Consider the following 57,671-nt stretch of genomic DNA (forward strand, 5'->3'; position numbering starts at 1 on the left):
AGGCCATCATCACCCCGCAGCCCATGCCCTACGTGCTGCTGGGCAACAGCTTTCTGACCGAGTTCCAGATGACACGCATCAACGACCAGATGGTGCTGGAAAAGCGCAACTGAGCCTGACCGCTGCACACACCACCATGTCTGCCCACCACTCCACCGGCACCCCACACCACGCCGAAGGCGAGTACGAGGACTTGCTGGGCCTGTGGTCAGACCTGGAATCAGCGCTGTCGGTGCTGCTGTCGCGACCTCTGCAGGTACAGGATTTTGCCGCCAAGGTGCGCCAGTTCGATGGCTGGATGCAGGACCTGGTGGCGCACGACATCGACGCAGCGCTGTACCTGATGTTCCAGCTGGCGTCCACATCCACCGTGGGCTATAGCGCCTCCCATGCGCTGGTGTGCGGCACCTTGTGCCACATCATGGCGCACGAACTGCAGCTGGCACCACGCGAGCGCGACAGCCTGGTGCGCGCGGCCCTCACCATGAACATCGGCATGACGGCCCTGCAGGATGAGCTGGCCGAACAGCGTGAACGCCCGACACCGGTCCAACAAGAGGCCATCAAGAGCCACCCGGAAGAAAGCATGATGCTGCTGGAGCGCCTGTTCATCAACGATGCGCTCTGGCTGGACGTGGTGGGACAACACCATGCCACCGTGGCCGACCGTGTGCCGCTGGCCAACCAGGACCCCGTGGACCGGCTCACACGCGTCCTGGGCACCATCGACCGCTATGCAGCCATGATCAGCCCACGCAAGTCCCGTGCAGGCCGCAGTGCCACCGACTCGGTACGCGCCATCGTCGGGCAGGAGATCGACCAGCGCGACGAGGTGAGCTACACCCTGGTGCGCTCCATCGGCCTGTGCCCGCCAGGGACTTTTGTGAAGCTCGACAACGGCGAGACCGCCATCGTGCTGCGCCGCAGCGAAAAAGCCAATCATCCGCTGGTCGCCAGCCTTCTGGACCGCACCGGCACCCACCACGCGCAGCCCAGCCTGTACCAGACGGCCACCGGAAAACCCCGCATCCAGTCCGCTCTGGCCCGATCGGCCGTGAGCCTGGAGCTCAACCACCGCACCATGGTGCGCCTGGGCCTTTATGCCGCCCAGCACAGCGCCGGGCTCCGGGGGCTGATTTCAGGGCCAGGTTCGCTGTAGAACCTGTCCGTACAAGAAGCTGAGCAGACGGCACGTGCACCGCAGTCAGCGCGGCGTGCCTTCCCCCTGCGTTTACTTTGGCGACTTGCCTGCACCCTCCGCGTTCGGCTTGGCCTTTTTGCTGCCCAGTCGCGACTCCTTGCCTTCGATCAGGCGCTGGATGTTCTCCTTGTGGCGCCAGGCCAGCAGCATGGCCATCACGATGATGGAGCCCGCAATCGTTCCCTCGGCATACCACACCACCCCATCCACCAGCAGGTAATACACCGGCGCAAAGGCGGCAGCCACCAGCGAGGCCAGGGACGAGTAGCGGAAGAAAACCGCGATGATGAGCCAGGTCGCAGCCGTAGCGAGTCCAAGCCAGACGCTGATGCCCAACAGCACGCCCAGCGCAGTGGCAACGCCCTTGCCCCCTTCAAATCGGAAGAACACAGGCCACAGGTGGCCCAGAAAAGCCGCCAGCCCCACCATGGCGACCGTGCCATCGTCCAGCCCATAGGGCTGACCAAACCACATCACCAACGCCACAGGCAACCAGCCTTTCATGGCGTCCAACAGCAGTGTGACGATGGCTGCGGCCTTGGAGCCCGAGCGCAGCACGTTGGTGGCGCCGGGGTTCTTGCTGCCATAGGTGCGCGGGTCACTCAGCCCCATCACACGCGTCACGATGACGGCGAACGACAGCGAGCCCAGCAAGTAGGCGGCCACAGCGGCAAGGATGGGATACACGGCGGTCAAAGCAACTCCTCAAAAATCGGGGGACGGCGGACGGTCTGCCGTGGCGGCCTATTCTGCCAGCGCGCAGTGCACCGGTTTAGCACCCAGCAACTGCACGCACACCTGCGGATCAATCTGCACCAGAAAGCCCCGGCGCCCGCCATTAATGGCAATGCGCGGCAGCGCGAGGATGGTTTCTTCGATGTACACCGGCATGGCGCGCCGCGTGCCAAAGGGCGACGTGCCACCCACCAGGTAGCCGCTGTGGCGGTTGGCGACCTCCGGCGCGCACGGCTCGACCGACTTGGCGCCGATCTGGCGCGCGAGGTTTTTGGTGGAGACCTTGCGATTGCCATGCATCAGCACCAGCAAGGGCTTGGCATCCTGGTCCTGCATGACCAGGGTCTTGACCACCGTGAAGGGGTCGAGGCCTAGCACCTCGGCGCTGTGCATGGCGCCGCCGTGCTCCAGGTATTCGTAGGGGTGCTCAGTGAATGCCACCTTGTTCGCCTTGAGCAACTGGGTGGCTTGGGTCTCGGAGACGTGTTCTTTCTTGGCCATGGTGCGATCCGGGTAGGGAACGAATGGTATCCAGTTGCGCGCCCCCACCGCGAACGGCAGGCAGCCCGAATCAAGGCACCTCGATCACCCGCGCTGCTGTCGTCTTGCGCCGCCCCACCTTGCGCTTGCCGTACTGCTCAATGGCAGCCACCAGCGCCTGCGTGAACTGCTGCACCAGCGCCGACGGTGCCCGCCCTTCCACGGCCAGCACCTGCAGACGCCGCTGCTGCAGTTGCACCTCGTCAAATGGCCGGGCCGCCAGCAGGCCCGCCTCCACCCAGCGCGCCGCCGTGAGGTAGCTGGCCAGCACCACGTCCTGCCCGCTCAGCAGCGGAAGCAGCGCCGATGAAAAATTGCTCTCCACCGCCGGCACATACCGCAGGCCCTGCACTGCACAGCTCAGGTCAAACAGCTGCCGCCCGGTCGTGTTGCCCGCACCCAGCAGCAGCGGATAGCGCACCACATCGGCCACGCTCACGCTGCGCTGGCGGGCCAGCGGGTGCTGCGCGGGCATGATGGCGTAGATCGGAGCAATGGCCGAATGCAGCACCTGCAAACCTTTCTCGGGCGCCACGCTGTACTTCAGCGCCAGATCAACGTCTCCGCGCTGCACCAGGGCCGACACTTCCTGCGGCACGTCCACCAGCAACTGCAGCTGCACCTGTGGGTGCGTCTGCCGGAACACCGACATCACCAGCGGCATGAAGCTCGCGGCAAAGCCTTCGGTGCAGGCCACCCGCACACGCAAAGCCTGCTGGGCCGACAGCCCTTGCAGTTGCTCGACCAATTCTGTGGCCTGCGCATCGTGTGCCGTGGCATGGGCCAGCAGCCGGGTGCCCGCTTCAGTCAGCGCCATGCCACGTGCTTGGCGTTCGAACAGCGTCACGCCCAGGCTGTCTTCCAGCTTGCCCAACTGGCGGCTCACCGCCGATGCGGCCACGTGCAGGCGCTGCGCCGCCTGATTGACAGAGCCGGTGCGCGCCACCTCCAGAAAGTAACGCAAGGGCAGGCTGAGCAGTGAAATGGGCATCGTGTACCTACTAACCAAAAGGCAACGCTCAGTTGCCAAATCTCTATCCAGAGCAATGGTAAACCGGCTCCCATCTTGCATGGTTTAAGGCTCCAATTCACCCACGGCTGTGGGTATCAGCGCGATCGCCTTTGCGGCAGCGCTACCACCACCCCACGCATCAACCTCTGGAGCCTGCATGAAAAGCCTTGTCCGAGTCTCTTTGCTGTCCGCCGTCCTGGCCACCTTCGCCAGCGCCAGCACCCTGTCCCTTGCCCAGACGGCTGCGCCCTCGGAGGCGTGGCCCCAGCGAACTGTGCGCCTGGTCGCGCCCTTCCCACCCGGGGGCGGCACCGATGCCGTAGCCCGCGCGCTGGGCCAAAAGCTGTCCACACGCCTGGGCAAGCCCGTGGTCATCGACAACAAGCCCGGCGCCTCCACCATCATTGGCACCGACAGCGTGGTCAAGGCCGAGCCCGACGGCTATACCCTGCTGGTGTCGGGCTCCACCAGCTACACCGTGAACGCTGCGCTGCGGCCCAAGCTGCCGTACGACCCGCTCAAGGACCTGGCGCCTGTGGCCATCGTTGCCCGCGCACCGCTGGTGATCGTGGTCAGCGCCAGCTCGCCCCACAAGGACTTCGCCGCCCTGCTGGCCGCCGCAAAGGCCGCGCCCAAAACTATCAACTACGCCACTTTCGGCTCCGGTTCGGCCCCCCACCTGGTCGGCGCACTGTTGGAGCAGGCCGCTGGCGTGCGTCTGCAGGACGTGCCCTACCGGGGCAGCGCACAGGCCATGATGGGGTTGATCGGCGGTGAGATCCAGATGGCCATCGACACCGTGGCCAGTGCCGCACCGCATGTGCGCTCAGGCAAGCTGCGCGCACTGGCCATTGCAGGCAACGAGCGCGCCCGCGCCCTGCCCTCGATTCCTACTGTGCGGGAACTGAAGCTGCCAGACGCAGCCTTTGACGGCTGGTACGCCGTGGCAGCCCCGGCGCGCACGCCCGCGCCCATCGTGGACAAACTGGTGAAAGAAGTCGAGGCCGCCATGCGCGACGTCCAGCTGCAGGACCAGATCCGAGCCCAAGGCATGGAGCCCGTTTTTGTGGGCCCCAAGGCCATGCACGCCGCCATGGAAGACGAGATCGGGCGCTACCGCGCGCTTGCCCACCGCGCACAGATCGTGGTGGAGTGACCCCAGCAAGGAGAAAACAATGAACCGAGAGCAACTGATCAACAGCGTCCACCACTACTTCGATGACGGCCGCTTTGCCGATGACCTGCGCCGACGCGTGGCCTGGCGCACCGAAAGCGACACCGGGCAAGTCCCCCCCACGCTGCGCACCTACCTGACCGACGAAATCGTGCCTTGGCTGGAGCCGCTGGGCTTTGACTGCCAGGTGCTCGACAACCCAGATTCCAAGGGTGGCCCGCTGTTGCTGGCCCGCAGGGTAGAAGACCCCGCCTTGCCCACCGTGATGACCTATGGCCACGGCGACGTGGTCAACGGCCAGGACAGCCAATGGCGCGAAGGTCTTTCGCCCTGGGAGCTGACCATTGAAGGTGACCGCTGGTATGGCCGTGGCACCGCCGACAACAAGGGCCAACACACCGTCAACCTTGCCGCGCTGGCGCACACGCTGGAGGCACGCCAAGGCCGTCTGGGCTACAACGTGACACTGCTCATGGAGATGGGCGAAGAAGCCGGTTCACCCGGCCTGGCCGCATTCTGCGAACAGCACAAGGATGTGCTGAAAGCCGACCTCTTCGTGGCCAGCGACGGCCCCCGGGTGAACGCGGCGCGCCCCACGCTCTTTCTGGGTTCGCGCGGTGCCATCAACTTTTCGCTCGCGGTGCGCAGCCGCGACAAGGCCTACCACTCGGGCAACTGGGGCGGCGTGCTGGCCAACCCGGCCACCGTGCTCACGCACGCGCTGGCCACGTTGGTGGACGCCCAGGGCCGCATTCTGGTCGAGGGCTTGCTACCGCCTGCCGTGCCCGACAAGCTGCGCACCGCACTGAAAGACGTGGTGATCGGCGCAGGTGCCGATGACCCTGCGCTCACGCCCGGATGGGGCGAACCCGGCCTCACGCCCGCCGAACAACTGGTGGGCTGGAACACTCTGGAAGTGCTGGCTCTGGGTGCGGGCAACGCCCAGCGCCCGATCAATGCCATCCCTTCCCAAGCGGTGGCCCATTGCCAGCTGCGCTTTGTAGTGGGCACCGACTGGAAGAACGTGCAAGCCACGCTGCGCGCGCATTTGGACGCGCATGGTTTCAGCCAGGTGGAAATCACCATGGGCATGGTGTGCGGCGCCACCCGGCTCGACCTGCACAACCCCTGGGTGGACTGGACGCTGGCGTCGCTGCAAGCCAGCGCGGGGCAGCCTGCCACCTTGCTGCCCAACCTGGCGGGCTCTCTGCCCAACGATATCTTTGCGGACCAGCTGGGCCTGCCCACCCTTTGGGTGCCCCACTCGTACCCGGCGTGCGCGCAACATGCGCCCAACGAGCACCTGCTGGCACCTGTGGCCCGCGAAGGGCTGGCCGTCATGGCAGGGCTGTTTTGGGACCTGGGTGAGGCGCCGGGCACACCCTGGAAGGAAGGACGTATCACCACCGCTGCGTAGACACCAGACGTACTGACCGACGTAGAAAAAAGGGGCGATTCAGCCCCTTTTTGCTATCTGTGCACGGTGATCACAATGCCGGGTCGCGCAGCTCCCAGCGGATGGCGTCGATCTCCTTCAACACCTCTGGCGACAGCGTGGTTCCCCAGGCATTCAGGTCTTCATCCAACTGCGCCACCGACGTCACGCCGATGATGGTGCTGGCCACCTGCCACTTGGTGTAGCAGAACGCCAGCGCCATTTGCGTAGGCGTCATGCCATTGGCACGGGCCAGGGCGTTGTAGCGGCGCGATGCCGTGAGCGCCTCGGGGCGGCCCCAGCGCTGCTTGCGCACGGATTCATACGTGGCAATGCGTGCGCCCTGGGGTGCCGATGGGCCGGTGATGCCGCTCTCGTCGTACTTGCCCGTCAGCAGGCCAAAACCCAGCGGTGAGTAGGCGAGCAGCGACACGTACAGCCGGTGGCAGGTTTCGTCCAGGCCGTTTTCCCACGTGCGGTTGATCAGGCAATACGGGTTTTGCACCGTAGCCACGCGCGGCAGGCCGTGCTGCTCGGCCAGGCGCACGAATTCGTGCACACCATAGGGCGTCTCGTTCGACAGACCGATGTACCGCACCTTGCCCGCCTTCACCAGCCCCGACAAAGCTTCGAGCTGCTCGCGAATGGGGGTGGTGGAGGTTTCTTTGGAAGGGTCGTAGTACAGGTTGCCAAAGGCGGGCACGTGGCGCTCGGGCCAGTGGATCTGGTAGAGGTCGATCACATCGGTCTGCAGGCGGCGCAGGCTGCCCTCGCACGAAGCAACGATATCGGCCGCAGCCATGCCCTTGCCCTCGCGCACCCAGGGCATGCCGCGCGAAGGGCCCGCCACCTTGGTGGCCACCACCAGTTTCTGGCGCGCACCGGGGTTCTTGGCGAACCAGTTGCCGATGATGGTTTCGGTAGCGCCAAAGGTCTCAGCCTTGGCTGGCACCGAATACATCTCGGCCGTGTCGATGAAGTTCACCCCCCTTGCCAGCGAGCGGCTGAGGATGTCGTGGGAATCAGATTCGTTGACCTGTTCACCAAAGGTCATGGTGCCCAGGCAGATGGGGGTGACGTGCAGGTCGCTCTGACCGAGTTGGATATTGTTCATGCGGACTCCGTTGGCAAGCCGCGCAGTTTACGGGTTGCCAGCAAAGTCTGCAGGCCTGGGCTTGCACACCCGCCTCACAGGGTTTGCTGCACGCGCCATGCGGCAAACCCTGCGGTGTTTTTCTACCGTTCCATCAGCCCGTTCGACGGCAGCGTTTCATCCAGCAGTTTGCGCGCTGTCTCCACCCCTGCCACGGGCAGGCCGTTGGGATCGAGCAACCCCACCTGCACAAGCACACTGGCCTGGTCCCAGTAGATATGCTCGTGGTAGAGCTTGTCGCCGCGAAACTTGACCACCGCCAGCAGCGGTATTTCTACACGCCGCCCCGTGGGCGCGACGCCGGGCAGCATCCAGGGGATCTCGGTGGTATGGGTGAAGCAAAACAGCATTTCATCCACCACCTGCGTGGCGCCCACCGTGCGCGAGATGGGGGTCAGACTGGTATCCGGTGGGTTGCTGTTGACAAAGTGACGGGTGTAGAAGTCGTGCAGATGCCGGTAGCCCACACCGCCCGTCATGGTGGGGATGTGGTTCACATAGGGCTCCGCCACCATGGTGGACATGGTGGCGTCAACATCGCGCGTGGCGAACTCATATTCGCAGTGTTTGTCCCACAGAGCTGAGAGGTCGTAGTGTGGCCCCATTGCGCGTCGCAAGGCAGCCACGCTGCGCTGGTGTGCCATCAGGGCCGACGGCTTGTGGAAGTGGTCGCCACCCACGCGTGCAAACGCATGGTCGGTGCCGGGGTAGATGTACAGCTCCACGTTCTCGCGGCCCGAAAGGGTCTGCACGATGGCCTCGCGCGCGGGCGGCGGGCAAAAACCGTCAAGCTCAGCGATGTGCAGCACCAGGCGGCACTGGATATCAGCGGCTTCAGCCAGCGCAGCTTCTATGCCGACGCCGTAGTAGCCCACCGCCACGTCGGCATCGGTACGGCAGGCCGCCAGGTAGGCCAGCTTGCCGCCCAGGCAGAAGCCCAGCACACCCACCTTGCCGCCCTGCGTGCGGACCTCGGGGCGCGCACGCAGCGCCGAGATGGCTGTCTGCAGGTCCTGCACGCCCTTGGCATCGTCAAAGCCCTGGTAGAGCGCAAATGCGCGCGGCATATCCTTCGCTGCATCGAGTTCCACCGCCGGCTCCTGGCGCCAGAAAAGATCGGGTACCAGCACCACATACCCTTCCTCTGCGTAGTAGTCGGCGACGTCACGCATGGTGCCGTTCACTCCAAAAATTTCCTGTGCAAGCACCAGCCCTGGTCCGCCGCCACTCGCGGGTGTGGCGAGGTAAGCGCGAAAGCTGCCGCTGCCGTCTGCGGCTTCGAGGGTGATCCATTGTCCTGGCATGTTCGGGATCCTTGTCGAGGGTATTAGTGGTTTCAGGAGGGTTCAGGAAGCCGCAGCCCCCGAGGTGGCTTGGGGCGCTGCCACAGCCACGGTGGCATTCGCATGCCGCGCCAGCAGTTGCCGGGTGACCACCGCATAGTCCGACGGATCCACTGGCCCCAGCCACTGCTTGAAGCGGGTGAGCACACCAAGCGGCAGCCCCATGTCCTGCAGCAGTTCGTCAATGTTGTGCACCGAGAACGGGATGATGTTGGTGCCTTTGGAATGCTTGCCGTCGGTGCGCTCCTCCATCCAGGCCAGGCGCCGGTCGATCTGCGCGTTCATCTGGTCCGGCCGCGGCAGCTGCAGCCCACCGCGCAGGTGGTTGGCCAGCCACAACGCACCGATCTCGCAGTTGAGCTGGCTGAAGAACGAGGAGTTGTAGCCGTTGAACGCCAGGCGCGGCATGCCCACAGGCAGGACGGACCGGTACAGCCGGAAGTTGCCGCGCGCATCGGTCACACGCTGCAGCACACTGATGTCGAAGAACGGCACCTGCTGGTGCCAGCCCGTGCCGCAGACCACGATGTCGGCAGGCACCGTTTCACCGTTGCTCAGCACGGCCTGTCCGGGCTTCAGGGTCTGGATGCTCACGCCTTTGCGCACGCCCAAGTCGCCAGCGGCCACCTTCTCGTAGAAACCGTCGGTCACCAGGCTCACGGTGCTGCGGGCGATGGTTTCGAGAGGCGTGCCCGGGTGCAGGCCGATCTCGCGGAGCTTGAGTTGGCGCGTGACCACCGATTCCACGCTGCCCAGCATGGAGTTGCGCACCGGCAGGCCCGGGCCGTGCAGGAATTTCTCGAAACCCTTGGGCTCGATGTACTTGAACAGCGCCTCGCCCATGCGCGTGAGCAGCAGGAACTTGAAGTTCAGCACGTTCATGAACTTCTTCGGAATCTTCCAGATGAGGTGGCGCGCAAGTACCGTGGTGCTGGCACTGTCGGCCGCGATGGCATTGGCCACGTCGCACGACGACTTGCCGTAGCCCACCACCAGCACATGCTTGCCGCGCGCCTCGCCCGCATCGTTGAACTGGCTGGTATGGCACACACGCCCGCCTGCGGCCACAAAGGCATCCACCCCCGGGTATTGCGGCACTGCAGGCTCGCTGAAGATGCCGTTGCACACCACCAGGTAATCAAAGCGATACACCTCGGCCGGCAAGGCGCCGCCCTGCCCCGTCGCTGCGCGGCGCGCCTGCACGGTCCACACACCGGCCTCTTCATCGAGCACCGCGCTCTCCACCGTGGTGGACATGCGCAGGAATGGCACCAGTCCGAAGTGCTCGGCATATGACTGCAGGTAGGCCTGCACCTGCTGGCCAGAGGGCCACTCGGGGTAGCTGGCTGGCATCGGAAAGTCCGACAGCGCATAGGTGGTGCGCGGGTTCTGCGTGGTCAGGCCCGGGTAGCGGCGCGAGGCGGCCCACACGCCACCCACGTCGGGCTCCTTCTCGAACACCGTCACCTCAAAGCCAAAGGCGCGTAGCACCTTGGCGGTGGAAAGGCCGGCGAAACCGGCACCGATGATGCCTACAGATCGGATGGTCATGGCTGCTCCTTCACGACATGAGTTTGGGGATGGCCGGCTCGTACGACTCGGGCCCCATGGCCGAGTAGCCGCCGTCGCAGGCATAGTCGGCGCCGGTCACGAAGCTGGCCAGGTCCGAGCACAGGAAGAGCACCACGTTGGCCACCTCGGCCGGGTCGCCCACGCGGCGCAGCAGGTGGAAGGGCGCGGCCACGCGGTCGGTCTTGGCGCGGTCGCCCCCGGTGAGCTGGTCCATGATGGCTGACCAGGTCCAGCCGGGTGAGACGCTGTTCACGCGCACACCCTCGCCCGCCAGGTCCATGGCCATGCTGCGCGTGAGCTGCACCATGGCAGCCTTACCCACCGGGTACAGCCAGCGCCCGGTCTGCGCCACGCCCGAGGAGATGCTGGTGAAGTTGACCACCGCCCCGCCCCCAGCCTGCTGGAAATGCGGGCGCACGGCCTTGAGCACCATCACCGCGCTGACCAGGTTGACGTTGAGAGAGGCCAGCCAGTCCGCGCGCGGCGAGGCGATGCCGTCGTCCAGATAGGAACATGCCAGGTTCACCAGGTAGTTCACCCCGCTATGGCGCGCGGCGGCCAAGGCCACGCAGGCGGCCACCTGGGCGTCATCGGTGATGTCCGTGCGGCTGAACAGCACCCCATCGCCCAACTCGTCCGCCAGGGCCTGTCCGGCCTCGGCATTGATGTCGGCCACCACCACCCGCACCCCAGCCTGGTGCAGTGCACGCACCACCCCGGCACCTATGAGGGTAGCGCCCCCGGTCACGATCGCGCTCTTGCCGCGCATGCCTTCAAATCCCTGGACCATGCTGACTCCTGTGCTGACTGGAACATGTTGCGGCGCAGCAGCGGTAACACGCCGTCACATCCGCCCCCATGCACCCGGTGCTAACGCTCTTGCGCAGCACCCGGGGCATGCACAAGAATAGAAAAGCAGCTCGCACATCCACATCCCGAAAGCGCAGGGCGTATCCCACAAACGCATGTTTTCGCGCCCTGCCGTGGCGTGTTTCGTGCTTGTCCAAGAACCAACACCCCACCGGCCAAACCGCATGCACACCGCCCAGCAGAACAGCACCGCGCACCCGCTACCGCTGGAGCGCTATCGCCTGTTCGACAGCCACGACCTGGACGAGACGCGCGAATTCGTGGGCCGCGTGTTCTGCCCGCATGACCTGGCCACACTGCGCCGGGGCGCGCAACTTGACGCCTGCCACCACAGCGTGCCCCTGCACCGCGACGCAAGCCTGAACTACGTGCAGTACGGGCCGGCGGTGCGCATTGAGCCTGGCCATTTGGGAGGCTTTTACCTGCTGCAGATTCCGCTGCGCGGTGGCGCCATGGTGCGGTGCGGCAGCCAGGCCGTGGAATCGCATGCGCTCATGGCCTCGCTGCCATCGCCCACTGAAGCGCTGTCGATGCGCTGGCACGACGACAGCCCACAATTCATCGTCAAGATAGACCGAGCGGCTATGCAATCACGCCTGTCTGCCCTGCTGCAGGCGCCCCTGCACCAGCCGCTGGTGTTTGACCTGGGGGTGGACCTGACCAACCCGGCGCTCTTGGGCATGACGAGCTTCATTGCCTACCTGCGCTCTGCGGTAGAAACCAATGCCATCCTGCTGGGACACCCGTTGCTGGCCGAGCAGGCCGAGAACCACCTGCTCACCAGCCTGCTGCTCAGCACGGGACATAACTACTCAGCGGCACTGGCCTCAGGTGCATTCAGTTCTGGCGCAGTGCCCACGGTGCTGCCGCGCGTGGTCAAGCGTGCGCAGGAGTACATGCACAGCCAGTTGGAACAACCCATCACCCTGGCCGATGTGTGCGCGCATGTGGGCGTCAGCGCCCGTTCGCTGCAGCAGACCTTTGCGCAATGCACGGGTAAAAGCCCCATGGCATTCCTTCGGGATTTGCGGCTTGATGCCGCCCGCACGGCACTGCAAAGCAAGTTTGCAGAACGTGCACCGCAGGTGTCGGATATCGCCGCGCGCTATGGCTTCTTCCACCTCGGCCACTTTGCAGAAGGCTACCGCCGGCGCTTCGGCGAGACGCCCTCAGAGACACGCCAGCGCCTGGGCCCACCGCACTGATCCCCGCTCACCCCGGCTGTGCCACGAAGGCATCTGCAAAGAACAGGGTGGACTGCATACCGGCCAGGGCCATAAAGTCGCGCCGCGCGGCATTCACCATGGCGGGCGCACCGCAGGCATACACCTCATGCTGCGACAAATCTGGATGGTCCTGCAACACGGCCTGATGTACCCAGCCCCTACGCCCCGTCCAACCATCGGCTTCGGGGGAGTCTGACAGCACCGGCACATAGGTCAGACGTCCTTTCAAGGCCTGTTCCCATTCCTTGCAGAGGTCATGCAGATACAGGTCCTGCCGTACGCGGCCGCCCCAGTACAGGGTGATTCGGCGTCCACTCCCCGCAGCAAGGAGCTGCTCCACCAATGCCTTGATAGGCGCAAAGCCTGTTCCGCTCGCCAGAAGAATGGCCGGGACATCGGTGGCGGTGTGCATGCCGAAGGTACCAAACGGCCCCTCAATGCGCAGCACATCGCGCACCTTGAGTTTGCCGAACACCTGGTCCGTGAAAAGGCCGCCCGGCAGGTGGCGGATGTGCAGTTCCAGCAAGTCAACGCCCTCACGCGCCTGGGTGGCCAGCGAATAACTGCGACGCCGGTTGCCAGGCAGCAGCACATCCACATACTGGCCCGCCGCGTAGTGCAGGCGCTGGCCTGCGGGCGGTTGCAACTGCACGCGCATCACATCGGGGGCAAGACGCTCCATGGCCGCCACCCGCACCGGTAGCTTGCGCACATCGATACCCGGAATGTGAGGGATCTCGGCACACTCCAGCTGCAGGTCACCCGCCGCTGCCGAGCAGCACAAAAGGCGTTGGCCCTGGGCCAGGTCTTCAGCCGTCAGCGCGGAGGGTAAGGCCCCAGCAATATCCTGGACCGGCCCATGCAGCACCTGCGCCCTGCAGGCGCCGCAGCTGCCCGTTTTGCACTGGTGAGGCAAGCGGATGCCTGCGCGCGCTGCGGCGTCCAGCAGACTCTCGCCAAGCTGCGCCACAAACATCTTGCCGGCCGGCAGCAGCGTGACGCGGTGCTCCTGCGCACGGAGTTCAGCGTATGCCTGCGCAGATGGCGATTTCTGTAGATCCAAGTCCACATCACAGTCCAGCATGGTCGGCCCTTCAACCCTTACACCGTAAGGTAACGCGCCCACAGGCTGCGGTCTGCATTGAGCGCAGCAGAGTCGCCCTGCCACACCACCCGCCCGCGCTCCAGGATCACATGGCGGTCTGCCAGGTCCACCAGGCGGTGCACGTATTTGTCCACCACGAGAATGGTCTGCCCAGCGGCCTTGAGCGTGGCCAGGCAGCGCCAGATCTCCTCGCGGATCACGGGCGCCAGGCCTTCGGTGGCTTCATCCAGGATGAGCAGGCGCGGGTTGGTGGACAGCGCTCGGCCAATGGCCAGCATCTGCTGCTCGCCCCCCGATAGCTGGTTGCCCAGATTGTTCTGCCGCTCCTTCAGGCGCGGAAACACGCCGTAGATGCGCTCCAGGTCCCACGCATCGCGCAGGCCATTGCGGTGGTCGGCAAAGGCCACCAGATGCTCGCGCACGGTGAGGTTGGGAAACACATGGCGCCCCTCGGGCACGATGGCTAGGCCCAGACGGGCGATGGCATCGGTCTTGAGCCTGCTGGTCGCCTCTCCTGCAAAACGGATACCACCGGCTGTAGGACGCAGCGCACCGACCAGGGCCTTGATGGTGGTGCTTTTGCCCATGCCGTTGCGGCCGAGCAGCGAAACCACTTCGCCTGCCGCGATCTGAAGGTCAATACCAAACAACACCTGGCTCACGCCATAGCCGGCCTCCAGGGCCTGGCAACTCAACAGGGGCTCTGGCGCGCTCATGCGATGGTCTCCAGCGTTTCGGTGCCCAGGTACACAGCCTGCACCTCGGGATGGTTGCGGATCTCGTCGGGCGTGCCAGCGGTGAGCACGCGGCCATACACCAGCACCGAGATGCGGTCGGCCAGGCGAAACACGGCCTCCATGTCATGCTCGATGAGCAGCACCGCCATGTCCTTGCGCAGAGCCTCGATGAGCTGCACCATCTGTTGCGACTCATCTGGCCCCATGCCCGCCATGGGCTCATCCAGCAGCAGCAGCTTGGGGCTCGCAGCCAGTGCCAGCGCCACATCCAGCGTGCGCTGTGCGCCATGCGGCAAGGCCCCCGCTGTCTCGGCAAGGCTGTGCTGCAGCCCTACGCGCTCTGCCAGTTGGTCTGCCTTGGCGTACAGCTCAGCGGCTTGCGAACGTGGCTGCAGAAAACGAAAACTGGAGCCACTGTGCGCTTGCACGGCCAGAAGTAGGTTGCCACGCACGGTCTGCGCAGGGAAGATGCGCGTCACCTGGAAGCACCGCGACAGCCCGTGGGCCACACGGCGGTGCATGGGCAGCGGAGTGATGTCCACGCCGTCGAGCAGCACGCGCCCTGCATCGGGCTGCAGCAGGCCCGATATCTGGTTGACCAGCGTGGTCTTGCCAGCGCCGTTGGGGCCAATCAGCGCATGAATCTCTCCCCGCTCCACCGACAGGCTCACATGGTCGGTGGCCAGCAGGCCTCCAAAGCGCTTGACCAGGCCTTCGACTTGAAAAAGGCTCATCGGGCACTCCTTGCACGCCGGTCTGCCAGCGCCGCCAGGCCCTGGGGCGCATACAGAGCGGTGACGATCAACAGCGCCCCCAACGGCATGTGCCAGTAGTCGGTATTGAGCTTGAGCACCTCTTCGAGCGTGAGCCACCCCGCAGCTCCCACTGGCCCGCCCCAACGTCGGCCCAGGCCACCAATCACCACCATCACAATGAGCGTGGCCGATTGCGTCCAGTGCATCATCGACGGGCTCACAAAGCTGTTGCCAGTGGCCAGCAATGCACCAGCCAGTCCCGCCACCGCCCCCGCCTGCACAAATGCAACAAGCTGCAGCAGGTACACCGGGTAACCCAACGCCCGCATGCGCGTTTCGTTGTCGCGAATCCCCGTGAGCGCTGCACCAAAACGCGAGGCCGTAGCCCGGTCAAGCCACCACAGCACCAAAGCCACCAGCGCCAGCACCACCCAATACAGCGTGGACTCATCAGCGCTATTCAAGCCCCAGCCCAGCGCAGGCCGCGCCATCAGCGAGTAGCCGTCATCCCCTCCATAGCTGCGCAGCGACACGAATACGTAGTACAGCATTTGCGCGAACGCCAGCGTGATCATGATGAAGTAGACGCCCTTGGTGCGCAGCGATACCGCGCCGATCAACAGGGCTGTGAGCGCAGCAAAACCCACGGCCGCAGCCCACATCCCCCAGGCCGAGCCCCAGCCCGCATCGCTCAGCACTACCACCGCATAGGCCCCCACGCCCACGAAGCCTGCATGTCCCAACGCCACCATGCCGCCAAAGCCCATGATGAAATTGAGACTCGCGGCAGCCAGCGCCACCACCAGCACGCGGCGCACAAAGCCGATGTAAAAATCCAGCCCCAGCGCCACAGCGACCAAGGGGAACAGTGCCAGCGCACCCAGCAGAAAAAGAGGCACGATCGCACCGCGCCAACGCGGCGCCGCTCCGGGCTGCTGTACGGCAGGTGAAGAAGTCAGAGAAGCGGACATCTCAGCCCTTGGCAGAAAACAGCCCCGCAGGGCGAAAAGACAACACTGCGGCCATCAGCGCGTACATAGCCACTTCGGCGCACAGCGGCCCCAGGTCGGCAGCCACGGCGGGCGGCAAGGTGGCGCGCAGCAGCAGCGGCAGGAAGGCTCGGCCAATGGTGTCCACCAGGCCCACCAGCAGCGCGGCCACAAAGGCGCCCCGCACCGAGCCAATGCCGCCGATGACAATGACCACCAGCGCAGGAATCAAAATGGACTCACCCATGCCCACCTGCACGGCCATGATGGGTCCCATCAGCGCACCAGCCAGTGCGGCCAGTGCAGCACCCAGCAGAAAGATGCCACTGAACACGCGCTTGACGCGCACGCCCATCAGCTCGGCCATCCACCGGTCGGATGCCCCCGCCCGCACCAGCATGCCCACGCGGCTGTGGTTGACCAGCAGGTACAAAAGCCCTGCCACCAACACCCCTGCGCCCAGCACCACCAGGCGGTACGAGGGGTAAGGCAGCCCGGCAAACAGCTCCACCGGCCCCGCCAGGGCTGCGGGCGTGGGGGCCATGATGGGGGACGGGCCCCACACCATCTTTACGGCATCGTCGGCCACCAAAATCACACCGAACGTGGCCAGCACCTGGGCCAGGTGGTCACGCCCATACAGGCGGCGCATCAGCGTCACCTCCAGCAGCACCGCCACCAGCATCGTGGCCGCTATGGCCACCAGCACGGCGCCTGCCAGCGAGCCGCTTTGCACATGCACGGTGGCCGCCACATAGGCCCCCACCATGAACAGCGAGCCATGCGACAGGTTCATCACGTCCATGATGCCTAAGACCAGCGTGAGGCCCGCAGCGATGAGGAACAGCATGAGCCCATAGCCCGCGCCGTTGAGCAACTGCTCGAAGACAAGTATCGGATTCATGGTGCGCAAGGGCCTGTTCAAATGGGCTGCCAACGATCACTTCAGCGGGCACTGGCTGGCATAGGCATCGCCGTAGTTCTCCAGCACCGTCTTGATGGTCTTGTTGGTCACACGGCCTTCAGCGTTCTTGCCGATGGTGCGCAGGTAGAAGTTCTGAACCGGGAAGTGGTTGTTGGCGTATCGGAACGTGCCACGCACCGAGGGAAACTGCGCCTTGGCAAAGACCTTGATAAGAGCCTCCTTGTCGCTCACCTTGCCGCCCACGGCCTTCACAGCGGCGTCCATGGCGGCAATCACGTCATAAGCCTGGGCTGCGTAGATGGACGGATAGCGGCCGCCGTACTCCTTGCGGAAAGCCGACACAAAGGCCTTGTTGGGCGCGTTGTCCATGTCATGCGCCCAGTGTGTGGTGTTGAACAGGCCCAACATCGGTTCGCCCACCGCACCGATGATGTCTTCGTCGGCCGAAAAACCGCTGGTGACCAGCGTGATGTCCTTGGACAGGCCTGCGCCCACAAACTGCTTGATGAAGTTGATGCCCATGGCACCTGGCAAAAAGAAATACACCGCATCAGGCTTGGCCGCGCGCAGCTGGGCAAGCTCGGTGGCGTAGTCGATCTGCCCGACCTTGGTGTAGATCTCGTCGGCCACCTGGCCCTTGTACTTGCGCTTGAAGCCGGTGATGCCGTCCTTGCCCGCCGGGTAGTTGGGCGCCATCACCACCATGCGGCCAAATTTCTGATCGGCAGCAAACTGCCCAGCTGCCTCGTGGAACTGGTCATTCTGGTAGGCCGTGCCGAAGAAATACGCGTTGCACTGGGCGCCTGCGAGCTGGCTGGGACCGGCGTTGTTCGAGAGGTAAGGCACCTTGGCCGCGAACAGCGAAGGCGCCACCGCCAGCGCCACGTTCGACGCGATGGGGCCGGTGAAAAGGTCGATCTTCTCGCGCTGCACAAAGCGGTCCACCAGCTGCTTGGCCTGGTCGGGGCTGCCGGCCATGTCGGTTTGCACAAACTCGACCGGTTGGCCGCCCAGCTTGCCCCCGAGCTGCTTGATCGCCAGGGCAAAGCCGTCACGCGCCTCGGCACCGGGGCCTGCAAATGGGCCCGAGATATCAAGCGCCATGCCGACCTTGATGGGGCCGGACTGCGCAATCGCAGATACGCAGCTGCAGGCCGCCAGGGCCACCAGAGCCGTCAGGCGTGCCACAACGTGCACGCGAGAGGATGAGCGAAATGTGAGAGCCATCTTCAGTCCTTGTCTAACAACGTTCAAAAGAAAATCGGTGTGCACTACACGCCCACCTCGACCCGCCCCGCCACCACGCGCACCGGGAACGTGCGCACCGCTTCGGTGACCGGTGCCTTGCAGGGAGCGCCCGTGCGGATGTCAAAGGCGCCCTGATGCAAGGGGCATTCCACACAGCCGTCTTCCACGTAGCCATCGGACAACTTGGCGGCACCGTGGGTGCACAGGTCGTACAGGGCGTACAAGCCCTCTCCTTCGCGGAACACCGCCACGGGCAGTCCGCCCACCACCACGGGCCAGACGGCGCCGTCCGGGAAGTCATCGGGTTCGCCCACGTCGTGCCAGGCGGCGCAGGTGTGCCCGGTGGTTTCAATGTCTGTGGTTGTTTGCATGGTGGATCTCAGATGGGGGTGGCCAACAAGGTGGGTACGCGCAAGGTGTCGTACACCACCCGCTTGCTGCGGTAGCGCCACTCGCCTTCGTGTTGCACCACCTCGTCGAGGTAGGTGCCCGCCTGGTACACGCTGGAATCCCCGGCCTGGCCGGTGATCACCACGATGTAGCTCGACTGCGTGCGCACCACGCCGTCCTCCACACTGGTGATGACCAGGCCCGACGTGGCGTGGCGATAGGCATGGTCTTCAAAGATGTTGGCGTGGCGCAGGGAGAGCACACGGTCGCGCAACATGCCGGCGTTGCGGCAGTACACGATGGGTGCAGGAAAACCCGCATCGAAGTTCTCCTTGGGGATGATTTCGTAGCGGCAGTCCTCCACAAAAAATCCAGGCCAGTCCTCCAGCCGGTTGGCGTCCAGCGCGCTCACATAGCGGTGCTGCAGCTCCAGCAGCTCGGTCCACAGTTGCAGTCGTTGTTGTTGTGTTGTCATCTCGGTGGTTCCTCAATAGCCCATCAGCTTCTGGTAGCCCACCCAAAAGCGGCGGATCAGGTTTTCGGTGATGACGGTGTCTTGCTGGTCTGGCGCCTCGCGCGCCATGGCGATGTAGGAGTGCTTGTCGCCATCGCGCACCGTGCCGCGCTGCACCAGCTCGGTGGCCTCGGTGTCTTCCATCGAGATGTAGCCCGCAGGCCCCACCAGGTTGGCCTGCAGCATGCGCAGCTCGCGCAGCTCGGGCGTGTCGTCCGCATAGCCGAAGAAATGGAACACCAGCTCGAAGTTGCCCGGCCCCTTGGGCAGCAGCTGGCGCGCCACCAGCGTGTTGTGAATCTGCTGCACCACCAGCTGCGGAAAGATCGGCTGGATGTGGTTGGTGGTCATCTCGTCAAACTCTTTGATCTGCCCAAGCAGGGCTGGCTCTTCGAGCGAAAAGCCTTCATCCATGGAGCGGATGTTCTGCGCGCTGTAGGCCGCAGCGGTGTCCGTCTCCACCTCGGGCTTGGTCACGGTGATGATGCTGTGCAGGCCGTGGTTCGCATCCGGGATGGAGCGCGCCTTCATTCCCACGCGGAAGATGTTGAAGGTGGTGTGAAACAGGTGCAGCAGGCTGGCGTGGTACGGGTCCTTCACGTTCTCGAAGTACAGCTTCCAGTTCGACTTGGAGTACTGGCGCGTGCAGCCCAGGTACTCGATGGGCTTATGGAAGATGCGGTCGATCCACGGGCGCATCTGCTCGCCCAGGTAATCGGGCAGCGGCGGCGTGTCGTCGCTGAAGGTGGCGAACAGCAGGCCCTTGTAGCTGTCCACGCGCAGCTTTTGCAGGCCGTGCTCTTCGGGCTTGAAGTCCTTGGGCATGCCCACCATGCCCTTTTGGCCCCGGCGAAACGGCACACCCTGCAGGTCGCCATTGGCCGCAAAGCTCCACTGGTGGTACACGCAGGTGTGGCTGGCGGCATTGCCGCGCTTTTCGCGGCATACCATGGCGCCACGGTGCGCGCAGCGGTTGACCCAGCACGAAAGGCCTTCAGGGGTGCGGGTGACCACCACGGGCGTATCGCCAATGAACGTGGATTTGAAGTCACCCACATTGGGGATCTCGGCCTCCAGGCCCAGAAAGCTCCACACGGGGCCACGGAAGATGCGCTCCTGCTCGCGGTCATAGACCTCTTGCGCGCTGAACACCCGGTACGGCACGTTGGAGCCATCAGGCTGCGGGAAAAACACCTGGCGCTGGGCCTTCAGCGAGGCGGGTGGTGCGACTTCAACAACCGGGATTTCAGACATGGGCGACACCTCTTGGATGGGGATACCTCCATGCTAAAAATCGAAGCACACTCGCGCTATCCAGTATCGGCACAGTGCGCGCAATGCCTGTCCGGTTCTTGCAAATCTGATGCGAGTTGTGCAACGCCGGAGCATGCGGCAGCCCCTGCGCCACGCAGGAGACTGCAGCAGTCGTGGTGGCCAGTGAAACTACGCGCCAGCCGTCTGGCTCGGCAGCTCGCCGAAGCGCTCGCGGTAGTAGCTCGAAAAGCGGCCCAAGTGACCAAAGCCAAATTCCAGCGCGGTATCTGTCACGCAGTGGCCCGGCTGCTCCAGCAGCCGCGCACGCACGGCGTCCAGTCGGCGGTTGCGCAACAGCACCATGGGGGACTCGCCATGGTGGCGCTGGCACAGCATGTTCAGCCCGCGCACGCTCACGCCAGCGGCACGCGCCAGGTCTTCCAGCGCCACGGGGGCGCTGAGGCGGCTGCGCATGTAGTCATCCAGCCGCTCCAGGCGGCGCAGGTCGCCTGCGGCAGCGGCACTGGAAGGCAGTTCGATCTGTGGCACCGTAGGCTGCATAGGTACCGGCATGCCCTGCGCACACGATGCAAGGAACAGCGCCACGTTGCTCTCCATGTGATCCACCCAGCGCACCTGGGCGGCGCTCTCCACCGTCTGCTGGCTCACGTGCAGCAGGGACTGCATCAGAAAATGCCACTGCTGCCCCTGCACCGAGGACAGAGCAACGATGGGGTGCACAAAACGGGTGTCGTTCTGCAGAGATTCGGGTGCCCAGGCCCGCAACAACTGGCACGGCACCTTGAGGATGAGCTGGCGCGCGCCCTGCTGCCAGCGCATGTGCAGGTCGCGGCGCGGCGCGATGAGCGCAGCGGCCCCCGCAGGCAGGCGGATCGGTACCCCATCCGACACCATCTCGGCCACGCCCGACAGCGACAGATGCACCAGGACAAAATCATCGAAAGGGCGCGGGCGGATTTCCACCTCTGCACCGTATTGCAGCATGAACATCTGCAACTGGCGGATGCGCACCTTGGACAACGCAGTGTCCACCGCACCACTGCACCATTTCAGGCCATGGTCCGAAAACTCGCGGGCCACCAGGTCATGGGAATCCACCCGCGCGTCCGAGGTGAACACCGGCCGCCGCTGCAGCGCGGACAGGTCCAGAGACAAGGCAGACGGGGACGCCATCGGATAAGACCTCTTCGTGGGAATAGGCGCAGCACATTCGACGATGCGCTGCTTGATGTGCGTCAAAACAGCAATTTCCATACCCAAGCGGTCTTATCCGTCTTTTGTCCGTTGCAGGCCCTTTGCCTGGAGGGGCACATCCCATCGCGCTCCCTGGCTTTCGCTGCCTGCGCAGCCCTCACTACCTTGAGCCACCTAGGCGACAGGCCCCGCCCCACGGCTGGCTGGCACCCGACGTAACATTGCCGCCACACCGGATGCGTGCTTTGCAGCCACCTGCGCAGCCCCACCCCACACTGACCGCCCTGCCCTTCTCTCCATGTACCAAGCCCTCAAGCCCTCCCGCAGCAGCACGCTGCCATTGCGCCACCTCGATTACCACGTCCGCCACTGGGGCCCTGAGCAGAGCCATCTGCCCACGCTGGTGCTGGTGCACGGCTGGATGGACGTGAGCGCCTCCTACCAGTTCACGGTGGACGCGCTGCAGCAAGAGCGGCGCATCATCGCGCCCGACTGGCGCGGCTTCGGGCTCACGTCCAGCGCGCAGGCCGACCATTACTTTTTTGCCGACTACCTGGCCGACCTGGACCTGCTGCTGGACCACTACGCGCCCGGCGAGGCCATCGACCTCGTTGGCCACAGCATGGGCGGCAACGTGGCCATGATGTACGCCGGTGTGCGGCCCGAACGCGTGCGCAAGCTGGTCAACCTCGAAGGCTTCGGCTTGCCCGCCACGCGGCCCGCGCAGGCGCCCACGCGCTATGCGCAATGGATCGACGAAATCAAGCAGCTGCACCAGGGCAACAAGGACCTCAAGACCTACGACAGCGCCGATGGCGTGGCGCGCCGCCTCATGAAGACCAACCCGCGACTGTCGGAAGACAAGGCGCAATGGCTGGCCCAGCACTGGGCGCGACCCAACGCGCAGGGCCTGTGGGAGATCCTGGGCGACCCTGCGCACAAGATCACCAGCGCCCAGCTGTATCGCGTGGACGAAGCCCTGTCCATCTACGAGCGCATTACCGCTCCCGTGCTGGCCATAGAGGCCAGCGGCGACAGCCTGGGCCAGTGGTGGAACGGCCGGTACACGCTGGACGAATACCACCAGCGCCTGACCCATGTGCGCAACTGCCGCACCGCTGTCGTCGCAGACGCGGGCCACATGCTGCACCACGACCAGCCCGAGCAGGTGGCGCAGCTCATGGAGCAGTTCCTGAACGAAGCGTAGCCAGAATTTGAGCCCAATTGGCCGCTAGCGCTTACCCAACAAGCGCCAGCAGCTATCATTTTTGAAATTTTGTCCCCACAGATTCTCCGTTTGGCAAGCCCTCTGTCAGTCCAGTTGCCCAGCCAGGGGGCATTGAGGGGGCCGTGGCCCATCCCATGAGAAAATCGCGGGTTATTCCACCGAACACTCAGGACAAGAATCATGGACGCAGAACGTATCAACCTTATCGGCACCACCCTCAGCGACCTGGCTCTGCGCACGCAAGAGTTACGGAGGTATCTTTGACTTCGATGCCAAATTTGAACGCCTGCGCACGGTAAACGCATCGCTAGAAGACCCTGCGGTCTGGAACGACCCCAAGAAGGCCCAGGAGCTGGGCAAGGAACAAAAGTCTCTCTCCAGTGTGGTCGTCACGCTCGACAAGCTCACGCGCGAGCTGGCCGACAACGCCGAGCTGTATGAGATGAGCAAGGAGGAAGGCGACGAGCCGGGCCTCATGACCATCGAGGCCGAAACCGCCAAGCTGCGCCCGCTGATCGAAGAGCTGGAGTTCCGCCGCATGTTCAGCAACGAGGCCGACCCGCTCAACTGCTTTGTGGACATCCAGGCCGGCGCCGGAGGCACCGAGGCGTGCGACTGGGCGAGCATGCTGCTGCGCCAGTACCTCAAGTACGCCGAACGCAAGGGCTTCAAGACCACGGTCGAGGAAGAAACCCCGGGCGACGTGGCCGGCATCAAGAGCGCCACGATCAAAGTGGAGGGTGAATACGCCTATGGCCTGCTGCGCACCGAAACCGGCGTGCACCGCCTGGTGCGCAAGAGCCCCTTCGACTCGTCGGGCGGCCGCCACACCAGCTTTGCCAGTTTGTTCGTCTACCCCGAGATTGATGACTCGATCCAGATCGACATCAACCCGGCCGATGTGCGCACCGACACCTACCGCGCATCCGGCGCGGGCGGCCAGCACATCAACAAGACCGACTCGGCCGTGCGCCTGACGCACATTCCCACGGGGATCGTGGTGCAGTGCCAGGACGGCCGCAGCCAGCACGGCAACCGCGACATCGCCTGGCAACGCCTGCGTTCGCGCCTGTACGACCACGAGATGCGCAAGCGCCAGGAAGAGCAGCAAAAGCTGGAAGACACCAAGACCGATGTGGGCTGGGGCCACCAGATCCGCAGCTATGTGCTGGACAACAGCCGCATCAAGGACCTGCGCACCAACGTCGAAATCTCGGCCACGCAGAAGGTGCTCGATGGCGACCTGGACGCCTTCATCGAAGCTTCGTTGAAGCAAGGCGTCTAAGCGATGCGGATGCGCACCGACGCCATCATCTTCGACATGGACGGCACCATGATCGACTCCATGCCCTGGCACGCCCAGGCGTGGGTCGAGTTTGCACGCCGCCGTGGCATGGACATTGACGTGCCCGATCTCATGGCACGCACCACGGGCCGCAACGGCACCGAGTGCATCGTGGAGCTGCTGGGGCGCCCCGTGTCGCAAGACGAGGCCGACGCGCTCACGCACGAAAAGGAAACCATCTACCGCGAACTGTTCGCCCCCCGCTTTTCCGAAGTGGCGGGTTTTCGCCAGTTCGCAACCCAGGTGCGCGCGCGCGGGCTCAAGGTGGCCGTGGGTACTGCGGGCGACATCGGCAATGTGGAATTCGCCCTGGGCCACCTGGGCCTGGAACCGGCCCCACAGGCCATCGTGCGCGGCGACGAGGGCCTGCCTGGCAAGCCCCAGCCCGCCATCTTTTTGGAGGCGGCACGCCGCATTGCGGCAGCCCCCGAGCACTGCATCGTTTTTGAAGACGCGCCTTTTGGCATTGAGGCCGCACGCCGCGCCGGCATGCGCGCCGTGGCCATCTGCAGCACCCACACGCCCGAACAACTGGCCGGGCCCCATGTGCTGGCTGCCGTGCGCGACTACACCGAACTCATGAACACCGACTTTCTGGAGAGCATCCATGTTGCAACTGCATAGCGCAGACGGAAGCGGAGACGGCGCAGGCCCGGCCGCCGCCATCCGCCGCGAGGACTACACGGCCCCCGCCTACTGGATCGACAGCGTGGAGCTGACCTTCGACCTGGACCCCAACAAGACCCGCGTGCTCAACCGCATGACGCTGCGCCGGAACCCCGATGTGGCTGCGCAGCCGCTCAAGCTCGATGGCGATGACCTGAATCTGGCGCGCGTGCTGGTCAACGGCCAGGGCACCTCGTTCAAGATGGAAGGCGCGCGCCTGGTGCTGGAGAACCTGCCGGAGGGCGCCGAGCCCTTTGCGCTCGAAATCTTCACCACCTGCTGCCCCGCCAAGAACACGCAGCTCATGGGCCTGTACGTGAGCCAGGGCACCTTCTTCACGCAGTGCGAGGCCGAGGGCTTTCGCCGCATTACCTACTTCCTGGACCGCCCGGACGTGATGGCCAGCTACACCGTCACGCTGCGCGCCGACAAGGCCCAGTACCCGGTGCTGCTGAGCAACGGCAACCTGGTGGACAGCGGCGACCTGGAGGACGGCCGCCACTTTGCCAAGTGGGTGGACCCGCACAAGAAGCCCTGCTACCTGTTCGCCCTGGTGGCAGGCAAGCTGGTGGCGCGCGAGCAGAAGATCAAGAGCCGCTCGGGCACCGACCACCTGCTGCAGGTCTACGTGCGCCCCGGCGATCTGGGCAAGACCGAACACGCCATGAACTCGCTGATGTACAGCGTGGCCTGGGACGAAGCCCGCTTCGGCCTGCCGCTGGACCTGGAACGCTTCATGATCGTTGCCACCAGCGACTTCAACATGGGCGCGATGGAGAACAAGGGCCTGAACATCTTCAACACGAAGTACGTTCTGGCCAGCGAATCCACGGCCACCGACACCGACTTCGCCAACATCGAAAGCGTGGTGGGCCACGAGTACTTCCACAACTGGACGGGCAACCGCGTGACCTGCCGCGACTGGTTCCAGCTGAGCCTGAAGGAAGGCCTCACGGTCTTCCGCGACCAGGAATTCAGCATGGACCTCGCGGGCAGCCCCTCGGCCCGCGCCGTCAAGCGCATCGAAGACGTGCGCGTGCTGCGCACGGCACAGTTCCCCGAAGACGCGGGCCCCATGGCCCACCCGGTGCGTCCCGACAGCTACGTCGAGATCAACAACTTTTACACCGTCACCATCTACGAAAAGGGTGCCGAGGTGGTGCGCATGCAGCACAACCTGGTGGGCCGCGAAGGCTTTGCCAAGGGCATGAAGCTGTACTTTGAACGGCACGACGGCCAGGCCGTGACCTGCGACGATTTTGTGCAGGCAATCGCCGATGCCAACCCAGGCAGCCCGCTCACGCAGCATCTGGCCCAATTCAAGCGCTGGTACAGCCAGGCCGGCACGCCCCGCGTGCGCGCCACGGGCCGCTACGACGCGGCCACGCGCTGCTATGCGCTCACCCTGTCGCAAAGCTGTGCCCCTACGCCCGGCCAAAGCGAGAAGCAGCCTTTCGTCATCCCGGTCGAGCTGGGCCTGATCGATGCCACCACCGGTGCCGCCCTGCCCTTGCACCTCGCGGGTGACGGCGCTGCAGAAGGCGCAGCCCCCACCACCTCGCGCGTGGTGGTGCTCACCGAGGCATCGCAGACCCTGACCTTCACCAACCTGGACGCCGAGCCGGTGCCGTCGCTGCTGCGCGGTTTCAGCGCCCCGGTGGTGCTGGACATCGACTACACCGATGCACAGTTGCTCACCCTGCTGGCGCACGACGCAGACGCATTCAACCGCTGGGAAGCAGGGCAACGCCTTGCGCTTCGCACCGCTATCAATGCAATAGCTGATAGCGCAATGGGAACAAGCGCTAGTGGCCAATTTGACCATCAAATTCTTGCTGCGGAATTTGTGGATGCCATGCGCAGCGTGCTGCGCAATCCAGCGCTCGACGCGGCCTTCAAGGAGCTGGTGCTCACGCTGCCATCCGAAACCTACATTGCAGAGCAGCTTGCGGTGGTGGACCCACAGCGCATCCATGCCGTGCGCGAAGCCATGCGCGAGCAGTTGGCCCTGTCGCTGCAGGCCGACTGGGAAGCGGCCTGGGAGCAGAACCAGGACACCGGTGGCTACAGTCCCGATCCTGTGTCCTCGGGCCGCCGCGCACTCAGCGGGCTGGCGCTGCACATGCTGTGCATCGCCGCGCAGAAGACGGGCGACGTGGTCTGGCCCGGCAAGGCGTACCAACGCTTCAAGGTGGCCACCAACATGACGGACCGCTTCAACGCCCTGACTGCCCTGGTGGCCAGCGGCAGCGAACTGGCCACACCCGCCCTCGCCCGCTTCCATACGCTGTTCAAGGACGAGCCCCTGGTCATCGACAAGTGGTTTGCGCTGCAGGCCGGTGCGCCCGACCGTGGCGGCAACGTGCTGCCCGCAGTGCGCCAGCTCATGGCGCATCCAGACTTCAGCCTGAAGAACCCCAACCGCGCACGCAGCGTGATCTTCAGCTACTGCAGTGCAAACCCCGGCGCCTTCCACCGGTCGGATGCCGCAGGCTACGTGTTCTGGAGCGACCGTGTGATCGAGCTGGACGCCATCAACCCGCAGGTAGCGGCCCGCCTCGCGCGCGCGCTCGACCGCTGGAAGAAGCTGGCCGACCCGTGGCGCAGCGCCGCGCGCGAAGCCATTGCCCGCGTAGCCGCCAAGCCGGATCTGTCCAACGACGTGCGCGAGGTGGTGACCCGCGCACTCGCCGAATAAACCACGACCGAGAAGAGACCGACATGGCAAAAAGCATCAGCCTGACCCGCTACCTTGTTGAACAGCAACGGGTGGACGGACTCATCCCCTCGCAACTGCGCCTGCTCCTGGAAGTGGTGGCACGCGCCTGTAAGAGCATCAGCCACGCCGTGAACAAAGGTGCGCTGGGCGGCGTGCTGGGCACGGCCAGCAGCGAAAACGTGCAGGGCGAGATCCAGAAAAAGCTCGACATCATCGCCAACGAGGTGCTGATCGAAGCCAACGAATGGGGCGGCCACCTGGCGGCCATGGCGTCTGAGGAAATGGACGGTATCTACTTGGTGCCCAACCGCTACCCCCAGGGCGAATACCTGCTCCTGTTCGATCCCCTCGATGGCTCCAGCAACATCGATGTGAACGTGAGCATCGGCACCATCTTCAGCGTACTGAAAAAGCCCGATGGTGACCGCGGCGTGGAGGAAGGCGACTTCCTGCAGCCCGGCACCCAGCAGGTGGCCGCAGGCTACTGCATCTACGGCCCGCAGACCACGCTGGTGCTCACCGTGGGCGATGGCGTAGCCATGTTCACACTCGACCGCGAACAGGGCTCCTTCGTGCTGACCGAAGAAAACGTGCGCATTCCCGAGGACACCAAGGAATTCGCCATCAACATGAGCAACATGCGCCACTGGGACGAGCCCGTGAAGCGCTACATCGACGAATGCCTGCAGGGCAAGGACGGCCCGCGCGGCAAGGACTTCAACATGCGCTGGATTGCCAGCATGGTGGCCGATGTGCACCGCATCCTGACCCGTGGCGGCGTCTTCATGTACCCCTGGGACAAGCGCGAGCCCAACAAGCCCGGCAAGCTGCGCCTGATGTATGAAGCCAACCCCATGGGCTGGCTCGTCGAGCAAGCTGGCGGCGCCGCTACCAACGGCAAGCAACGAATCCTCGACATCCAGCCCACCCAGCTCCATGAGCGCGTCAGCGTGATCCTCGGCTCAAAAAATGAGGTCGAGCGCGTGACCAGCTACCATTCCACGCTATAATTCGAGGCTAAGCCGGTGTAGCTCAGTCGGTAGAGCAGCTCATTCGTAATGAGAAGGTCGGGTGTTCGATTCATCTCTCCGGCACCAAGTCAGCAAAGGAAACCCCGCTATCAATTAGGTAGCGGGGTTTTTCTTTTTTCGCTCGATGTAAGGGCGGATGTAAGACGATTTCATGTTGCACGGCATTTCGAGTGTCTGCGACGTCAGCCCCACTTCACGTAGCTTGGCATAGCAGAGTCGACGCAGCTGCATGGAGTCCGGCAAGCAAGTGCACATACTTCCTTTCCTGTTGTCGCATCCAGATAGCCGAGCCAGGGTTGTAGCAACTCAATTGAGATCGGTCGAGAAACTCGGCACCCTTCGACTTATGCTGTGGGTCTAACGCCAGTTAACTCAGACAACAATTGAGCAAGCAATGAACAGCATCGGAATTCTCTTTTCGCCAGAACCCGACCAATGGGGCTTGAGAGGCGACCCGTATTTGTGGCGCGAGATGGCGGTGCATTTTCGAGATACTCCCTTTCCGCGGTCGGCCCCCGAACTGACTTTCATGCTGGAAGAAGCATTTTTTGAGCTCACCGGGCATCGCGTGTCGGAAGTCCAAAGCATCCAATTACAACGATACGCTCACGGGGGCATGTCGTCCGGTTGCGTAGCAACGGAGTTTTGGCAGAGGCGCGGGATCCCGCTGTTGGTATCGCGGTTTATGGTCACCCAAGAGGTGCGGCTTAACGGTACCTCAAATGAGTAAGTAAGGTGCCTCATGCGCATAGTCACTTGGAACTGCAATCAAGCCTTCCGCAAAAAGATTGAGCCGCTGATCGCCCTTGACCCCGACGTGGCCGTAATTCAGGAATGCGAGAGATCCTTTACACCGCCCAGTGGATACTCATTCATTTGGCACGGAGTAAATCCGAACAAGGGGCTCGGCGTCCTCTCAAAGAGTCCTATTGTTCCCTTGCATCACCACGTTTTAGAGCAATCTGCTTTCTTTCTCCCAGTCGTCGTACCGGCGCTTAAGCTCAGACTTCTCGCGGTCTGGGCTTTCAATCATCGCGCGGAACGTTTCGAGCCTCGTCGTAGTGGCTCCGCGCTCGATGCGATCACGCATCTGCAGCAATGGCTCTCCAACCATCGAAGCGCGGTGGCTGGCGACTTCAACAACAATGCCTCTTGGGATAAGGCGCTGAAACCAAACAATTTCCGAGAGATATCGGCTCGGCTTGGGACATTTGGCTTGACGAGTGCGTATCACACAGCAACCGGCGAAGACCTTGGCCGCGAATCAATCCCGACACATTACTGGCGAAAAAGCGACCTGGCGAAGTATCACATCGACTACTGTTTTCTTCACAGGTCGATAGGCCCCGCCTCCTTGAGCATCCCAACTTTCGAGGCCTGGAGATCACTCAGTGATCATGTGCCCGTGATTACGGAAATAGCCTAACGCAGTGCCCCTGCCCGTGGGCGCTTGGCGACATCTCTCGGCCCCGATTGGGCTATTCTCACCGGTGAAAACGTCGCAGTCGCAGCTCCCTCCAGCTCTACTCTAGGATCGCGAGCATTGCCCCCCGCTTTGCGCGTGTTAAGGCGACATAAAGTAATTTCCGTTGAGTCGCGGTTTCTTCGGGCGCAGCAAGATAGTTTTTCGGTGCCACCGCAATCACACAATCAAATTCCAATCCCTTGGCTCGGTGCATGGTGGCCAGATGAACCACATCGCGGGCATCGGCATGGTTGCTTTGCGCCGTGATGGCGATACACCGCAATCCGGCGGCCTGCATCAAGGTTGCCATGGCGTCCCGGCTTTTTTCGCTGGACGCAATGACGCAGAACGACAGCGGTAGCCCGTCACCCTGTGCGGTGTTCCATTGACGTACAAATTCGATGGCGTGTTTTGCAGCGGCCTCAATGCCCTCCACACTCACAACAGTGGGTGCTGGGCCATGTGACAACGACTTGTAGCGTTTTGTCTCATCGTGGCCATCATCGAGGTCATCGATTTCGCAACCCTCCAGCAATGCCACAGCCTGCCGGCGAATCTCGTCGGTCGTGCGGTAGTTGAGGTACAGCTTTCTGGAGCGGCCACGGATGTCGATACCGCAGCGGCTCATCGCTGCCTTGTTGCGGCTGTAAATGCGTTGGTGACCATCCCCGACGAAAAAGAGGTCGTTCGGACCCGCAGGTATCAACGCGCGAAGTAAACGTAAAGCCTGCGGTCCCAAATCCTGAGTTTCGTCTGCAACGATGGCGCTGTAGGTGGGTTGGGGGCTTTGAGCCTCGGCACTCAGCACATCGGCAACTTCACGGTAAGCATCATCCACTTCCTTAAGCTTGCGCGATGCCAGCTGCCCGCGATACTCTTCGAAGACCGGCCACACCGCGTCGCGCTTGGCACGGCTCAGGATGACGCCGCGCCCCGTTCGCCGGGCTGTCCGGTATTGCTCAAGGGTGGTGATACCTTGGGCAAGGACCACTTGTTCCAGCTCGTTTTCGTAAAAGTTGTCGGGCAGGTCGAGCGAGGAGTCCTTGACGGCTAACGCGGCTTGCCATGCCTGGGATGCCGCATCCTGCTTGCGGTCGTACACGATGCGATGTTCCAGTTTGCGGCTGCGCATGAACGCATTAACCCAGGCGTCAAGATTTTTGACCTCCAACTTGGCAAAAGCCTCGCTGCCACAGAGTGTGCGAAGGTTTTGCTCGATGTCAGCAGCCAGATTCTTGGTGAAGGTTGTGACGAGCACCTTCTGATTCACCCCCGTCCGGTTTTCCGCCAACCACTTGGCTCGGTGCATGGCCAGGACGGTCTTGCCCGTGCCGGCGCCGCCCAGCACCCGCACGGGGCCGCTGCGGTCCCCAACAGTGAGTTTTTTCTGAGTGGGATGCAGGAACACACGCCATTGCGCAAGAGGCGCATTCAGGATGGCGGTCATGGACTCGTCGTCGCTCACCACGACAAACCTCGATTGCGACTCTGGCGTAGCCAGCGCCGCTGCGAAGTCCTGGGTATCGATGACCTTGTCCACCCGCGTCTCGCGGGCATCGAGCACCTGACTGACGGTGTCGCCTGCCGCAACAAGGAATAGACCTTCGTATGCCTCTGTCGGGAGCTGCGCCTGTTTGGCATCCAGCTCGTCTTCACTAGCGATGCTGCGAACGAAGCCGAGTAACTCTTGTGGTACGCCGAGGCTCATCAAATCTCGGTCTTCCATTTCTCCAAAGAGCGTCGGAGCCACCGTTGCCACGGAGTCCTCCACCACGCCTTCGGCCACCGCAGCCTTGGCGCTTGGAGCTTCATCCGGCACCTGCTGCGTGACGCTTTCAAAAGTCAGCATCTGCATCGCCCCGGTGACAGGGTTGATGGTCAGCTTGCGATTTTCGGCCCAGCGGTAGGCGTCGTCGTGGTGGTCCACATACAGCAGCACATACACGTCACCGGTGGAAGGCTTGAAAACGATACCCCGCCAGTCGCCGTCGAGTCGAACCGACTTGAGGTTCGGGTCTCGCGCGCCGTTGATGTTCTCGTAGTTGATGCCCGGGCTCTTAGGGTCGGCCTGAAACTGGATAGCCCACTTCATCACCTTGGTATGAACCTTGGCGGGCAACTTGGCCAGCTGAAGCAGAAAGTCGTTGCTCAGCGCAACCTTGGGTTTGAAGCTCAAAGTTCTACTCCTGTTATTCGATGGTCAGACTCAACGCCGTTGCAGCAGCCTTCTCCCAAGGCTGCGCATTGCAATGTGTCAGGTTCTCATCCAGACACAGCACTGTCCACCCTTGCGCGGTCCACTCCTGCACCATATCTGCCTGGTCCGGTCGAAGAATCGCTACATGGGCAGCTGCCCAAACCATCTCGGCGTCGGCCACAACGCGGCCTTTGTCATCTGCCAGTTCGGGGCCGATTTCGGGCACAGCCGCTCCGGCCTGCGCCAACCGAACCATACCTGGCTTGAGAGGCTCCAAAAGCTGCTCAAGGACCTCCAACCAAGCGCCGTTCAAAGACGTTTGCTCAGACGGCTGCGCGGCCGCAGGTGCGGGCAAGGGGGTCAGGCCGCCGTAATCGTGCTGGTCCAGTCCGCTGGCGGTGACAAGCCACATTCCTGGCAGCGACTGGGCCGTATTGAACAGTTGCAGCCACTGGCGCCAGGCCAGATGAAGCGCAGCGTCATCTTCAGCCTTCACCTCGTCCAGAATCACGACGCCAGGCGCCATCCAGTTTGCTTCCTGTGGAAGTCCCTTGGCGGCAGCCAAAGGCCACCATCCGACTTGCTGACATACCCCCGACACCTTGGAGAGGCTGTGCGCAAAACCTTTGCCCGGTTCCTTGACGTGCGCAGGCAGCCGGTGAATCCATTGCCCGAGCTGATGCTCACATGTGGATTTCTCTTGTTCGTTGTGCGGCACCATCAAAAAGCCCAACCACAAGGCATTGCGCTGCAACTGCTCGATTGCAGGGTCGCCGGGGGGTCCATCCGCCGGAGTGGCAAGCCAATGCAACAAGCTGGCGACCGCATGCTGCGTGAAGGCCTTCTCCTGCGCGCGTGGAGCCGTTGCTGGGGCCTTGGCCCCGTGATGGCGGGCCATGCCCATCAACGGCGACTCCAGGTCGGTATCCAATTTCCCTGCAAGCGCATCCATCACATCGTTGTGCGTAACAGACCAGCACCAGAACCTGCCGCTGGCCACCAATGCGCTACGCTTCAACGCATCCTCACGCAGACAGTCCTTGTGATAAGCCCAACCGTCGCAAAACACGGCCACGGGACGGCGTTTGGAGCCCGTGGCCCAAGGCCAAATCACAAAATCCGGCTTGCTGGCGGCGAGCACCCCTTGTTCAGCGCCCACATCGCACTGCGGCTCCACGCGATACCGCTGCCCACCCACTTCCAACACAAAGCCGGACTTCCCATTCACCACGTCCTGCACCAGCTTGACCATGGGGATGGAGCCAACACCACCGAGGCGCTTCAATGACTCGATAAACCGCGCCTCCAGGACTGAGTCGAAGTTCGGGTTGATAAAAATCTCGGAAATCGTCTTGACCCGCTCCAGCTGGTCCAGCGCCCCCACCAGTTCACCCAGCACCGCCTTGGCTTGGTCTCTGGAGACCTGCTCCATGCTGCGCCCCAGTCGGTACTGGTACAGACAGCGGTAGCAGCCATCTTTTTCCGGGTCGTCGTTGCAAGAGCAACTGGTGACCGCCTGCAGCGCCATCTTGAGCACATCTGACAACGTGCCCGCATCATGGGCCAGCAACTGGTGCAGATAGCCTGTGCCCCCAGGCACGGAGTCGTACAGCATGACGTAATGGCGACGCGGCCCACCATCTTTTCCTGGCTCGTCCTGCAGCACCATGCGCAAGTGGTCCACCTTGCCGCCAAATCGGCGCTTGAGCCCCAACTGCACGGCCGCCATGAAGGACTGGACCACGCTCTCGTCCATGCCGTTCTTGGTATACGGCACCAGAATCCGCAACGCCTCCGACTCGAACTCTCGGTACAGGTACAGGCACTCCAGCAAGTTGGCAGGACTGTCATCCCCGTACTTGGGGCAATCGAAGCTATGGCTTTGCCCGCTCGGGTCGCTGCTTCGCCGAGGAGGCTTTTGCACCTTGCCGCAGTCCTTGCACAGCTTGAACCCCGGGCGCGAGGATTCCTTGTCCGCCACCTTGAACGTCTCACCGGGCTTGGCGAGCTCGCCAAAGTTCACGTCACGGAATGTCACCCGGGAGATGAATTCAAACCCGAACGGCAGAGCCCCCGAGCCAATCTGCCATGCCTCGCGAATGTGTGATGGGGAGAAATCCGCCATCAGCTGGCGCACGTAATACTTGGGTTCGCGGTCATCGGTACTGTCGTCGATGCGCACATCCGTGTCGTTGCTGTTGGCAATGGCTTGCTTGAAGCGCAATAAAGTACGGCGTTGTGCGGCGTCCGACCACATTGCGTCGCCGCACGAAGGGCACGCAACGTAAGTGTCTGCCTCTACGGTCAGGTTTTGCATGTGATGGCAGGACGGACAGAAACGCCAGTCTTCCGTCTTGGCCAAATTCATGTTGATTTGGTCCACCTCCACACGCCGCTGGTTCGCATAAAACCGGTTCTCAGGCGCGAACTCCGAAAGGGCAGATTGGGCCGGGCGTTCGTATTTTTGCGTGGTCAGCGTGACGTAGGCGCCTTGGCCAGGCTCGTCCGAGGCACGCTTGCGCCACAGCACCGACTTCAGCTCTACCCCCGCCTCTGGGAAGGCGTAGTTCGGAAGCAAGCCCGCGTCTGTCAGGGTGTTCAGCAAGTCACGGGTGTTGATTTCTTTAATCAGCTCCAGCAACTTGTCGCGCTCGCGCAGCAGGTTGTCGATTTCAGCGCGCGTGGCATCGTCCTGGGGCTTTTGCTGTGCTTTTGTGCGTACCTTATCGAGCTCATCCTTGCGCTTTTTGTAGGTGCGCCGCTCTTCTTGCAACTCCTCTAGGGCCTTCAGTAAACGAGTGCGAAGCCCGTCCGACTCACCTTGCCCCTGCATGAAGTCCCACAGCCGCGCAGTCACCACTTCATCGATATCACCCGCCAGCAGTTGCACAAAGCCCTGAAACAAGCGCTCCTCATGCGCAAGAACGTAGTTGCTGAACAAGTATGGGAAGCGCTCCTGCTTACCCTGGTCCATCGCATCAAGCGCCTGCGAGGTCTTGTCGGGCAACGCTGAAATGCTGTTCAGGCTGGCCACCCAGTCGTCCATGCAAAACGCAAACAATTGCCGACGCAACACCTCAGCAGCCTGCAAGAACACCCCAGGCGGCGCCACCTCACCCGACAGCATCTCCTGGGTTTCGGCGAAGAAGTACAGGTCATGAGGGCTGTTGCCATCTGCCAGCGTGGTAGTCAGGGCGTTACCGTCACGACGTCCAGCCCGGCCTACCCGTTGCAAAAAGCTGGCTTGGTTGGGAGGCACCGAGCACAACAACACCGACGACAAATCGCCAATATCCACCCCCATCTCTAGCGTGGGCGTCGCGGAGAGCAGATTCTCAAACCATGGTTTGGGCTGCTTAGACTTGAAACGGCTCTCAAGCGCTTCTCGCACAGGTCGCTCCAGCAACCCCGTGTGCTCGGCGGCAATGACACGCCGCAAGTCGCCTTTGCTAAACCGTCGGGCCCACCAATCATCCGGATGAGAAATGAGGGCTTCGTACCGAGACTCCGGCGCATCAATACAGGCCATTCCCAGAAGGTTCTCTGCATCTTGCCGGGGCACTGCAAGCCTGCGCTTGCTTCCGGCAGTGGTCACAAACGCCACCTCGGTATCAAGCTCCAACGCCTCGGGCTTGATGGCCCAGGTCTCGCCTTGATGGTGGGCCGTCAGCTCCAGAACGCCGGCCTCCTTGAACGCCAGCAAAGCCTCACGGTACATATCGGCGGCCATGCCTTTGGCCAGCAAGGCTTGCTGCCCCAACACGGCAGCGGCCCATCGGTCGTACCAGGTGGGGCGCTTACTTCCAGTCAATTTGTCAAAGCCAGGCTGCGTGCCCATGGTCAGCAGCACCGGACGCGGTGTGTGCTCTCCCATCTTGGGCATCCATTCCGCGCTGCTCCCGGTTTTTACCAGGGCATAGACTCTGCCGTCGCCAGCGTAGGCACCGAGCTCGGGGTGCATCACCCCACCGCGTCTGCGCATGTGCGTCAGGGTGCCCCACAGCCATTGCGTTACCGTCTTCAGTTCGAGCCCATGGGCGCCAAACTGTTCGCGATAGCGCGGCAGCAAGCTGGCAGCCACCGCCTCCACCACGTTCCAAGGCACCGATAGCGTGGCCTTGCCCGTGCGCTCCAAGGTTCGCCCGCGGTGGCTCTGGTAGGTCATCTCACTGTAGGCCTGCCAGAGCAGTCGCTTCTTAACCTTCAGCGGTAGCCGGCTCTCAGCGGGCAGATGCTGCTTTTCTTGCAGCTCTACTGACCAATCGCGCTGCCACATCATGTTCGGCGCTACAAACTCTGACACCAGCGACTCGCGCGACATGTGCAACACCGAACCGGATTGCTCAAACTGCCGCTCCATCTTTTCGAGGAACGCGGCCCAGCTCAAGCGCGAGGGCACCACCTCGTCCATCACATGGGCCAGCGCTGTGCGGACATTGTTCAGGTACGTGCGCGCCCCAAAAAAGCCCGCGCGGTGGGCGGCGTCTTGTACCGAGTCTGAAAACGCAATCAGCTTCTTGTCATCGTTGAACACACTGGCCCAACTGCTCTCCACCACCTGCGAGCCCAGCGTGGCGCTGCGCGCACCCAGCAGCAAGAGCTCGTCTTGCTCGCCGCAAGCTGGACAGGTGTTGTCGTGCCGCGTGTACTGCGCCTGACCTATCACCTGCGTCTTCTGGGCCGTGACACGAAACACCGACAACAACTCTTGATGACCACAAGCCAAGCACTCTTCCTGGCTTTGCTGCATGGTTCCGCAGGCTACGCAGACGCGCTCGGTCACGCCATCGACATGCGAGCGCGAAATGCTCTCTGATGCATACAGCCGCGCCGCCTCGGGACGCCGCGAAAACCAGGTGTTGTAGACCTCATCGAGCTGGGTCGAGAGTTTGCTGGTGCCCTGGACCAACCTGGATAGCCAACCCGTGGTGCGGCACTGGCTGCACTGCACCATGGGCAGGTAGACACCATCGCGCGCCACTGGCAGGTCACGCTCACTGCGCAATTTCACTTCTTGTGGGTTCACGCTGAGCTTGCCCACCATGCGGCGCAACTCGCGCACCCAAAGCTGAAGACGCAGCGTGACCAGGGGCTGCGAACCGTCGCGTAACGCCCAGGCCACCAACACCAACAGGGCATCCAGCACTTGAGTGACCTGCGCCGGGCTTGCCACGGGCATGTTGCGTGCAAAAGCTTCTGTCAGCTCTGGGTAGCCCACCACGCCACCCTTGGCCAGCTTGAGCAGGTTCACGAAAAGCTGGTGGCGCTTGAGCAACTGACCCAGTTCACGACGCCACGCGGGTGCGTTGACATCCTCTGGCACAGGCTCGTCCGGGAAGAACAGCGAAAACCAAGCCTGCACCGCTGCCTGCGGCGTGGAGTACTGCGATGGCTCCAGCAGCGGCGCCTGTTCTGCCCGGAACAAGAACATGTAGTCCACCGTGGCGTCTTCCAGAAACCGCCCCACCGATTGGCGGCTCTCGGTCACCACAGCCTCTTCGCCAAACGGCACACCAAAAATCTGCCGCGCGTATTCACGCAAAGGTGCCGTGTCTGCGGCGTTGCCCAAGGTGGCCGATGTGCCAGCACAGATGAGGTGCCCGGTGGGAGTTTTGAGTCTTGCGCGTAAGCGGCGCAGCAGCAAGGCCAAGTCGGTGCCCTGGGCGCCATCAAAGGTATGCAGCTCGTCCACCACCACATAGCGCAGCGTGGTGGGCTGGTTCACCGCCCACAACTGGCGGTCCTTGGGCCGCAGCATCAGGTAGTCGAGCATCTTGTAGTTGGTCAGCAAGATGTCGGGCGGGTGCTTGCGCAGCGTGTCGCGGTCGGTGATGACAGCGCCCTGCGTCATCACCATGCCTTCGCCCGGTGCCCCGGCGTTGCCGCCCACATACAGTCCAACGCGCAACCCGGCAAACGCAGCGTTGGACGCCACCAGCTCGGCAATGCGGCGCGCCTGGTCGGTGGCCAGTGCATTCATGGGGTAAATGACCAAGGCCTTCACACCAGATTCGCCCGCCGCGCGGGCGCGAGCACAGTGGTCCAGCACCGGGTACAGAAAACACTCAGTCTTACCGCTGCCTGTACCGGTGGCTACCAAGGTACTCACGCCCTGACGGTGGCTCGCCAGCCGCTCCCAGGCGTGTTCCTGATGGCTGAAACCAGGGTGCGCGGTCTCGAACGTGTCAAAGAACGTCTTGCCACATTTGCCTGCCACAAATGGCAGGCCCACCTGCACATACGGGCCTTTGAGCCACGCCACCTCGTCATCGACAAAGCGGCTCATCAATCCGTGGTTAAAGACGTCGGCGGGTTCAAAGGCTGAAACAAGAAACTGCTTCAGGGCCGTTTGGATGTCGTTGGCGAGAAGAGAAGGAAGCATGTATTTTGCGGCTGTTCAGCAGGCCGATTTGTCTACGGTCGAAGATATCCAATCGTTCTGCTGCTGGATTTGCACTACCGGCCTCAACGCGGAAACACGCTCGTATTCACCGAGGTTCAGCTGGCTGAGTCCGTATGCGACGGACAACCTGTCGTAATCGCCAACAACAAGGCCTGGCGCAACAATATTGGCCGGCAAAGCAAGTTCACGAGGCTTCGCGCTGAGCCACGAGCAGTTTGGCGTCCGTTGAACCTCGTCTTTGAGCTTGGCGTAGAAGGAATGCCTGGCCCCGCCTCCGCAAAGAAAGAAAGGCATGTTCTTGACAGCATCCTGTGACAGCAAATTTTGCTTCCATGCGCCATAAAGAACTTGCCCAGAGACTTGCTGAAGGACGTTGGCGAAGTAAGCTGCATCCGGCGACAGTGCCCCCCCTTGATAACCAACTTGCACGCCTTTCACATAGCTGCTGTAGTCGTTCGGATATCGTCCGCGGTATTCGGTCGGCAGCTTGAGCCGCTGCAGACCGTCTTTCACCGCCAAAGCAAGCCTTGCACGCCGAGCATCTTGACTGGATAGCTTTTGCGCAGCGTGGCCCAACTGTGACTGCCACCAATCCACCCTATAGCGGTTGAAGTTTGCCGCTCCGAGCAGTTCCACAGAGTGCGTGAACAAGGCAAATGACACCACTCCACCAGCATCTTTTCGCACCCGAAAGAGCGAGGCGTCTACCGTTCCCGCACCGACATCAACCATCAAGTAGATATTTGGCTGGCGAGCGTCGAAATGTGATGAGCTAACGAAACCGTGAATTTGTGCTGACAGCTCGGCAATGGCTCGCACTTCCAGCTCATCGCCGAGGTCAAGTTCCTCGCGATGACGCCATGTTCGGAGGGCTATTTCGACCCGGATAGGACCTGTTTCTGACGCGATAGCCCAGGCTACTTTGGCCAGTAACTTGAAGTGAGTGCGGGACCCATTTGATTTGTCAGGATTTGCAGGTTGGCCTAAAGCAAGAGTCCACAAAATGTCTGCTCGCAAATACTGGTCGCTTTTGGTCTCGTACAACCAAGCTCGCGCGCTTCGAATAACCAGCGCAAGAAACGCGCAGACTCGGGCGCATGCGGTGTCATCGGTCATGTTTCGCAGCATGGCCAATTTCAGGTCGGCATGCCGATGGCCATGCCCAGAGAGCACATAGAAACCATCTTCAGTTTCAATCATGGCGGAAGGCAGCAAATAGGAATTGACTCCAACGGCCTCAACCAATGGCACGGCATACCCAATATTCAAGCTCTGGTCGGCTAAAACGACCTTGGTGGACGAGGTTCCGAAATCCAGCCCCAGTACCAATTCGCGCCCGGGGCCCGGCACGTTTTTCAAGGGCGCCAACCTCGCACCGAGCGCGTTGTCACGCAGTATGGGATGCCCCGCCGCGTGGTCATCAGTTTCCCAGCCTACGGCAACCTCATCCGACACGTCCAACTTCACCAAAGGAACCGGCGCCGGCCTGGGTACTGTTGTCCGCCCACCCATTGCAGATAGAAGAGCATGCTCTTGAGGGGATAGAGGCTTGATGTTTGCGGACTGAACTTGCCGCGGTTTTATCAGCTCGCCGATGTCTATTCTGAAAGGCTTCTTGCGACTACCTTTTTTGCTCATTCCCTCGGCCCCTATGTTGTTACTCGACCCGAATGACGCCCGATGAAACGTCTTTTTGTCGCGGGTCAAGTGCCTCACTCTGGCTATTGGCAAGTTTTCTCTCGCTGTACTTCTGTTCAAGTTGACGCAGCTTGGTGCGCTCCATCCCCATCAGGCCTTTGTGACGCGGATTACTTGAACTCTGATACCGTGCAATGCGCTCCTCAGCTTCTTTGCGGCGCCGTTCCAAGTCCGCATCCAGTGAAGCATTCATTTCACGTACGCGGTCGCGGTTTCCTCGAAGCTGTGCGGCTTTGCTCGCGTCAAAATGCTCTTCAATGCCAGCACGGCAGTCTTCCTGAAGTGCAGCAGCCTTGGCATGGTCGATAACGTTTTTTGCTGCCGATTGCCAGTCCAGTCCATGTATGGCAGCAGCATTTACCAAAGACTCTGCGGTATCGGGGTCGAGCTCCGCCCCGGTCTCTAGACACCGAGCCTCATACACCAGGCGCTCGACATCTCTGGGACCCGAAAAAGTCCATCGAATGACTACATAAACATAGGTTCCAGGAGCCACTTCAGGCACCCGGCTTTGCGCCAAATGGACCGCTGAAGTCGGAAAGTACCCTTCCTTAATGCTGCGTTTTTTTTGTAGCTCAGACACGAAACGCACTATGGGATGGTCCTGCGTCACCTTCTCCACATTGCGCTCAGTGTTCCCCGACTGGTTATCAAACCACAGCATTCGAGGATGGTTGTCCAAAATGGTGGTCCTGCCCAATAACCGCGCATTGGTCATGAACGCATGAAAAGCCACCCTGCCATCCACGGATAGCTCTACCCGACCCTTTCGAATGGCCTCATCGTTGACCATCACGCGCGAACCAGGGAACAACTTCTCAATACCGTCTTTGACGAAGAAATACAGGTCGTCACCGCGTATGTAGCGCCCCAGGTCCATCGCTGCCTTAGCCTTGTTCTGAATGAAATCGCCGTGACCCAATAGCTCGGTGGCGCGTGCATTGAGCTCCTCTTCCTGGCGTCGCAGGTTTTCAAGCGCCAACGCCGCATCGGCAATGCGGCGCTCTTCGTCCTGCGGCGAACGGCGATGGGACAGCAGGTCAAGGGTCAACTTGCGCACCTCGGCACCCAGAAGCTCCTCCATGCTTCCCAGGGCTTGCTTGAAAACGTCCAAGCGCTCCAGCAACCGCTCATGCACCCGTTCATCCAGGGTGTCTTCATACACAAGGTTCCAAATCAGGATTTTGGGCTCGGGCTGACCAATCCGGTCGATACGGCCAATGCGCTGTTCGATACGCGCGGGGTTCCAGGGCAGGTCATAGTTCACAAGCAGGCTTGAAAACTGAAGGTCGACACCTTCAGAGGCCACCTCGGACGAAAGCAGCACATGCACCGCATCGTCGCGTTCAAAAGAACGCAAAACCTCCGTTTTGTCCATGCCACCATGGAGAACCACCGCCCGGACGCCCGCTTCGGCCAGCCTGCGCGCCAGGTAGTGCAGGGTGTTGCGATAGAAAGCAAAAAGCAGAACCTTTTTGCCGGGGTTTCCTTTCCAATAGCCCTTGAGGCTCTGGAGCAAAACACGAAACTTGCTGTCATCTGCGGCCAGGCGCTTGTAATCCCCACATTCCTGAGCGATGGACGTAAGGATGGTCAGCAGTTCGCCGGACCTTTGCTGCGTTGCGGGCAAAACGACTGGCTCGACCATGTCGCCCTCCAGCTCGGTCAGGGTCTCGCTCGTTTCCTGGGCCTGTTCCTCAAGACGCATGCGCCATCCTTGGCAGGCAGCGGCCATACAGCTGGACATCTGCCGCTGCGGTATGGTGAGCAGGAACCCCTCTGAAACATCCGATGATTCGCAGTAATCACGCACTGCGTCTGTAACACCCTCATAAAAAGCCCGCTCAGCCTGGCTCATTGCCACGCGCAGCGTTCTCGGCTCCCGCGTCACCCGCAGCTCATGTACGTCGCGTTTGAGCGTACGTGTAATAACCTTGGCACGGGGATTGAGGCGGTCCAGCAATTCTGCATAGTCCGCCCTAGAGCGCACCGCGCAAAGCTCTTCATCCGTGGGCAGGTTGTTCAGCAGGTGCTCTATCTGCTCGCTATCCTCAAACCACCGCAGGGCCACCGACTGCTCCAAAGCCGCCCTGAATTCTTCTTGCGTCACAGGGGGATTGCGCTTGAGTCGGTCGCGCAGCGCCACCAACGGCGCATTGGCTCTCACCGATTGGTCGTAGGTCCATTCCAGCGGAAATGCGTCTTCATCCAACAAGTGCAAGAGGTTGAACAAATCCGTGCTGCGCATCTGGATGGGCGTCGCAGACAGAAGCGCCAAACCATCCGTCACCGGGCGCAACAAGGTGGCAAAGCGATGAGTCTGCGTTCCCTTGTTCCGCAGGTAGTGCGCCTCGTCCACGATGGCCAAGTCCAACAACGGTTCGTCATCTTCAGCCTCCTGAAGAAACCGGGCCAGCTGAGCCGACGCACTTTTCGACGGCGCCGTTTCTGAATCCCAATCCTTCGGTGGCCGCATACCTTGCATGCTGACCACAAGCGCAAACTCTTCGGTTCTATCCGCCTTGGCCTTTTCAAGTCGTTGAAGGAGCTCCCCGGCATCAACCTGCTGCGCCTTCACACCGAACCTGTTTGCGAGCTCCGAGCACCACTTATCGCGGAGCGCGGCAGGGGACACAACCAGCAAGCGCCGAGCGTCCTGGCGGACTCGCAACTCCGTCCAAATCAGGCCTGCTTCAATCGTCTTGCCGAGCCCCACCTCATCGGCAATCAGAATGCCGCGGCTGGGGGAGTCCAGAAACTGCAGGACCGGCTTGAACTGGTACGGGTGGAAATCGGTATTCGTCGTATTGAGGCTGTAAATGAGGTTGGCCAGCTTGCCGCTCAGACGCGCCAATGTGATTGCACCTCTGAGATGCGCAGCCCCGCCGTACCGGCCCTGCTGCATCAACAAAAATGGGTCGGTCGTCTCGGCCTCCACGCGCTCCAGAGAGCTCGCCAGCATTGCTTCAACACCATCCGAAAAAGCAACGACAAGGCGCCTGCGGCGCCCTTCGCCAGTGGGCGGGTCGCTGGTCAGAACACCCACACGACCAGGGTTATCGATGGGGCGAACACGGTCACCTGGATTCACGTCGCGAGCTCCTTAACGCACAGTTGGCCCGTGCCATCGCACGAAGTCTTGGGTTCCTTTGCCGCCGCTGACACAGCCCGACCCCACTTGCCTACGAAGTCACAGACTCAGCAGCATCTGGAGTCGATTCCCCACTTACTTTTTCCACCGACTCAGCAACGTTCGCCACGATAGGCCAGCGCCGCAACATGAATTGCGCCAAAGACTGGCTGCGTGCCTCAATGTTTTCCAGCTTGTACCCCAGCGGTTTGCCCACCCGGCTGGCAGCCAGCGCCTTGACCGAGACCAATCCCGAGGCGGCATACAGCGTGGGGACTGTGACCTTGGACTCCACCGTGGCGTTCTGGCAGGCGCTGTTCAAGCCACTTTCCAGTAGCAACAAATTGCCCAGACGGTGCTTGTGCTCCTCGAACTCCTCGGCGTCTTTGAAGCCGTAGCTGGCGATGTCAAACGCCGGGTTTTGCGGCAGCACATGCTCGACCGACAGGCCGGCGGCATTCAAACGGGACAACTCCGCAATACCTGCCGGGGGCTGCTGCAGAGAAAGACGGGTTTGGTCTTCCTCCTCCCACAGCATGCGCTGCAGGCCCATATTGCGGTACAGGTCTTCGCTGACGAGGCGGGATGTCAATAGCGCATCGGGCATGAACTTGCGGCAGAAGTTCTGCAAATCCATCACCACCTGCTCAATCGTTGTGTTGCCCAGCCCCCGGGTGATGGCAAATACATCGGCCTGCGGATTGGTGCCGCGCAGCTTGAAGACCCGCAGGTCCACCAACTCCATCAAAGACTGCAGGTTTCGGCTGTCGATGGAGGACGTCTGCTGCAGCCAACCCATCAAGTGCAGGCGAATCAGCATGGGATACAGAGTGGCCGACAGGTCTTGCACCACCAGCAGCATGTAGTTGGCGCGGTCTGTTCGCGTGGATTGAACCAAGGCCTCCAGGGCACCAAAAAAGCCCGTCAGGTCTGCGGTGTATGCCTCAATGAAAACGCGCAGCTTCTGCGGGTCAGAACGCAGCTTTTGCAGGGCGGGTTTCAAAAAGCTTTCCAGCACGGACTCCGTGGTTGCGTTGTAGTCCCCGCCTGCCTCCACACCGAAGGGCGTCGCATTGAAGGCGAAATAGTGGTAGCGCAGCACATCGTCCTCGCGGAACGAATCGCGGTCGATATGCCGTATCTGGTAGCCAGGCTCGTTGGCCAGGGCCTTGACGTTGTTGAAAGAGCGAAAGGCTTTGCCAAACTGTGTGGCAATGCTCTGGTCCAAAGCACCATCGAGGTAGCGGTTGGAGTAATAGACCAGCAAGCTCTTGACGATGTCCATCTTGGCCAAGGGCACGCCACGGTCGTTCACGGTCTGGAACATGCGAATGGCCTTGCCCTCATCGCGTTCAATAAACTCCAGCACTTCCATACGGGTCAAGGTGGTCAGCCATTGCAACAGCAGCGGCTGCCCGCCTTGTTTCACCAAGTCCTGAACCCGCAAGCGAATGTGCTGGTAAGCCTTGCTCAACCGGGTTTGGCCCGCCGAGGTAGGTTCGGGGTTTTGCTTGGCCAGCATGGCCTCAAAGAAATCTTTGTTCTCCCCCAGCACCTGGAATTTGTAGCCCGTTAGGGGGTGCTGGATGTAGGTGCTGCGCATCACCGCCCGAATATCGGCGTTCTCCAGGCTGCCAATCAAAGCATCAAGCAGCATGGTCAAGGTGGTGAGGCGTTGCTGGCCGTCCACCACAAACACCGGGGCAGACGTTGATTGCTGCGACAGGATGAAGGTGCCCAGGTAATGGCCACCCACTTCCAGTGCTTCTTCCACGTCTGCAAACAGCTCGTCGATGTTGCGCTCCTTCCAGGCGTAGTCGCGCTGGTAGCTGGGAACCACCAGGTTCTTGCCAGCAAAGAAGGTTTCAATGGTTTGCTTGCTCATCGTTCTGTCCCCTTGAATATGTGGTAAAAAGTGCCTCTAGCGCTTATGCAGCAAGCGCAAGCAGCTATCAAATTTGAGTTTCTTCAAAGAACGTCCACGCCACCCGGTAATCATCCTCGCGACTAGCGCGGGCGAAGGGGGCGGTGTAGGTGCGTTGCACTTCGCGCGGGCCGCCGGGCAGGGTGTCGTCCATGAGCCATTGGGTGATGGTGGTGCCGTCGGGGACCTTGGGGGTGCCGCCGCGTTGCAGGGCTTCTGCGCTGTCGCCCGCCTCTGCGTTGGCGTAGGCCCACAGGTCATCCCAGCCGAAGTTGCCTTCGCGCACTTTGCCGTCGGGGGTGGTGATGCGGGTGCGCGGGGTGGTGCGGCTGCCTTTGCGCGGCAAGCCGACGCCGACTAGCCCCTTGCTGTTGGTGAAGACGATGCGGCCGGTGGCGTCGTACCAGGTGTCGCGCTCGTAGCCTTGCATGACGGGGAACTGCACGCGGTAGATGAGCAGCAGCTCGTCCAGCGTCAGGCCCAGGGCTTGGGCCACCAGCACGTCGATTTCGACGAGGGCCATGCGGCGGGCGTAGTCGCTGCGCAGGGCGCAGTCGCGCGTCCAGGTGCTGGTGAGGGCGGGCCAGAAGCCGTGCGGCAGGCGCGGGTTGTCGGGCTGGCTCCAGCGCTGGTCGGCAAAGTCCAGGTCATAGACCTGCTCCCACAACGGGTCGTAGTGGATGGTCAGGCAGTTAAGGGCGAGAAAACGGCTCGATAACTGTGGTGACTTGAACAACAAAGGCAGTTGACTTAATCCCTCACCGTACAGGTCGCCACGACCAGTGCTTTTGATGAAAAAATCTACCGGAAGGGAGTTCAGCATCACGGCACTTGAAAGCAGTACCTGGACGTATCTGAAATTGGTGGCAATGCACGTATTCACGATGGCTGCGCCGGGCGGAACTAGCGATGCAATCAAGGTTCTCTCACCAGACTGAGACAAGCGACGACGATGCACCAGTCTAAAAAACTCCGTCACTGGTCTGCTGTGCGTTTCGCCCGGCTCCACCCAACTAACGCGCGGCGTGCGTCGCAGGTACTCGGCTTTGTCCGCCATGGGGCGGTAGTTGGAGCGTGGCAGGTAGTCGTCAGGCAGGGTTTGGAGGTCGACACCGTCATATGCCAACGGCGTATTGCAGAGCTTGCGCGGAGTTTTACTGAAGGGTGTAGCGACAAAGAAATGTGGTCCAGACAACACCCAGTCGTGCGGCGTGGCGGCAAAGCCGGAGTCGGTGTTAGGACGGCGCGTGATGGTTCCGTCGTGTTGCTGCATGGTTTCGTGCCACATCTCGGTTGACACATAGTCTTTGCCCACGTCCGCCAACCTACGTGGATAGGCGGCCAGCTTGGCCAGCACGCTGCTCAAAGCCCCTGCGTGCAGCGCAGGCAGACGGGCCCGGCGGGCGGGGGTGCCGGGTTCGTCGTAGAGCAGGGCAAAGGTCGCCAGCTTGGCGTCGTCCACGCGCACGATCCGGTCGCGGTGTCCAGAAGTATTCCAGTCACCGTTTTCAGTCTTTATTCCATCAGCCAACCCATCACCTTGGTGGTGGTATGAAGCATCGACAGTAGCTGGGACAAAAAGATTCGCGAGCGTATCGAATACTGGGTGCCTTTGACTTGGCCCATAAATGTTGATTGAGTATGTAACCCAGTGCAGCACCTCAGAAAACAGTTTTTTTACGTTTACAAACTGGAAATGCTTCCTCAGCCGCTCATACAAAGCCTCGCGCAAGTTGCCGCCTTTGGGGTCGTCATAAGGGCCTTCGGGATGCAACAGTGCACTTATGCCCTGCGCACTGTTCAGCCCCCAGGCTAGCGGCACAAAGCATTTATAGAGGTTGCTTTGCACGCCTTTAAGCAGCGGGTAGTTCTGCACGGCGTTGAGAAAATTTTGCATGCCTTCAGCCTCTTGCAGCTCGTCGGTCCAGTCGACCTGCAGGCCAGGGAACTGCTCAAAGGCTTCGGCGCGCAGCTTGGCCAAATCACTGGCGCTGATTTTGCGCACCGCAAACATAGGGTTGCGCTCGCCCAGAATGCCGGCCTCGTTCCACTCGACCTTAAGCCAGGGCGGGTTGCCCAATATCAGGTCAAAGCCGGCGCCGGGGCGACCATCCGCATCCGACCGAGCGCCCAGCAATACATCGGCAAAGCAAAGCTCCCAATGCATGAAGCGGCGCTGCTCTGCAATGCCCTCCACCACGCCCACACGGGCAAAGTGTTGGCGCAGTCTGCTGATGCGCAACTGACCAAACTTGTCGTGCAGGTTGGGCGGGTTGGCGCCGCCGGTGGGCTGACTCAGCGGCAGTTGGGTCTCAAAACCCTCAAATGCAGGCTGCACCTCAGGCACCATGACCTGGGGGGCCTCGGGTGCGCTGGGCATCAAGTCCAGCCCGCGTTGAGTTTCCATCTCGACCACGTTGCCTTCGAGGATGGCGCCCACCTCCATCCACCACTGTTCGCGGCTGGGCAGGTCTACGCTGCGGGTGATGGGCCAGAACCACAGAGCGCACCAGTAGTCCATGACGAGCTTGAGGCGGCGGAACGGAGTGGCTAGGTCTCCGTCTTCGTTCAACAGGCCTTGCTGGCGGATGGCTTCTTTTTGTGCGCGGCTAACACGGACAAAGCGGCCGTCACTACTCTTTTCATAGCTGCTAGCGCTTTCCAAATCTGCGCCAGAGGCACTTTTGGCTTCAAATTCGTGCGGCCAGACGCGCAACTGGTCTTCGGTGCGGGCACGGTCTCGCGCCAGAGCGGCGGTGTGCTGTTCCCAGAGTGCCTGCACCTGCTGGCTGAGTTGTTGGAGGCGGGCCACTTCGTAGTCGCCCAGCGGCGCGGTGAGGGCTTTGCGCCAGGCTTTGAGGCGCGCAAAGTCGTCGGGGTAGAGGCTTTTGGCCACCTTGTCGGTGTAGTCGCCCATGCCGGGGTCGGGCAGCAGAAAGTGCCAGATTTCATCGGGCTGGCGCGGGGCAGCGCTGCTGGCGCGCCGGGGCGGAGCTTCGTGCCAAGCGGGTTTGGCACCTTTCTTCAGGGCGGCGGCGTTGTAGACCTGGTGGCGCGCGCCAATGAGGCTGTTGCCGGTAAAGAGCTGGTAGCCGAACCAGGGCACACGGGCAGGCAGGGGCTGCCCGTTGTCATCTTGCTCTCCATAGATGGCGTTGAGCCAGATGGACACTTCAGCCAGCTCCACGGCCACGGGGTTCAAGTCCACGCCGAACACGTTGCGGTCGGCCAGGTACATGCGCACCTTTTGCAGCTCTTGCGGGTACTGGTCGTGCGGGATGCGGGTTTTGAGCTCGGCCTGTTTGCGCTCCAAATAGGCCTCGGCCAGCTGGTTGACGGCTTCGTTCAAGAACGCGGCACTGCCCATGGCGGGCTCGCACACGGTGAGGGTGAGGATGTCGTCGGCCTTTTTGACGCGGCCGTTTTTCTCGTCGAGCAGTTCTTTGAGGGCGTACTTCACCAGGCACTGGGTGAGCACCTGCGGGGTGTAGTAGCTGGCGCTTTTTTGCCGGTCGCGGCCGGCCAGGCGGTAGATGAAGCTGCCTTTGGGGTGCATGCGCAGCTTGCGGCGGCCGTCTTCTACGTCGTAGACCTTTTCGTCGTCTTTGTAATCGTCGATGCGGCTGCGGGGGACGAACCACGCGTTTTCCAGCATGTCGGCGTCAGAGTCGCTGGCGCGGGCTGGGCGGCCTGTGTTGCTGTCGCTGGCGCTGTCGTCATCACTGCCTTCTACGTCGTCATCGCCTTCGTCGTCGTCTGATGCGGCGCGACCTTTTTTGGGCGCGGGTTTGACTTCGTACAGGTCTTCGTCAGCAAAGAACCCCCGGTAGCTGAGCAGGGCCTCGTACACGGCGCCCAGCTGGTTGATGGACAGCAGCTGGTAGCTGACGCGGCCCGAACGACGGCCCCGGCCCTGGCCTTTGCTGAGCGAGAGCATCTTGATGACGCGCTGCCACACGGCATTGGGGAACTGCACCTTTCCAAGCAGGGGCATGGAGGCGTCGTCGAACAGGCGGCTGTCGAGTGGGGCCAGGGCGAAGGTGTCTTTTGCGCCTTGCAGGGCCATCTGGTCGACACTGCGCAGGCTGGCTTGCTCGCCACCCATGCCGCAGCCGTTGGCCACGAGCTTGAACAGGCGGCGCAGGGTGAGGTCGAAGTATTTGCCCTCGCGCGCCTGCTGGGTGGGCAGGGGCTGGAGTTCGAGGTCGCGCAGGCTTTCCAGGCTGTAGCCCTTGAGGTAGACCTCGCTTTTGTTGATGGGCACATAGCCCAGCTCGGGCCGGGCCTCTATGTAGAACATGAATAGCAGGCGGTACACCATGCGCAGGCATTCGAGGCTGAGCACGCCAGCGTCGAGCTTGTACTGGCCCGAGTACACGCTTTTCTTGCTGCCGCTGGCTTGTTCATCGAGCTGGCGGGCAGCTTCGTTGCCCAGTAGCTCAATGGCTTCGCGCAGGGCGTACTTCAAATCCTCGCTGACGCCAAAGGCGTGTTTGTGGGCGTTTTCGTCCAGGCTCTCCAGCAGGCTGTTGCCTTCGCCGGGGGCCAGGCTGTCTTGGTGCAAGAGCGCGGCGCAGGCTTTGAGGGTGTCGGCGTCTTTGCGGTCGAGGATGTCGGCCCAGTTGAAGCGCAGGGCGCGGTTGTTGGGCCACTTGTAGCGGTCGAGCAGCAACCATTCATCCAGGCCCAGCAGCAGCACGTACCGCGGGGGCTGGTCGGCGCCGAACACGGCGTCTGACAGCAAATCGGCCCACGTCTCGCCCTTCACCTGGGGCGCCAAGGGCTCGGTGCCGTAATGGAAAGCGGTGAGCTGGTGGTCGAGCAGGTCTTCGTCTTCGCGGTTGGGCTGGTAGGCGGGGATGATGGCCAAACGCTGGCCTTGCAAGTGCCACACGGGCAGCGGCAGACCGGGGGCCAGTTCGTGCAGGGTGAGGGTGTGCGGCGGCGGCGCATAGCCCAGCGCTTGCAACAGACCGGACTGAATTTGCATGAAGGCTTGCCAGCGTTCGTGCTCCTCTTTGCCGCGCTGCACCTGGCCGCGCAAGGCAAACCAGCGCTGGGCCCAGGCTTGGAGGCGCTTTTGCGGGGCGCGGTGGGCGTCATCGCCGGGGTGCTGGGCTTCTTGCGCGTCCCAGGCTTCCAGGCGGTCTTTGATGTCGCCTTTGAACACTTCAGCCAGGTAGTGGTGGCTGTAGAACTCGTTTTCGTTAGTGATGCCAGCGAAAGTTTGTACGGCTTCAAGTACGGGCATGGGTCAGGCTCCGGCGGTGGCGGCAAGGGCAGCTTGGGGGTGGCACACGGCGGCGAGCACTTGTATCCAGGGCTGGGGTTCGGTGGTGAGGGTGTCTTGCACCCACTGACGGTAGTCGTCAAACACGCGGTTGATTTGCTGGCTGCGCTGCTCGAAGCGGCCGCGCTTGACGGTCTCTAGCTGCTTTTCGAGTTCAAGCGTGAGCTGCTGCACCTGGCGGCCTTGTAGGCGCTCCAGTTCGGCCAGGGTGCCTTGCAGGCGTTCGCTCAACTGGCTGGCGAAGGCGGCTTGCTTGGCGAGCATGTGGGCGTGCATTGTTTCAACCGCCATGGGCAAGGCTTGCTGCATGGCGGCGCAGGTGGCGTCCAGCCCTTCGGTGTGGCCCCGGTTCGGCAGGCCGTTGGCACGCAGCCCTGCGCGGGTGGCAAAGGCGTCGAACGATTCCAGTGCGAAAGGGCCGTTGCCGATGCGGTGCGCCACCTGCCACTCCACCAGCAGCGGTTGGCCTTTGCGGTTGGGCACCATGCTCATGAGGATGAAGGCTTGCTCTTGCGACTGCAGCTTGCCGCTTTGCAGCAGGGGCGCGCGATGGCGGCCAAAGTGGGTGAGCACGCGGTCACCAATCCAATCCATGATGGGGTGCTGGGGCCAGAGGTAGTGCAGCTGCGGCCAGGTGTCTTCGTCCGCGCGGGCCTGGCGGGCGGTTTCGATGGCGGCGGCCATGCGCTCGGGGCTGGCGCACAGTGAGTACAGGTCGTTGTCGGCCTGCACCTCGCGCGGCAGTTGCTTGAGGCGCTCTTGCAGGTCGCGCGGCGCGGTCAGGGCAATGATTTGCTCGGCGTCGTGCGCCGTCCACTGGCACAGGGTGTCGCCCTGGTTGAGCTGGGTGAGCGCGGTCTTGGTGTACTGATAGTCGCTGTCGAACAGGGACGTGGGCTCGTCAATCTGGCTGGTGCTGCTGACGGGCGCCGGGGCTTCGTCGCCACCGAACAGGCTGAGCAGGTAGTCGCCCTCGTTGTCGTCTTCTTCCGTGGCGGCGGTATCCAGCTTGGTTTCGACCTGCTCGGGGCTCATGCCCTGCGCCATGAAATCCGCGACTTTCTCCACCTCTTTGTCGGGGTCAAAAACGTTGAGGAAGGCCGAAGGGTCACCCAGGTTGAGAGCGGCTTGCTCGTCTTTGGCGGCCAGGATTTCGAGGATGCGCAGGTCGCCCTTGATTTTGTCGGTGGTGGCCTCGGTGAAGAGGTAAACGATTTGCGGCTGGTGCTTTTGGCCGTAGCGGTCCACCCGGCCATTGCGCTGCTGGAAGACCATGAGCGACCAAGGCAAGTCGAAGTGCACCAGGCGGTGGCAGAAGTAGTGCAGGTTCAGGCCTTCGCTGGCCACGTCGGAGCAAAGCAGCACGCGGATGGGGTCGTCCAGGCGGCCAAAGCGGTCCACCAGCTCTTGCTGTTCGGTATCGGCCATCTGGCCATGCAGCACGGCCAGCTGGTTGGGCTTCATCTTCAAGTCGGCGGCCAGCTGCTGTTGCAGCCAGCGCAGGGTTTCAATGCGCTCCGAGAAGATGACCAAGCGGTCTGCGGCGTCGTTGGTTTTCCAGGCGAATTCGGGCGAGCGCAGGTGGGCCAGCAGGCGCTGGTATTTGCTGAAGCTGGTGGCGGAGGCGTCTGTGGTCAACGCACGCAGGCTGTGGGCCAGTTCTTCCAGGCCACGCACTTCGGTGTGTTCCTCTTGCGTGGGGCTGGGCTTGTTGGATAGCAGCTCCATGCGCTTGAGCGTGGATTCAAGCGCTGCGGCCGGGCTGGAGAACAGGCCTTTCTGCAGGCTGATGCGCTGCAGCTCTTGCTGGCGCCCAGCCTTGTGCTGGCCACCTTGGGTGAAGGCCACGTCCAGCAATGCACGGTAGGCGGCTTCTTCCTGGGCGCTGGCGGGCTGGCGCAGGCAGATGGTCTGACGCTCCTGGAAGTCGGCCTGCACCTGGTCTTTGATGTCTTTCTTGAAGCGGCGGATGACCAAGCCCTTGCTGCGGAAGTCCTCGGGCGTGTAGTGGTCGGGGTCGGCAATGGCCGTGGGGTCCAGCAGGCTCATCAACGAGGCAAAGCTGCGCGCCGAGCCATCGTGGGGCGTGGCCGAGAGCAGCATGAGCGTGTCGGACCGGTTGGACAGCAGCCGCGCCAGCCGTGCGCGGCGTGACAGGCCCGACTCCCCTGCCCTGGCGGCCACGTTGTGACACTCGTCGATGACGATGATGTCCCACCAAGCGTTTTCGAGGTAGTTGCGGTACTCCAGATTGCTCTTGAGCGTGTCGATGGAGATGATGCTGCGGTCGAAATAGTTGAACGGGTTGTGATTGGCCGGAATGCGGTTGCGCACCCGCGCGAGCCCCACCGAATCCAGTCGCACCAGCGGGATGGAAAAGCGGCTCCACCACTCTTTCTGGAACTGGGTGAGCATGGCCTTCTGGGTGACGACCAAGATGCGCTTGCCGCGGCCGCGCTGTATCAGCTCGGTGGCCAGGATGCCGGCTTCGAGCGTTTTGCCCAGACCTACCGAGTCGGCAATCAGGATGCGGGAGCGGGGTTGCTTGAGCGCCTGCAGGGCCGGGTCGAGCTGGTAGGGCACCAGGTTCATCACGCCCCGATGGCCGAGGTGAATCTTGTCGTCGTTGGCTACGCTGCGCCGGCGCAGGCTCTCCAGGTACAACACGGTGGCGTTGTAGGTGGGGCTGGTGTCGGGCACCAGCTCCGTCTTGGCAGGGTCAAGCACCTCGATGGTGTCTTCCAGCTCGGTCAGAAAAAGCGCGGACTGCCCCCGAACAAGGTCCGAAACTCCATCACAGGTAAGGAGCCAGCCGCCATCAGCGGAAGGATCTATGCGGCGAATGAGCCATTCTTCGTCACGGATTACTGCTCGGGAGCCTGGGGCAAAGGGAAGCATGAAGGTGTCTTGTCTCGATGAGTGGGCGGCGACCCAGGCACACGGAAGACTCGCTTTCTCAAAGGTCCAGACCCGCAAAAAAACGTTTGCTTACTCCTCCGCTACGCTGTGTTTTAACAGAATACTTCGCACTTTCCGAGGAATGAATGGCGGGCTCTTGCGACGGGCGAAATATCAGGTTTTTTAAGGTTTTGAGCGGCTTGACTTCGCTGGCGCCCAGTGAAGCGCGGCAATGCCCTATCGATAGCGCTTCCTGGCAAGCGGGAATGCCCGAAGGCCTAGCTAAGCGATTTCGCTCTCGCGCAGCACCTGCCGCAATGTCCGGAGTTCCTTGCGCACCGCAGACACCGAACGCTCGTTCGCTGCATTACGCGCGGCCCTTTTTTTGCCCTCTACGCTGGCCGGTCCGGTTGACTGAATCCACGGCTTCCATCGTTGGATGGCTTCGCGTTGTCGCTCGCGCTGCTCGGGTGTCCAGTGTCTCGCTGCCATGGCCTGCTCCAGCTAATAGTTCGTTTGTCACGCTTGGAATTTTCTTGCGCGCCCGCGCGCGGGGAGCTACGTATGGTTCACCCTCAGAGGCAGAAGAATTGTTTACCTGCTGGGGACCCTGGGCAAAATTGGCTTGCTTAGCGATCACCATTGGCGGGTTCTTAGCCTGGATGAGGGTTTCCAAGGTGGCCCGGCACTGCCCCTGAGCCTTAAGCGCGAGTCGCAGGTAACGCTCGACGGTCTCTAGATTGCCTCCGATATGGCCGTTTGCCCTGCGCGCCAACTCCGTAAAAATGCTTTCTAAAGCGACCGCCTGTCCCAGCAACATGCTCTCAGCCTGCTGCAAATCGCCGTCATGGACAGCCTTGGTACGCTTCTTCAGGACGAGAACCGCCTCTGTCATGTCCAACTGCGGCAGCTGATGCAAGGCGAACTGTTGCGCGGTCATGGCATTGACAGTTACGCCATCGAGTGCGGCCTCCGCATACAGGCGTTGAGGCGTTTTCGCGCCGTCCAGATGCAAACCCAAGGTTTGCGCTGTGCGTTCAATTTCTACTGGGTCGTCAGAGATCATTTTCAGCTCCATGTCATTGATGAGGTGATGAACGAAGTCGCGCAGCAATACGCGCGGCGGGTCCGTATGTCTAAGGGAGTTCTTTGCGCAGTGCCGGACCTTTGACTGCCAGTGTCTGCATGAGCGTGTATGCGATTTGCGCGGTGGCTCGGCGGTGGATGAGGCCGAGAACCCGCATGCTCCTATTCATAGGGTGAGACCATTCGGTATCGACTTGCATAGCGACCTGACCCTTTAGAGACCAGCTGCAGCACTCCATCGGCAACAAAGGCGCGCAACATCGCGGCGGCGGTTGAGTGGTCGGAATGCCCCATCAAAGTTGCAGCGATGCGCGCACTCACGAAAAACGGTGCTTCGCCTGCATGGGCTTGAAGTGCACTGCAGATGTGCCACAGCATCGCATCGTGCGGCCCATAACCCATATCGCGGACATGAGTAGGCAGGGGCGCATGCAAGTCCACACCTGCCATGGCGGAAGCCAATGCTTCTCCGGGTGCATGACGTACTGCGTTCCAAGAACGCTCAAAGTCGTCCAGAGAGACCGTCAGAGCCTTTGTTCCAATGACCGCGTAGTGGGCTGCGTGCCACTGCCGCACCAGGCTTCGGCGTTCCTCCCGCGTGGCGTCTGGCCATCGTGCCTTAGCACGCCGCGCTAGCTCGAACAGGCAACGGTTGCGCTGGCCTTCACGCTGTGGGGTTGTGGCGTGGCACCCCACAGAAGACAACAGAAGATGACCGTCAGTTGGCTTCAGTAGCACCTCAGTTGTCTTCTGTGGGGTAAGGCTTGACCCTACATTGCGCAGCGCATCCGCAACAGCAGCAAAGCCAGGCATTTGCACCAGCGGGCCAATCTGCAGGACGTGGCCAGTACAGGTCAGATAGCGTCGCGCACTGTAGAGCTCCACATGCAGCCCATCCAGCTTGCCGCGCCGGCCGCCAATGTTGGGGCCGTAGCCCCATCCATGGAGACCAGTGCCGCTAGGACTTATTTCGATGTACTGACAGCCAATGCGGTTCAGCAAAACTAGAGCGGCGGCGTCGGGGCGGCCGTCGGTGACAACGTGGTCAAGGTCAATGCCCACCACGCCGTCGCCGTCGAGGACAAAACCCACACCGTCGCGCCCGCCCTCGATGTAAGCGGCCTCCGCCTGCTGGAAGCTGCCCCAGCTTGCCGGGTCGGCTACGGACGCCTTGCGACGTATTGCAGCCGGGTCGTACGGGCACTTGGCTTGGTGCGTGACCCACCGCGGTAGAGCCCGCAGCTCGCCAGGCATTGCCTCAAAAATCGGTTTTAGCACGGGGCTACTCAAACAGGTCCGATTGGCCGGGGTGAAAGAATTTCTGCACGCGGCGGCTCTTGTTGAGGGTCGTTGCGCAGCGGCGCGCCGCAACTGCCTTAATGCGCAGAGCGGAACGGGCTTCGCGCACCTTCTTGCACCAGGCGGCGGCACCCGCAGCAGCTGCTTGGGCGATAGCGAACTGAGGCAGGTGGTACGCGGCCACCGTTACCAAACGGCCATCTGCGCATGCCACGACGCGCGGTTCAGAAACGATGGGCCAGCCGTAAGCGGTTGCGAGGTAGTGGGCATGGGCAGCGGCGCGCATCGTAGAGCTGCAGACCAGCGTGTCCTCAGCAGTCAGCACCTCGCCAACGAGCAAACGGGCCAGCACCTCGGCGCAGGCACTCGCCAATTTTTTTGGATATCCACTGATAGCAGTGTTGTGTGCCGCCGGCGTTGCAGCGCCCAGCTTTGCGGTTCCGTGGGACAAACGCGTGCTCACGGCGCAACTCCCAGCATTGCGCGGATGTCAGCAGTCTTCCAGCCCAGACGACCATGAATGCGTATGGGGCGAATGGGATACTCATTCATCGCCCAGATCCGCAGGGTCTGTTGTGCGCGATTTAGGTAGTACGCCGCCTGAGGCGTCGGGACAGTAGGGCGGGTGACGCTTTCCAGCGGCGGATAGTGTGAGACTTTTGCGGCCATCGTTGGTACCCATTGGGGTTAGTTGCGATGACCTGATTTGCGGGCTGCGCCCCGGGGCGCAGTCAATATGCGCCCCCGCGCAATTTGCTAGAAGCCTTAATTCATGCGGGTTTCCGAGCAGTCTCCTTGCTAACACTGCGCTCCTTGCGCGGCGTAACTTTCTTCAAACCCGCGTCGAAGAGCGCTTGGTCAACTGTGCGGCGGGAAACACTGAACTGCTTCGCCAAGCTCGACACTGATGTCCCCTTCCCGTACTTGTAAAGCTTCGCCAATTCTGCTTTTTGTTCAACAGTTAGTGCAGCGCGCGTGCCCTGTCCCACTGAGTGCATGTTTGAGCTGTCAGCGGCTTGGGTTTTCGCAGGACCTGCGTCAGGGCCCAATAACGCGCTCACCATTGCGGTGCGCCAACCGCGCCATTTGGAATCAAGCTCACGCTTTGCATCCTCTGCCTGCGTTTTCACGCCAGCAACTGAAGCGGCCGCACGGGCACGTCTTGCTCCTGCCTCGTTCTGAGAGATTCCTCCGGCGAACACACCTTCACTGGCGTTGGCCTGACCGTTGGCCTCCTCGTACCGTTCCAGCAATGCATGGACCTGAATCTTTTTGTCATGGTCAAAGAAACCAACACGCTCCATAGCCTGGGCAGTTAGGAAGTAGGCGCTTCGCACGGCTGAGCGCACATCGCGCAGGCGCGGACTAGTTGGCAATCTCGGAGAATCTTCGACCCGGCCACCTATCGAGCACTCAAGCGCCTCAGGAATCATTGCGCCTGCGCCATCTAGCATGAAGGCCGCAAGCTCCGCCGCCGTAAAGGGGATAGGCAACATCGGGGCAGTCATCGGGTTGGGCGCCCCTGGCCAATTCATGTCATAGACAGGAGTCCAATCAAAGAGCTCACCCGGCGGGCACACCGCTCGGTATGTTTCGGATTGGTAAACCCCGTCGTGACGAACTATGTAAGGTACCGATTCCCACTCAGGAAAGGCCAGCTCAAGCAGCGCCTTCGCGACGGCTGCGTCATACGTCGTCAGTTCCTGCATTACATCCTCTCGGGTGCATTCTTGTCAGAAAAACTGCCCGGATACCGCTGTGAGGTTTGGCTTCGCCGTTCATTGCGCGGGGCAGATCGGGCTAAACGGGCAGGAGAGCTTGAGGCGAATTCCCGGACTACGCCGCCGTAAGCGCGGCACATGTACCGCTGCGCAGCGACGACAATCGTTTTCGCAATCT

40 protein-coding genes and 1 tRNA gene (1 of these 41 cut by a window edge) are annotated in these 57,671 nt (G+C 62.1%); 13 read left to right on the forward strand and 28 right to left on the reverse strand.

Features of this window, described 5'->3' with window-relative positions; all coding sequences use genetic code 11:
* Both ACT89O_RS15200 and ACT89O_RS15205 read left to right on the forward strand, forming a co-directional pair.
* Nucleotides 1-113, forward strand: partial view of a retropepsin-like aspartic protease family protein gene (locus ACT89O_RS15200; RefSeq protein WP_487260478.1) — the final stretch only. The gene continues 535 nt to the left of window position 1, outside the view; 113 of the gene's 648 nt are visible here — the last part of the coding sequence; its start codon lies beyond the left edge, outside the window; its stop codon occupies nt 111-113.
* 23 nt (nt 114-136) lie between these two features.
* Nucleotides 137-1,159: an HD-GYP domain-containing protein gene (locus ACT89O_RS15205; protein WP_228897981.1), complete on the forward strand. Its 1,023-nt coding sequence runs from the start codon at nt 137-139 to the stop codon at nt 1,157-1,159.
* Nucleotides 1,160-1,231: 72 nt separating this feature from the next.
* Here ACT89O_RS15205 and plsY read toward each other — a convergent pair whose 3' ends face one another.
* The 3 genes from plsY to ACT89O_RS15220 all read right to left on the reverse strand — a co-directional run bounded on the left by plsY (nt 1,232) and on the right by ACT89O_RS15220 (nt 3,467).
* The gene (gene plsY, locus ACT89O_RS15210; protein WP_487260479.1) at nt 1,232-1,897 is read right to left on the reverse strand and encodes a glycerol-3-phosphate 1-O-acyltransferase PlsY; all 666 of its coding nucleotides are present in this window, start codon (nt 1,895-1,897) and stop codon (nt 1,232-1,234) included.
* A 48-nt stretch (nt 1,898-1,945) separates the two neighbouring features.
* Nucleotides 1,946-2,437 carry an aminoacyl-tRNA deacylase gene (locus ACT89O_RS15215; RefSeq protein ID WP_055402597.1) on the reverse strand — a complete coding sequence of 164 codons (492 nt, stop codon included), beginning with the start codon at nt 2,435-2,437 and terminating at the stop codon, nt 1,946-1,948.
* A 70-nt stretch (nt 2,438-2,507) separates the two neighbouring features.
* Nucleotides 2,508-3,467, reverse strand: a complete 960-nt coding sequence (locus tag ACT89O_RS15220) for a LysR family transcriptional regulator (RefSeq protein WP_487260480.1) — start codon at nt 3,465-3,467, stop codon at nt 2,508-2,510.
* Between the two features lie 178 nt (nt 3,468-3,645).
* On the opposite strand from ACT89O_RS15220, the gene ACT89O_RS15225 reads away from it, so the two are divergent.
* Together ACT89O_RS15225 and ACT89O_RS15230 are read left to right on the forward strand one after the other, a co-directional pair.
* The gene (locus ACT89O_RS15225) at nt 3,646-4,644 is read left to right on the forward strand and encodes a Bug family tripartite tricarboxylate transporter substrate binding protein (RefSeq protein WP_487260481.1); all 999 of its coding nucleotides are present in this window, start codon (nt 3,646-3,648) and stop codon (nt 4,642-4,644) included.
* 19 nt (nt 4,645-4,663) lie between these two features.
* The gene (locus tag ACT89O_RS15230) at nt 4,664-6,079 is read left to right on the forward strand and encodes a M20 family metallopeptidase (protein WP_487260482.1); all 1,416 of its coding nucleotides are present in this window, start codon (nt 4,664-4,666) and stop codon (nt 6,077-6,079) included.
* A gap of 70 nt (nt 6,080-6,149) precedes the next feature.
* On the opposite strand, the gene ACT89O_RS15235 is transcribed toward ACT89O_RS15230, so the two are convergent.
* The 4 genes from ACT89O_RS15235 to ACT89O_RS15250 form a co-directional block, all read right to left on the reverse strand.
* Complete coding sequence (locus tag ACT89O_RS15235; protein ID WP_306553006.1) at nt 6,150-7,211, reverse strand: aldo/keto reductase; 1,062 nt, start codon at nt 7,209-7,211, stop codon at nt 6,150-6,152.
* Between the two features lie 122 nt (nt 7,212-7,333).
* On the reverse strand, nt 7,334-8,554 hold the full coding sequence (locus tag ACT89O_RS15240) for a dienelactone hydrolase family protein (RefSeq protein WP_487260483.1): 1,221 nt from the start codon (nt 8,552-8,554) through the stop codon (nt 7,334-7,336).
* Nucleotides 8,555-8,596: 42 nt separating this feature from the next.
* On the reverse strand, nt 8,597-10,144 hold the full coding sequence (locus ACT89O_RS15245) for a flavin-containing monooxygenase (protein ID WP_487260484.1): 1,548 nt from the start codon (nt 10,142-10,144) through the stop codon (nt 8,597-8,599).
* A gap of 10 nt (nt 10,145-10,154) precedes the next feature.
* Nucleotides 10,155-10,955: an SDR family oxidoreductase gene (locus ACT89O_RS15250; protein WP_487255291.1), complete on the reverse strand. Its 801-nt coding sequence runs from the start codon at nt 10,953-10,955 to the stop codon at nt 10,155-10,157.
* Nucleotides 10,956-11,199: 244 nt separating this feature from the next.
* On the opposite strand from ACT89O_RS15250, the gene ACT89O_RS15255 reads away from it, so the two are divergent.
* Nucleotides 11,200-12,240 carry an AraC family transcriptional regulator gene (locus ACT89O_RS15255; protein WP_487260485.1) on the forward strand — a complete coding sequence of 347 codons (1,041 nt, stop codon included), beginning with the start codon at nt 11,200-11,202 and terminating at the stop codon, nt 12,238-12,240.
* A 7-nt stretch (nt 12,241-12,247) separates the two neighbouring features.
* Here ACT89O_RS15255 and ACT89O_RS15260 read toward each other — a convergent pair whose 3' ends face one another.
* The 10 genes from ACT89O_RS15260 to ACT89O_RS15305 all read right to left on the reverse strand — a co-directional run bounded on the left by ACT89O_RS15260 (nt 12,248) and on the right by ACT89O_RS15305 (nt 21,372).
* The gene (locus tag ACT89O_RS15260) at nt 12,248-13,345 is read right to left on the reverse strand and encodes a CDP-6-deoxy-delta-3,4-glucoseen reductase (RefSeq protein ID WP_487260486.1); all 1,098 of its coding nucleotides are present in this window, start codon (nt 13,343-13,345) and stop codon (nt 12,248-12,250) included.
* 17 nt (nt 13,346-13,362) lie between these two features.
* Nucleotides 13,363-14,082, reverse strand: a complete 720-nt coding sequence (locus ACT89O_RS15265; RefSeq protein WP_218300036.1) for an ABC transporter ATP-binding protein — start codon at nt 14,080-14,082, stop codon at nt 13,363-13,365.
* Nucleotides 14,079-14,837, reverse strand: coding sequence for an ABC transporter ATP-binding protein (locus ACT89O_RS15270; protein WP_487260487.1), 759 nt, complete (start codon nt 14,835-14,837; stop codon nt 14,079-14,081). The genes ACT89O_RS15265 and ACT89O_RS15270 overlap by 4 nt, the downstream gene beginning before the upstream one ends.
* Complete coding sequence (locus ACT89O_RS15275) at nt 14,834-15,829, reverse strand: branched-chain amino acid ABC transporter permease (protein WP_121420449.1); 996 nt, start codon at nt 15,827-15,829, stop codon at nt 14,834-14,836. The genes ACT89O_RS15270 and ACT89O_RS15275 overlap by 4 nt, the downstream gene beginning before the upstream one ends.
* Before the next feature lies 1 nt (nt 15,830).
* Nucleotides 15,831-16,751 carry a branched-chain amino acid ABC transporter permease gene (locus tag ACT89O_RS15280; RefSeq protein WP_487260488.1) on the reverse strand — a complete coding sequence of 307 codons (921 nt, stop codon included), beginning with the start codon at nt 16,749-16,751 and terminating at the stop codon, nt 15,831-15,833.
* Nucleotides 16,752-16,787: 36 nt separating this feature from the next.
* Complete coding sequence (locus ACT89O_RS15285; RefSeq protein WP_199731222.1) at nt 16,788-17,999, reverse strand: ABC transporter substrate-binding protein; 1,212 nt, start codon at nt 17,997-17,999, stop codon at nt 16,788-16,790.
* A gap of 44 nt (nt 18,000-18,043) precedes the next feature.
* Nucleotides 18,044-18,391 (reverse strand): anthranilate 1,2-dioxygenase ferredoxin subunit AndAb, encoded by a 348-nt coding sequence (gene andAb, locus ACT89O_RS15290; protein ID WP_487260489.1) that lies wholly within the window; start codon nt 18,389-18,391, stop codon nt 18,044-18,046.
* An 8-nt stretch (nt 18,392-18,399) separates the two neighbouring features.
* On the reverse strand, nt 18,400-18,885 hold the full coding sequence (gene andAd, locus ACT89O_RS15295) for an anthranilate 1,2-dioxygenase small subunit AndAd (RefSeq protein ID WP_121420451.1): 486 nt from the start codon (nt 18,883-18,885) through the stop codon (nt 18,400-18,402).
* Nucleotides 18,886-18,897: 12 nt separating this feature from the next.
* Nucleotides 18,898-20,178 carry an anthranilate 1,2-dioxygenase large subunit AndAc gene (andAc, locus tag ACT89O_RS15300; RefSeq protein ID WP_121420452.1) on the reverse strand — a complete coding sequence of 427 codons (1,281 nt, stop codon included), beginning with the start codon at nt 20,176-20,178 and terminating at the stop codon, nt 18,898-18,900.
* A gap of 189 nt (nt 20,179-20,367) precedes the next feature.
* Nucleotides 20,368-21,372, reverse strand: a complete 1,005-nt coding sequence (locus ACT89O_RS15305) for an AraC family transcriptional regulator (protein WP_121420453.1) — start codon at nt 21,370-21,372, stop codon at nt 20,368-20,370.
* Between the two features lie 319 nt (nt 21,373-21,691).
* Between ACT89O_RS15305 and ACT89O_RS15310 the strand changes: the two genes are divergently transcribed.
* The 8 genes from ACT89O_RS15310 (at nt 21,692) to ACT89O_RS15345 (ending at nt 29,808) form a co-directional block, all read left to right on the forward strand.
* Nucleotides 21,692-22,600, forward strand: a complete 909-nt coding sequence (locus ACT89O_RS15310; RefSeq protein ID WP_487260490.1) for an alpha/beta fold hydrolase — start codon at nt 21,692-21,694, stop codon at nt 22,598-22,600.
* 201 nt (nt 22,601-22,801) lie between these two features.
* A protein-coding gene (prfB, locus tag ACT89O_RS15315; protein WP_121420455.1) for a peptide chain release factor 2 occupies nt 22,802-23,906 on the forward strand; the annotation gives its coding sequence in 2 pieces (ribosomal slippage) (nt 22,802-22,882 and nt 22,884-23,906; 1,104 coding nt in all).
* A gap of 9 nt (nt 23,907-23,915) precedes the next feature.
* The gene (locus ACT89O_RS15320) at nt 23,916-24,590 is read left to right on the forward strand and encodes an HAD family hydrolase (RefSeq protein ID WP_055402639.1); all 675 of its coding nucleotides are present in this window, start codon (nt 23,916-23,918) and stop codon (nt 24,588-24,590) included.
* Nucleotides 24,574-27,330 carry an aminopeptidase N gene (pepN, locus tag ACT89O_RS15325; protein WP_487260491.1) on the forward strand — a complete coding sequence of 919 codons (2,757 nt, stop codon included), beginning with the start codon at nt 24,574-24,576 and terminating at the stop codon, nt 27,328-27,330. The genes ACT89O_RS15320 and pepN overlap by 17 nt, the downstream gene beginning before the upstream one ends.
* A 23-nt stretch (nt 27,331-27,353) precedes the next feature.
* The gene (locus ACT89O_RS15330) at nt 27,354-28,361 is read left to right on the forward strand and encodes a class 1 fructose-bisphosphatase (RefSeq protein WP_055402642.1); all 1,008 of its coding nucleotides are present in this window, start codon (nt 27,354-27,356) and stop codon (nt 28,359-28,361) included.
* An 11-nt stretch (nt 28,362-28,372) separates the two neighbouring features.
* Nucleotides 28,373-28,448, forward strand: a tRNA-Thr gene (locus tag ACT89O_RS15335).
* Between the two features lie 328 nt (nt 28,449-28,776).
* Nucleotides 28,777-29,112 (forward strand): MobA protein, encoded by a 336-nt coding sequence (locus ACT89O_RS15340; protein ID WP_487260492.1) that lies wholly within the window; start codon nt 28,777-28,779, stop codon nt 29,110-29,112.
* 12 nt (nt 29,113-29,124) lie between these two features.
* Nucleotides 29,125-29,808: an endonuclease/exonuclease/phosphatase family protein gene (locus ACT89O_RS15345; protein ID WP_487260493.1), complete on the forward strand. Its 684-nt coding sequence runs from the start codon at nt 29,125-29,127 to the stop codon at nt 29,806-29,808.
* A gap of 97 nt (nt 29,809-29,905) precedes the next feature.
* Here ACT89O_RS15345 and ACT89O_RS15350 read toward each other — a convergent pair whose 3' ends face one another.
* From ACT89O_RS15350 to ACT89O_RS15400, 11 genes are all read right to left on the reverse strand, one after another.
* Nucleotides 29,906-32,023: a UvrD-helicase domain-containing protein gene (locus ACT89O_RS15350; RefSeq protein ID WP_487260494.1), complete on the reverse strand. Its 2,118-nt coding sequence runs from the start codon at nt 32,021-32,023 to the stop codon at nt 29,906-29,908.
* Nucleotides 32,024-32,036: 13 nt separating this feature from the next.
* Nucleotides 32,037-38,426, reverse strand: a complete 6,390-nt coding sequence (locus ACT89O_RS15355) for a DEAD/DEAH box helicase (protein WP_487260495.1) — start codon at nt 38,424-38,426, stop codon at nt 32,037-32,039.
* Between the two features lie 15 nt (nt 38,427-38,441).
* Nucleotides 38,442-40,085 carry a hypothetical protein gene (locus tag ACT89O_RS15360; protein WP_487260496.1) on the reverse strand — a complete coding sequence of 548 codons (1,644 nt, stop codon included), beginning with the start codon at nt 40,083-40,085 and terminating at the stop codon, nt 38,442-38,444.
* A 19-nt stretch (nt 40,086-40,104) separates the two neighbouring features.
* Nucleotides 40,105-43,236 (reverse strand): helicase-related protein, encoded by a 3,132-nt coding sequence (locus ACT89O_RS15365; protein WP_487260497.1) that lies wholly within the window; start codon nt 43,234-43,236, stop codon nt 40,105-40,107.
* A gap of 91 nt (nt 43,237-43,327) precedes the next feature.
* On the reverse strand, nt 43,328-45,160 hold the full coding sequence (locus ACT89O_RS15370; protein WP_487260498.1) for a DUF262 domain-containing protein: 1,833 nt from the start codon (nt 45,158-45,160) through the stop codon (nt 43,328-43,330).
* A 67-nt stretch (nt 45,161-45,227) separates the two neighbouring features.
* Complete coding sequence (locus ACT89O_RS15375) at nt 45,228-50,450, reverse strand: DNA methyltransferase family protein (RefSeq protein WP_487260499.1); 5,223 nt, start codon at nt 50,448-50,450, stop codon at nt 45,228-45,230.
* Nucleotides 50,451-50,453: 3 nt separating this feature from the next.
* Nucleotides 50,454-53,387, reverse strand: coding sequence for a DEAD/DEAH box helicase (locus tag ACT89O_RS15380; protein ID WP_487260500.1), 2,934 nt, complete (start codon nt 53,385-53,387; stop codon nt 50,454-50,456).
* A gap of 367 nt (nt 53,388-53,754) precedes the next feature.
* A complete protein-coding gene (locus ACT89O_RS15385; RefSeq protein WP_487260501.1) occupies nt 53,755-54,501 on the reverse strand; it encodes a hypothetical protein in 747 nt (248 codons plus the stop codon).
* Between the two features lie 134 nt (nt 54,502-54,635).
* On the reverse strand, nt 54,636-55,751 hold the full coding sequence (locus tag ACT89O_RS15390; protein ID WP_487260502.1) for a hypothetical protein: 1,116 nt from the start codon (nt 55,749-55,751) through the stop codon (nt 54,636-54,638).
* Nucleotides 55,752-55,755: 4 nt separating this feature from the next.
* A complete protein-coding gene (locus ACT89O_RS15395; protein WP_487260503.1) occupies nt 55,756-56,145 on the reverse strand; it encodes a helix-turn-helix domain-containing protein in 390 nt (129 codons plus the stop codon).
* 397 nt (nt 56,146-56,542) lie between these two features.
* Nucleotides 56,543-57,481, reverse strand: coding sequence for a hypothetical protein (locus ACT89O_RS15400; RefSeq protein ID WP_487260504.1), 939 nt, complete (start codon nt 57,479-57,481; stop codon nt 56,543-56,545).
* Nucleotides 57,482-57,671: the final 190 nt, after the last annotated feature.

It is taken from the genome of Acidovorax sp. NN32, assembly GCF_057597245.1.

What these genes read in the sequence shown, in the direction of transcription:
- ACT89O_RS15260 (WP_487260486.1), bottom strand. Translation starts at nt 13,345, where the DNA reads ATGCTGGACTGTGATGTGGACTTGGATCTACAGAAATCGCCATCTGCG.
- pepN (WP_487260491.1), top strand. Translation starts at nt 24,574, where the DNA reads ATGTTGCAACTGCATAGCGCAGACGGAAGCGGAGACGGCGCAGGCCCG.
- ACT89O_RS15400 (WP_487260504.1), bottom strand. Translation starts at nt 57,481, where the DNA reads ATGCAGGAACTGACGACGTATGACGCAGCCGTCGCGAAGGCGCTGCTT.
- ACT89O_RS15245 (WP_487260484.1), bottom strand. Translation starts at nt 10,144, where the DNA reads ATGACCATCCGATCTGTAGGCATCATCGGTGCCGGTTTCGCCGGCCTT.
- ACT89O_RS15340 (WP_487260492.1), top strand. Translation starts at nt 28,777, where the DNA reads ATGAACAGCATCGGAATTCTCTTTTCGCCAGAACCCGACCAATGGGGC.
- andAc (WP_121420452.1), bottom strand. Translation starts at nt 20,178, where the DNA reads ATGTCTGAAATCCCGGTTGTTGAAGTCGCACCACCCGCCTCGCTGAAG.
- ACT89O_RS15330 (WP_055402642.1), top strand. Translation starts at nt 27,354, where the DNA reads ATGGCAAAAAGCATCAGCCTGACCCGCTACCTTGTTGAACAGCAACGG.
- ACT89O_RS15205 (WP_228897981.1), top strand. Translation starts at nt 137, where the DNA reads ATGTCTGCCCACCACTCCACCGGCACCCCACACCACGCCGAAGGCGAG.
- ACT89O_RS15270 (WP_487260487.1), bottom strand. Translation starts at nt 14,837, where the DNA reads ATGAGCCTTTTTCAAGTCGAAGGCCTGGTCAAGCGCTTTGGAGGCCTG.
- ACT89O_RS15285 (WP_199731222.1), bottom strand. Translation starts at nt 17,999, where the DNA reads ATGGCTCTCACATTTCGCTCATCCTCTCGCGTGCACGTTGTGGCACGC.
- ACT89O_RS15255 (WP_487260485.1), top strand. Translation starts at nt 11,200, where the DNA reads ATGCACACCGCCCAGCAGAACAGCACCGCGCACCCGCTACCGCTGGAG.
- ACT89O_RS15355 (WP_487260495.1), bottom strand. Translation starts at nt 38,426, where the DNA reads ATGCTTCCTTCTCTTCTCGCCAACGACATCCAAACGGCCCTGAAGCAG.
- ACT89O_RS15235 (WP_306553006.1), bottom strand. Translation starts at nt 7,211, where the DNA reads ATGAACAATATCCAACTCGGTCAGAGCGACCTGCACGTCACCCCCATC.
- ACT89O_RS15320 (WP_055402639.1), top strand. Translation starts at nt 23,916, where the DNA reads ATGCGCACCGACGCCATCATCTTCGACATGGACGGCACCATGATCGAC.
- ACT89O_RS15370 (WP_487260498.1), bottom strand. Translation starts at nt 45,160, where the DNA reads ATGAGCAAGCAAACCATTGAAACCTTCTTTGCTGGCAAGAACCTGGTG.
- ACT89O_RS15230 (WP_487260482.1), top strand. Translation starts at nt 4,664, where the DNA reads ATGAACCGAGAGCAACTGATCAACAGCGTCCACCACTACTTCGATGAC.
- ACT89O_RS15215 (WP_055402597.1), bottom strand. Translation starts at nt 2,437, where the DNA reads ATGGCCAAGAAAGAACACGTCTCCGAGACCCAAGCCACCCAGTTGCTC.
- ACT89O_RS15310 (WP_487260490.1), top strand. Translation starts at nt 21,692, where the DNA reads ATGTACCAAGCCCTCAAGCCCTCCCGCAGCAGCACGCTGCCATTGCGC.
- ACT89O_RS15250 (WP_487255291.1), bottom strand. Translation starts at nt 10,955, where the DNA reads ATGGTCCAGGGATTTGAAGGCATGCGCGGCAAGAGCGCGATCGTGACC.
- ACT89O_RS15275 (WP_121420449.1), bottom strand. Translation starts at nt 15,829, where the DNA reads ATGTCCGCTTCTCTGACTTCTTCACCTGCCGTACAGCAGCCCGGAGCG.
- ACT89O_RS15225 (WP_487260481.1), top strand. Translation starts at nt 3,646, where the DNA reads ATGAAAAGCCTTGTCCGAGTCTCTTTGCTGTCCGCCGTCCTGGCCACC.
- andAb (WP_487260489.1), bottom strand. Translation starts at nt 18,391, where the DNA reads ATGCAAACAACCACAGACATTGAAACCACCGGGCACACCTGCGCCGCC.
- ACT89O_RS15220 (WP_487260480.1), bottom strand. Translation starts at nt 3,467, where the DNA reads ATGCCCATTTCACTGCTCAGCCTGCCCTTGCGTTACTTTCTGGAGGTG.
- andAd (WP_121420451.1), bottom strand. Translation starts at nt 18,885, where the DNA reads ATGACAACACAACAACAACGACTGCAACTGTGGACCGAGCTGCTGGAG.
- ACT89O_RS15280 (WP_487260488.1), bottom strand. Translation starts at nt 16,751, where the DNA reads ATGAATCCGATACTTGTCTTCGAGCAGTTGCTCAACGGCGCGGGCTAT.
- ACT89O_RS15380 (WP_487260500.1), bottom strand. Translation starts at nt 53,387, where the DNA reads ATGCTTCCCTTTGCCCCAGGCTCCCGAGCAGTAATCCGTGACGAAGAA.
- ACT89O_RS15305 (WP_121420453.1), bottom strand. Translation starts at nt 21,372, where the DNA reads ATGGCGTCCCCGTCTGCCTTGTCTCTGGACCTGTCCGCGCTGCAGCGG.
- ACT89O_RS15240 (WP_487260483.1), bottom strand. Translation starts at nt 8,554, where the DNA reads ATGCCAGGACAATGGATCACCCTCGAAGCCGCAGACGGCAGCGGCAGC.
- ACT89O_RS15265 (WP_218300036.1), bottom strand. Translation starts at nt 14,082, where the DNA reads ATGAGCGCGCCAGAGCCCCTGTTGAGTTGCCAGGCCCTGGAGGCCGGC.
- ACT89O_RS15345 (WP_487260493.1), top strand. Translation starts at nt 29,125, where the DNA reads ATGCGCATAGTCACTTGGAACTGCAATCAAGCCTTCCGCAAAAAGATT.
- ACT89O_RS15360 (WP_487260496.1), bottom strand. Translation starts at nt 40,085, where the DNA reads ATGAGCAAAAAAGGTAGTCGCAAGAAGCCTTTCAGAATAGACATCGGC.
- ACT89O_RS15375 (WP_487260499.1), bottom strand. Translation starts at nt 50,450, where the DNA reads ATGCCCGTACTTGAAGCCGTACAAACTTTCGCTGGCATCACTAACGAA.